Source organism: Chlamydiota bacterium, from assembly GCA_012729785.1.
GTDB lineage: Bacteria > Auribacterota > Tritonobacteria > UBA1439 > UBA1439 > UBA1439.
The window spans coordinates 1-55025 of record JAAYCL010000035.1 but is presented as its reverse complement, the minus strand read 5'-3'; the positions used below and the strand labels follow the sequence as shown (position 1 = coordinate 55025).

Sequence of the window (55025 nt, the reverse complement as noted above, 5' to 3'; positions counted from 1 at the left end):
AGAAGCCGCGTACGCATTCTATCCTATCCCGCGCCGCCGGTTCCATCGAAATCCCCCCGCATCCTGGCGAGCCGCCGCGCCAGCGTGCCGCCGAGGACGGCGCAGACGTCGGTCGGGAGATGGCGCGGCGCGGAGGCGTCGAAAAGGAGTTTCGCGAACGGGGGGAACTCCTCGTCGCCGCGCCAGCAGACGAGCAGGATCGGGATCCGCGGGAGCGGGCGGTACGAGTAGGAGAGGTCTCCCTCCTGTTCGCGTGCGCCGCCGAGTTTCTCCGCGGCGCGCCCGAGCAGGGGCAGGTCGCGGCCGAAGGCGCGGATGATCGCGTCGCCCGTGTAGCCCTGGAAGGCCCTGGAGTAGAACGCGCCGTCGGGGAGCTCCGAGAACGAGACCCATCGCCCCTCCGCCGGCGAGCCGTCGGTGAGACGGAGATGGTAGGCCAGGAGCGCCTGCGTCCCCGGATCGCACTCCCTCCCGGTCGACGGATCCCGGGCGACGAAGCCGGGGATGGAGACCGAAACCTCCTTTCTCCAGACGGCGAGCAGGATCTCACCCGCGCCCGGGCCCGCCGCGCGCCACCGCCCCCCCGCCCGCGCGGCGAGCGAGGCGGGATCCAGGCAGGAGAGCTCCCGGCGGAGCCCCGCGACCCGCCGCATCAGGTCGCCGGCGTCGTTGCCCTTTCCGCCCCCCCCCGCGGCACACACCCCCGACGCCCCTCCTTTTCAACGCCGCACCACGCCGTTGCCGCGCGCAACGCGAAGGGACGGCGCCGTTCAGTCCACCAGCACCAGGGCGAAGTAGTCCTGCCGGTCCCGGCGGGTTTTGACCACGTCGACTCGGAAGCCGTTTCTGCGCGCGGTCTCGAAGACATCCACGCCGCACGCCTCCATCGCGGGCCGCGCGAGGTCCGGATGCCTGCACCCTTTGTCGAGGGCGCACGTTGTGCAGAGGCGGCAGGGCCCCGACCCCATCGCCCACGCCTTGTAGTACCCCGCGAGAAAGAGCTCGCGCTCGAGCCATACGGCGGCCTTGTTCAGGCGGCGGTGCTCGGGGCTGTGGAGAAGGATCGCGCGCCGGTAGCAGCGTACGAGCTCGGCGGTCTCCGCGGGCGTGGGGGAGTGCGGCGGGCACATCAGCGTCCAGCCGCAGCCGGGACACCCCCAGCGGCACTTGTAGCGCACCCAGGCGGCGGTTGTCACGGTCGAGGCGGGAATCACGACGGCTCGGCCGCAGCCGCGCCGGAGCACGGCGCCGCAGTACGGTTTCAGGTCTGCCTTTTTCACGGCGGCGGTCGCCCTCCTGTCGCGGGCCGGCAGGGAATGAAAAAAGACGATTTTTTCCTTGCCCGATCGGATAGGGTATGCTACCATTTGTGCGAATCTGGAAACAACAGGATACGCTGGCGCGGATCTCAAGTTTCAGACCGGTGCCCCCTAACACCGCTCCCCTGATTCTCCCTACCTGTGTGCCTTCCGACAAGGGAGGGCTCCGTCGATGGAAGATCTAATGCAGGACCAGGAAACGATCATCCAGCAGCTCCGCCTTCTCCTCGCGGCCAAGGAGGAGGAGGTGCTCGCCCTCAAGGGCGACACGGAACGTTCCTCCGGCGACGGGCGCAGCGACTCCATCGCCGACGGCCTGCTCAAGGAGATCGAGGATAAGAAGGCCGAGGTCGCCCTTCTCAAGACGCGCCTGAAGGAGACGGAGGCGAAGGCGCAGGACAAGCTCGCCCGCCTCTCCTCGGCGCTGGAAGAGAAGGAGGCGCTCATCGCCACGCTCAAGGCCGCTCCCGCGCAGGCGGCGCCCAAAAACGAGGATGCGCTCCAGAGAATCGAGAGGCTCGAGGAGGAGCTGCGCGAGAAGGAGGCGCTTCTCGCGGAGACGCGCCGGGCGCGGCAGGCCGACGGAGGGGAGCCCGCCGGCGGCACGGACGCGGAAGCCGGCGCCGAGATCGAACGGCTCAGGGAAGAGCTTCGCGAGTCGCGCTGCGCCCGCGCGAATCTCGAGCGCGCCGCCGCGGAGCGCGACGAGGCGCGCGGGGAGGCGGCCGCGCTCGTCGCGGAGCTCGCGGAGGCGCGTCTCCGGCTCGAGGACGCCGGCCGCGGCCACGCCGCGGAACTCGCCGAACTCCACCAGCGGATCGACCGGCTCCAACGCGCCCTCGACGAGGCGGCGGAATCCGCCGCGAAAGGCGCGGGGACGGCCGCGGAGGAGCAGCCCGCCGTCCTTCAGCGGATACGCACCCTCGAGGCCGAACTCGAGGAGCGCGACCTCGCGTATCGCACGACGCAGACGAAACTGCACCGCGTCACGCAGAACCAGCAGATACTCCGCGGCCTCTGCGCGGGACTCTGCGTCTTCCTCATCTTCATCATCTCGATGAAGGCCCGCCACTCGGCTCCCCCGAAGGCCGGCGAATCGCAGGCGGAGGTTTTCGTCGCGGCGCGGGAGACCGTCCCGCTGGTCGATGTCGCCAAGGGACCCGCCCCGCGCGACGCCGATTTCCTGCCCGTCCCCGAGGCGGAAGCCGCCTTGACCTGCGCGGAGACGGTCGCGTCGGCCGCGGCCCCGCCGCCTCCGCAGGTGGCGGACGCGGCCACAGCGGGCTTCGCCGCCCCCGAGGGGAAAGCCTCGGCTGAGGAGGTGGAGGCCGCCGCGGCCTCCTCCGGGACGAGCCTCCCCGTGGAGATGCAGTTCGTGGAGGCGTCGACGCTCGCGCTCGGGCCCCCGCCGGCCCCGGTCGTCTCCGCCGCGGGGAGGGACGTGCGCGCCTCGGCGGGAGAGACCGGCGACCGCGTCTCCTACACGGTCAAGAAGGGCGAAAGCCTCTGGACCATCTGCCGGCGCGAACTGGGCGACGCCGGCGAGATGAGCCGCATCGCGCGCGAGAACAATATCGCCAACCCGAACACGGTCAGGGCGGGCGACGTGATCTACCTCACGCGGCGATGACGGGGCGCACCGTCCCGGCGTGGCGGCGTGTGCCGCACCCGGCGCAAGGTTGAAACCCCGGTCTTCCGGCGGCCCCGCCGTTTCACAACGGCCGCCTCGCGCGGCGGAGAGACGGCAAAGGAGAGTCCCGTGCCCCGCACCTACTACCGCAAGCTCGTCAGGGACCGCATCCCGGAGATCGTGGCCGCGGGCGGCCTTCGCTGCCGGACGCGTACGCTCTCCCCGACGGCCTACGCGCGCGCCCTGCGCGAGAAGGTCCTCGAGGAAGCCCGCGAACTCGTCGAAGCGCGCGGGCGCGACGCGGTCTTGAACGAACTCGCCGACCTCCGCGAGCTCCTCGACTCGTTCCGGCGCCTCCTCGGCGTTGGTCCGGATGCATTCGAGCGGATCGTGCGCAGGAAACGCCTCGCACGCGGGGGATTCAGGAAACGGCTGCTGCTCGACTACACGGAGAAGCCGCGCTGATTCCCGTCGCACGCCGGTATCAACGCATCGCCCCGCCGTTCGTGGGCGCACCGAGCCGCCCCGCTCCGCCGTCCGCGCCCTTCTGGCGACGCCGGCATCGTCACGCCGCCCCGTACACGCAAAGCCGAAGACGAATCCGTCCCCCGTCTCGACCGGCGGCTCCGCCCGCCACCCCGCGCATGCAAGGCCGCACTACCGGCGGCCGCGGGGGGTGGATGGACCATCCGCATCCCGGCGGTCGAAGCGGCCCGTCGGAAGGCCGACCCCGTCCCGCTGCATGCGCCCGCGCCGGCAGTTCCGCACCGCAGATCCACCTCCCGCGCCTCTCCGTCAACCGGGGCCTCCAGGCCCCGCCCGCACCCTGCGCCGGGCACCGCCGCGGCATTCTCACGGGACACCCGCTTCCCTCTTTCGAATCGCGGGATCCCGCGTTGAATTTCACGTTATGTGCATCTCCGCTCTTTATGCCGCATCCCCCCTCTCTTGCGATACAATAACGATATCTAGTGCGGGCCGTCAGGCCGGATGGCGAGGCACCGTATGCCCAGGCGATTGCTGAAGAAACGCCGCCGGAAGGAGATGCAATGCAGCCGTGCGGAGATCTTCTGGGGGCTTGCGGTCACCGCAGTCGCCGCGCTTCTCTACTCCCTGGGCGTCTTTAAATCCTTCGATCTCTTTTTTGGGGATTTCGCGACCCGGCTCCGCGGCCCGCTCCCTCCCCCTCCCGAGATCGCGATCATCGCCATCGACCAGGAGAGCGCGCAGTCCGTCGGTGTGTGGCCGCTTCCCCGCGACGTCTACGCGAGGCTTGTCGACATCCTCGCCGACGCGGGCGCCGCGGCGGTGGGCACCAACGTATTCTTCAGCGAGGAGAGCGTCCAGGAGAGGGATCTCGCGCTCGCCGCGGCGATCCGGCGCGCCGGGACGGTCTACCTCCCCTGCGTCCTTGAGAGCGACCCGCAGAGCAACCGGTACGTCCGCCTGATCCGCAATATCCCCCCGTTGCGGGAGGCGGCGAAGGCCGAGGGGATCGTGAACATGCCCGCCGACCCCGATGGCGTCACCCGCCGCGTCGTCCTCGGCATCCCGTTCGAGGATGCGCTGCATTGGCAGCTCGGCCTCCTCATCGCGCGCGACCGCTTCGGCGCGGCTGCGCGTTGCGGCGGGGACCCGTCTTCCCGCCAGATCGAGATAGGCCTGCCCGGCGGATCCGCGCTCTCCATCCCGACGGATGACGCCCGCACGATGGTCATCGACTGGAACGGCCCCTGGGCGCGCTCGTTCCACCGCTACTCGCTCGCGGACGTCCTCGAGTCCGCCGCGCACGCCGGGAAAGGAGACCGGCCCCGCGTGCCGCTCGAGGAGCTGAGGGGCCGCATCTGCCTCGTCGGCCCGACGATGCCGGGCGCCTACGATGCCATACGGACGCCGTTCGATGGAACGGCGCCTTCGATCGCCGTCCACGCCACCATCGTCTCCCAGATACTGGCGCGCCGTTTCGTGACCCCGCTCCCCCGGAGCCGCAATCTCGCCGCCATCCTCATAACGGGATTCATCGTGAGTCTCGCCGCCTCCCGCCTGAGACCCGCGACGGCGATGGCCGCAACGCTCGCGGGCTGCGCCTGCTACCTCGCCTTCTGCCTCGTCATGTATCTCCGCTTCAGGGTCCATACGGCGGTCTTCTTCCCGCTCGCCGCGGCGCTCGGCGCCTACCTCGCGATGAGCATCCACCGCGAGATCTCCATCTCGATCGAGCGGGCGCGTCTCCTCTATCTCGCCACGACCGACGGCCTCACCGGCCTCCATCTGGTGGGCCACGTGCGCCTCTTGCTCGACGCCGAGATCTCCGAGTCGCGGCGGCTCCGCTCGCCGCTCTCCCTCATCATGGCGGATCTCGACCATTTCAAGCAGGTGAACGACGCGGGAGGGCACTTGGACGGGGATTTCGTTTTGAGGGAGACGGCGAAGGTGCTCAGCTCGTCGTGCCGCACGCTCGACATCGCGGGACGTTACGGGGGGGAGGAGTTCATCCTCGTGCTGCCCGACACGACGCTGGCGGAGGCGCGGGTGGCGGCGGAGCGGTTGCGCGCCGAGGTGGCACGACACCCGTTCGTGCACGAGGAGAGAAGGTACGCGGTCACCATGAGTCTGGGCGTCGCCGAGCTCTCGGAGTTCGACACCGCGGACGACCTGATCAAGCGGGCCGATGAGGCGCTCTATGCGGCCAAGCGCAGCGGCCGCAACCGGGTCTGCGTCGCCGCCGCGGCGGGGGCGCAGACGCCCATCCGCCTCTGAGGGCGGGGACGGGGAACGCGGAGGTGCGCCGCGGCGCCGTTCAGGCGCGGGCGCGATCCCGCGCCTTGTGCACGATCTCCTCGACCACCTGCTCCCGCGTCATCGCCGTCGTGTCCACCTCGACGCCGTCGTCGGCCTTCTTCAGGGGGCTGTCGGCGCGGGTCGAATCCTGGTGGTCGCGCGCCCTGACCTCCTCGATCACCTCGGCCATCACCGGCGTCTTGCCCTTGCCTTGGAGTTCGAGGAACCGCCTGCGCGCCCTCTCCTCGACGGATCCGGAGAGGAATATCTTCAGCTCCGCGTCCGGGAGGACGACGGTGCCGATGTCGCGCCCCTCCATCACCACGCCGCCCGCCGTCGCCATTGTGCGCTGCATCTCGACGAGGGCTCGGCGCACGCCGGGGATGGTTCCGATCCTCGACGCCCCGCCGCCGATCTCCGTCTCGCGGATGGCCCGCGACACATCCTCCCCGTCGAGGCGGACCACGCTCGTCTCGTCCTCCGCCCCGGCGGGTTCGAGCGCGACCGATGTCGAGCGGGCGAGCGCCGTCATCCCGTCCGCGTCGTCCCACGAAATCCCTTTTCGCTTCGCCTTCAGGGCGAGGGCGCGGTACATCGCTCCCGTGTCGATATAGGTGTACCCCATCGCGCGCGCCACGCGCTTGGCCACCGTGCTCTTCCCGGACCCCACCGGCCCGTCGATCGCGATCCTGATCCGCGTGTCCATCGTCTTGTTCCCTCCCGGGACGGAGCGGCATTGTAGCAGACGCGCCGGGCGGGGCACAAGACGCAGCACCGGGCGATCGTACCCTCCCGTCGATGCGTTTCCATGGACGGCGGGGGGCGGACGCCGCGCCGGCCGTCGTCGGAATACCGGCGGACGTCGCGCGGCATCGGTTCTTCCGCCGGATCCGGCCATTCGACGGGGAAGCCGTCGATTTGCCGGCCCGGGAGCCGCCCGGCCGCCGGTCCGGGAGTCCGCGCGCCCCTTCATCCGCCCCGCGGGTTGTCATTCAGAAATCCAGGGATGCCGTGCCGATACGGTGGACGTGACGGGACACATTGCCGGTGCCGACGCATGTCAAGATTTCGCCGTCAAGCTTTCGAGGCGTGGATTATGGCACTTTCCAGGTGTGCACTTTTCAACCTTAAATCCTTGAAAAGGTGTGCACTTTTGGATCTTAAATGACACTGCCAAGATTTCGCTTGACTTCCCGGCAGGCGGAGGTTATAAATATGCGGTTGTCGTGGGTGCGCCTGTAGCCACGGTGCCCTGTTTCGCTCGCCACGGCGACCCTCCCGAAGCATGGCGCGCGGCTCCATCAGGCGGCCCATCCTGCGAGGACGGCCCTGTGAAAGCCTCATCTCCGTTCCGCCAGGCGTTCCCCTCCGCCGGAAGGCGCGCGCGCACGCACCCCTCCAACGAGGCCCACTTCCTGAGCATCGCGGGCACCACGGGCGCGATGCGAGACCTTTTCCGTCTCGTGGAGAAGGCCGCGGCGGGGACCTCCGCCGTCCTCATCGAGGGCGAGACCGGCACCGGAAAGGAGCTGATCGCCCGGGCGATCCACTCCCACGGCCCGCGACGAGAGCGCGTCTTCATCGCGCAGAACTGCGCCGCGCTCCCGGAGCCGCTTCTCGAGAGCGAGCTATTCGGACACGTGCGCGGCGCGTTCACCGGCGCCCTGCGCAGCACGCGCGGCCTCCTCGCGATGGCGGACAGGGGCACCGTCTTCCTCGACGAGATCGTCGATTGCTCCCCCGCGGTGCAGGCAAAGCTCCTCCGCTTCCTCCAGGACGGCGCCGTCCGGCCGGTCGGCGGCACGCGCGAGCGCGCGCTGGACGTGCGGATCATCTCCGCAACCAACCGCCGCATCGAGGAGGAGGTCGCCGAGGGAAACTTCCGCAAGGACCTGTTCTACCGCCTGAACGTCATCCCGATACGGGTTCCGCCGCTCCGGGAGCGGCGCGGCGACATCCCGCGCCTCGCCTCGTTCTTCCTCTCGCGGTACGCGGACAGATCCGGGAAACGGATGGAGGGGTTCACCCGCGAGGCGATGGAACTGCTCGTCGCGTACGAGTACCCCGGCAACGTGCGGGAGCTCGAAAACGAGATCGCGCGAATCGTCGCGCTGCACCCGGGGGACGCCGCGGTGTCCGAGACGGACCTCTCGGAGAAGATCAGGCGGCAGCGCCGCGGCGGTTGGACGCCGCCGTCGGCTCCCGGGACATCCCTGAGGAGCAGGCTCCGGGCGCTGGAGCGGGACCTGATCGCGCGCGCCCTCGTGGAGTGCGGGGGCAATATCAGCCGCACCGCCTCCTCGCTCGGCCTGAGCCGATTCGGCCTCTACAAGAAGATGACCGCCCACAAGCTCGCCGCTCCCGCCGCCAAACGGAAACAGCGCCGGGGGGCTTCCCCGTAGACATGCCGGGAGGCGCAGCCCTCGGAGATCCCCCGGCACAAACCAACCCGCTCGGGGCCGACAGGGACGCCGTGCGCCGCAGGCCCCCGGGCGCCTTGGTCCCGGTCGCTTTATCGGGTTGACACCCCTCGCCGCGGTGCTATCCTCCGTGGGGGAGGAGCGATGCGGCGATCCCTGAACAGTCGCCTCTACACTATCCGCCTCTGCCTTCGGCACCCAGAGATCGCGCTCGCCCGCTGGCGCGGGCGCGGCCTCGAGCCGCTCGACGCGGTCTGCGTGGAGTGCGCGGGCCCCGGCGCGCCCCCCCCGATCCTCTCCCCCGAACTGTTCCGCCGCCTCGCCCGACTGACGTTTCCCTACGCCCGCCGGGTCTTCTTCGCGGGCCGCTCCGACCCGCTCCTCCACGCGGGGCTCAGGGGGATGCTCCTTTCCGCCCGCTCGTACGGCAAGGAGGTCTGCGTGGTGACGAACGGGCTTCTCCTCGACGAGGGGGCCGTCTGCGCCCTCGTCGCCGCGGGCACCGACCGCCTCGTCGTTCTCCCCGTCTCCGGCGAAACGCCTGAGGCGTCGCGCGTGTCGAAAAACCTCGACACGTTCGGCAAGGTGCTGAGGGGGCTGGGCGCCTCGCGCCCCGTTCTCGACCTCCCTCCGCCGGGGACGTGGCGCCTTCCCCCGCGCCGGATTTGGATCGACTGGGACGGGACGGTGCACGGCCCCGACAGGCCGGGCGCGGCGGCGCCGGCGGAGCCGCTGGGGGAACTGGCCGCGCTGACGCCCCGCGACTTCCTCTCCCCGCGCCCCGGCGTCTGAGAGACGCACCATTTCCCGCCCTCCCCCCCGTCACACCCTTCTCACCTTTCTCGCCTTTTCAAGTTTCCTTTGCCCCACGTGCGCCCGCGCGTATACTTGTACATACGGACTGCGCCGGAGGCGCCATGCACCGCGGACCATCGAACGCGTTCCTCTCGCGGCTGAAGGACGAACTCTCCGCCTGGAGCCGGGACGGCCTCCTCACCCCCGCACAGGCGCGCCGGATCGCCGATCGCTACGATCTCGACTCGATCGGCCGGGGCGTCTCCCCCTCCAAGCTCATCGCCGCGATATCCACCATCGGCGCCCTCCTCCTCGGCGCGGGCGTCATCCTTCTCATCGCCTCCAACTGGGGCCTCATCCCCCGTCCGACGAAGCTCGGCCTCGTCTTCCTGACGATCCTCACCGTGAACGCCATCGGCTACTCGCTGAAATACGACCGCAGCTTCCCGAGGCTCGGCGCGGCGCTCCTCTTCCTCGGCTCCCTCCTCTTCGGCGGCGGCATCTGGCTCGTGGCGCAGATCTACAACATCTCCTCGCGCGACCAGAACGGCCTCCTCTACTGGGCGCTCGGCATCCTCCCCGTCGCGTGGCTCCTCGGGATGGAGACGATCCTCACGCTCTCCTCCGCCCTCCTCTCGGCGTGGGCGGTCTGGAAGGCGTCCTATTTCGGCTACCCGAACTATCCGTACCTCGCGATGGCGGCGGCGCTCGTCTTTCCGTTCTGCTACAGGAAGAGATCGGCGGGCGCCCTGTTCGTCAGTCTCGTTGGGATCGCGGTCTGGCTCGGCGCCGGGCCGCTGGCCTGGTGCCTCCGGCAGCCGGAGATCGCGCACCGCTGGTGGTCTTCCGGCGATTCGACCCTCTTCCCCCTGATGGTCCTCCCCTACTTCGTCTTCGGCCTCCTCCTCTACGCGCTCGGCCTCCTGCACTCCCTCTCGCCGTCCGCTGCGCGGTTCGGAAGGGTATTCACGGCGCTGGGGAGCGTCGTTCTCTTCGTTGTGCTCTACACGATGAGCTTCAGATGGCCGGCGTCAGAACTCGCGAAGCTGATCGCGCGCCCGATCCCTCCCGCGTTCTGGCGGTGCCTCGCCGTCCTCTGCGCGCTGTACCTCGGCGCCTTCGCAACCGCCTTCACCGTCTCCCGGGTGCGTTTGAGGCCGCAGGGGCGCGCGCGCGACGGAGAACTCCTCTTCACCTTCATCCTCCTCGCGGCGGGGGGGATGCTCTCCCTCGGCCTCGACTCCTCCGTCTCCACCGGCCTCCTCTCCAACGCGATGATGCTCGCCCTCGCCGTCGCCCTCATCGCCTTCGGGTACGGGCGGCAGGAGCCGCATGCGGTGAACCTCGGCTTCGCCTTCTTCGCCCTTCAGTTCTTCACCCGCTACTGCGACTGGGGATGGAACTACCTCCCGCGCTCGGCGTTCTTCATCGCCACCGGCGCCGTCCTCCTCGCGGGGGCGTTTTCCATGGAACGACAACGCAAGAAGATCATCCATACGATCAGGGGAAAGGCATGAACCGGCGGCTGCTTTTCTGCGCATGCATCCTGGCCCAGATCGCCTTCCTCTGCCTGATGATCCGGTCGAACGCCCGCATCCTCTCGACCGGCACGAAGGTCCTCCTCGAGACCGCCCCGGTCGACCCGCACGACCTGTTCCGCGGCGAGTACGCCCGCCTCCGGTACAAGATCTCCTCCGTCGAGTTCCCCTCCGACCGCACCCCGGCGCAGGGGAGCATCGTCTACGTTGCGCTCGCGCCGAAGGGGAAGGTCTGGGAGGTCGATGGCGCGTCTGTGGAGAAACCGGCCGCCGTGTCTGCGGGGAGGGTGATCGTCCGGGGGACGGTCCAGGGAGTGCGCTCGGAGCGGATCACGGCGCTCAAGGAGTTCGCGGACGTGACGGAAGAGGGCTGGCTGGAGAAACATCCGGATGCAGTGCGGGATGCGGAGCGGATCGCGCACCGGGGGAGGGGCTGGAAGCCGGGGGACACGGTGTACGTGCCGTTCGTGAGGTTCGGGAAGGGGCCTTGGATGCCGCGTTTTTGGGGTATCGACAAGGATAAGAAGAAAGCGTTCGGGGGGAATCTCCGATGGAGAGGGAACGATGAGGAGCGCGTCCTCGTCTCCGCGACGATCGCCTCCGTCGAGCGGAAGAACGTCGCGGAGGTCGAGTACGGCATCGAGAGCTACTACGTCCCCGAGGGGAAGTCGCGGGAGCTCGAACGGCCCCGCGGCGGCGGCAGGGTCGCCGTCGAGGCCGCCGTGGACTCCTCCGGCAACGCCGCCATCAACCGTCTTTTCCTCGACGACGCGCCGATAGATTTCTAGCCCTTCGCGCACCAGGTCCCGTACAACCCATGGGGCCCGAAGGATTCCTTTCCGCTCCTCCCGCCCCGCCTGTCATCTTCTCCAGGCCCGCCGCATCGACAGCGAGTTCGACACCACGGAGACCGAGCTCGCCGCCATCGCCGCCGCGGCGAGCGCCGGGTGGAGCAGGATGCCCGCGGCCGGGTAGAGGACCCCCGCGGCGACCGGTATCGCCGCGAGGTTGTAGATCACCGCGGCGAAGAGGTTCTGCCGTATCTTCCGCATCGCGAGCCTCCCGAGGCCGAGCGCGGCGGCGACGTCGCGCGGATCGTCCCTCACCAGCACGATCCCCCCCGCCTCCCGCGCCACGTCGGTCCCCGAGCCGAGCGCGATCCCCAGCCCCGCCGCGGCGAGCGCGGGGGCGTCGTTGATCCCGTCCCCGACCATCGCGACCGTCCGGCCCGCGGCCCCGAGCCGCCGGATCTCCTCCGCCTTCTCCGCGGGCAGCAGCCCGGCGAGCACCCGGTCGATCCCGACCGCCCGCGCGACCGCGCGGGCGGTTCGCGCGTTGTCGCCGGTGATCATCGCGACGTCCTTCCCCGCCGCCCGGAGCGCCGCAACCGTTTCCGCGGCGCCTTCCTTCACCGTATCGGCGACGGCGATGACGCCCGCCGCGACGTTGTCCGCGGCGAGAAGCACCGCGGTCTTCCCCTCCGCCTCGCGCGCGGCGAGCGCCTCCTCCGCCGCCGACAGGTCGACCCCCCGCTCGCGGGCGAGCGCCGCGCTCCCGACGAGCAGGGCGGTCCCGCCATACGACGCCTCGACGCCCCGCCCCCCCCGCGAGACGAACGAGTCAGGATCCGGCGGTTCGATCCCCCGCCCGCGCGCCTCGGCGACGATCGCGCCGCCGAGCGGGTGCTCGGAGCGCTTCTCGGCGACGGCGGCGAGACGCAGGACCTCCTGCGCGCCGCGCCCGCCGAGCGGCGTTACATCGGTGACGACGGGCGCGCCGAGGGTGAGCGTGCCGGTCTTGTCGAAGACGACGGTGTCCACGCGGGCGGCGGTCTGGAGCGCGGCGGCGCTCTTGACCAGTATCCCGCGCGCGGCGGCCATCCCGACGCCCACGACGACCGCCGTCGGGGTGGCGAGACCGAGCGCGCAGGGGCAGGCGACCACGAGCACCGAGACGGCGACGGTCAGGGCGAACCCGAGCCCCCGCCCGGCGCCGATCCAGACCGCGAACGAGACGAGGGCGACGAGGAGGACCGCGGGGACGAAATACGCCGCGACAGAATCCGCCAGCTCCTGCACCGGCGCCCGCGACGCCTGCGCCTCGCGCACGAGCGCGACCACGTGCGCGAGGAAGGTGTCGCTCCCCGTCCTGGTCGCCTCGAAGGTGAACGAGCCCGGGCCGTTGATCGTGCCTCCCGTCACCTCGTCCCCCGGGCGCTTGGGGACCGGCATCGGCTCCCCCGTGACCATCGACTCGTCGATACACGACTCCCCGTCCTTTACCCGGCCGTCCACCGGCACCTTCTCCCCCGGCCTCACCACGACGACGTCGCCGGGGACGACCTCCTCCACCGGCACCGCCGTCTCGCCCCCCGCCGTGCGCACGACCGCGGTCCGGGACTCCCGGCCGACGAGGAGGCGGAGGGCCGACGAGGTTTTGCCCCTCGCCGCCGCCTCGAGCCAGCGGCCGAGGAGGATGAACGCGATGAGCATCCCGGCCGTCTCGTAGTAGAGGTGCCCGCCGCCGTGCGCCGGGCCCGACGCGGGATGGCGGAGGGATTCCGCGACGCTGAAGAGGAACGCCGCGCCGGCGCCGAGGGCGACGAGGGTGTCCATCGTGGCGCGGCCGGTGCGGAGGATCGCGAGGAGCCCCCGCCTGAAGAGCGGGAGACCCGCCCCGACGATCGGGACGCAGAAGATGAACTGGATGAGCGCGCCGTGCCGGGCGATCCACGGCGGGAGGCTGATCCCCGCCATCGGCGCCATCGAGACCCAGAGGAGCGGAACCGCGAACGCCGCCGAGACGAGGACGCGCGCGCGGAGGCCGGCCGTCTCCCGGAGGCGCTCCCGCTCCGCCGCCTCCTCCCCCCCGCCGTCTGCCCGCAGCACACCGAAGCCGGCCCCCTCGATCGCCCGCTCGAGGGCGCCGGGCTCCGCGGCGGCGGGATCGCAGTCGACGGTCACCTCGCGCGAGACGAGGTCCGCGCGCGCCGACGAGACCCCGGGGACGGCGAGGAGCGCCTCCTCGACCCTTCGCACGCAGGAGGCGCAGTGGAGCCCCGTGATCCGTATCCTGCGCCTCATCGCGCCCCCGTGCCCTCGCGCATCTTCGATCCCCCGGGATCGGGCGCCTCCCGGCCGGCCGCATCCCTCGTTCAGGGAATCAGTGCTCCATCTTGTGCCGGCACTCCCCGCACTCGATCTGGATCGTGTAATGGATGATGCCGAACTCCGACTTCAAGATTTTCCCCGCGGCGTCGAGGATGGCGGTCGACCTGCTGATCGGCATGTCGTCGATCTCGATGTGGCCGCTCATCGAGTGAAGCCCCGACGTGATCGTCCAGACGTGCACGTCGTGGACGCGCCGAACCCCCTCCACGCGGGAGAGCCGTTCGGCGATGGCGGGGATATCCACCCCCTCCGGCGTGGACTGGAGAAGAATCTCCACCGACTGCCGGATGAGCCGGTACGCCCAGGCGAGGATCAGGGCGCAGACCAGCACGCTCAGGAGCGGGTCTATCCAGTTCCAGCCCGTCAGGATGATGACCAGCGCCCCGCCGCTGACCACGACCGACGAGAAGAGGTCGCCGAGCATATGGACGAAGGCGCTTTGGACGTTGAGATCGTCGCGCGCCGATTCCCGGAGGATGAGCGTGGTCGCCACGTTGACCCCGAGGCCGACGACGGCCACCGCCAGCATCCAGCCCCCGGCCACCGGGACGGGGTCGATGAGCCGCTTCACCGCGAACCAGACGATGAAGCCGGTGATGACGAGGAGGGTCGCCCCGTTGAAGAGGGCGGCGAGGATCTCGACGCGGTACAGACCGAAGGTTCTCCGGTCCGTGGCCGGCCGCCGGGCGACGGCGACGGCGAAATAGCTGACGATCAGGGAGAAGCCGTGCGTGAGCATGTGCCCCGCGTCGCTGACGAGCGCGAGGCTCCCCGCGAGGATGCCGGCGACGCACTCCACCGCCATCGCCGCGAGCGTGATGGCGACACAGGCGCCGAGCCGGCGCTGCCCCTTCTCCCTCCCCCGGAGGAAATGCAGGTGCGCGTGACGGCCCTCGCGGGGCCGAATCGACGACTCATCCGTCATGGTCGGGATGCGCCGCTCCCTTCCCGCGGCAGCCGGGGCACTCCTTCACCGTTGTGCCGCACGCGGGGCAGACCGCGCAGGGGCCGTCCCCCGTCTTTCCGGTCCACCCCTTCTCGCATACAGGACAGAGGTACGTGACGTGCGTATGCGCCGGCACCCTCAGCCGCCGGAACCGGTGCATGACCACCTTCACCTTGCAGGCGGGACAGAGTCCCGGCGCCTTCCCACCGGTCCCCCCGGGCGCGGCGCACCCGAGAAGCGCCGAGAGGAGTACGAGGGCTCCCCGCCGAACCAGAAGGTTGTTCATGCCGATCCCTCCTCCGGTGCGCCCCTGTGCGGGAAGGGAACGCCTACGCCTTCCCCTCGCCTGCGGGGAGCGTCTCCGCGACGCGGCGCCCGAGCGCCGCGCATTCGGCAAGCGCCCCGTCATCGGGGACATAGCGGACGCTCACGCCATCGCCGACGAGCCCCACCTGCATCTCTTTCAGGAGGCCGTTCAGGATCTTCACCGACTCGCCGCTCCAGCCGTAGGAGCCGAACGCCGCGCCGACGAGCCCCTTGGGCTTCAGCCCCTTCAGATAGCAGAGGGCGTCCGCCACGGTCGGGAAGATGTCGTTGTTGAGCGTCGGCGAGCCGACGAGGAGGGCGCCCGCATCGAGCAGCTCGGTCGCCGCGTCGCTCCGGTGATTCGCCCCGAGCGGGAGGATCTTCACCTCCGCCCCGCCCGCGACGACCCCCTCGCCGATCAGACGGGCCATCCGGTGCGTGCTCCCCCACATCGTGTCGTAGATGATCACCGCCTTGCGCCTCGGCGTCCGCCTCGCCCACGCCGCATAGCGTTCGACGATCCCCGCGACGTTGCCCCGCCAGATCGGCCCGTGGTCGGGGGCGATGATCCGCGGGGAGATGCCGAGGGACGGCAGTTTTCCGAGGAGGGCCGCGACGAGCGGGGAGAACGGCATCAGGATGTTCGCGTAGTACTTCGCCGCCTCCCGCTCCAGCAGATCCGCGGGGAGCTCGTCGTCGAAACGCTCGCCGGAGGCCAGGTGCATCCCGAACGCGTCCTGCGAGAAGAGGAGGCGGTCGTTGGGCATCCAGGTGAACATGCTGTCCGGCCAGTGGAGCATCCGCGTCTCGTGGAAGGAGAGGTTCACCCCGCCGAGGTTCATCTGCTCGCCGTTCTTCACCGCGACGAGGCCGGGGCCGAGGCGGAAATGGTCCGCGAGCGCCTTCACCCCCATCGCGGAGGCGAAGACCGCGTCGGGCTTCACCGCGGCGATCGTCTCGGGCAGGCAGCCGGAGTGGTCCATCTCGGAATGGTTCGAGATGATATAGTCGATCCGCCCGGGGTGGACCACGGAGGCGATGCGGGCGAACATCTCGTCCCTGAACGGGGCCTTGACCGTGTCAATCAGGATGATCTTGTCGGCGACGATCAGGTAGGCGTTGTAGGTGGTGCCCCGGGTCGTGGCGTAGCCGTGGAAATTGCGCACCGCCCAATCCGTCGCCCCGACCCAGTACACCCGATCGGTCACCTGAACCGCGCTGAACGAGTCCGTCATGGCAAAGCCCTCCGCGCCGGCGCACACGCGCCCATTGTGCGGGCGGACGCGCGGCGCGTCAATGGCCAAACGCCGCCTTCCGTTGACGTATGTCCGCCCGGCGGATCGCCGGTTACCTGCCGCCCAGCGCCTCCGCCAGATCCTTTTCCGGATCGCCCGAGATCGGCCTGATGTCGAATCGCTCCACCAGCACCTTCAGGATCCCCGGGGAGACGAACGCCGGCAGCGACGGCCCCAGCCGCATTCCCCGGATGCCGAGATAGAGCAGCGACAGCAGGATCGCCACCGCCTTCTGCTCGTACCAGGAGAGGATGAAGGTGAGCGGCAAATCGTTCACCCCGCAGCTGAACGCCCCCGCGAGCGCCTGCGCGACCTTCACCGCCGAGTAGGCGTCGTTGCACTGCCCCATGTCGAGAAGGCGCGGCACCCCGCCGATGTCGCCGGCGTCAAGCGTGTGGAACCGGTACTTCCCGCACGCCAGTGTGAGGATGACGCAGTCCTTCGGCACGAGTTCCGCGAAACGGGTGTAGTAGTTCCGCCCGGGCTTGGCGCCGTCGCAGCCGCCGATGAGGAAGAAGCGCCTGATCGCCCCCGTCTTCACGGCGTTGACAACCGTCTCCGCGACGCCGAGCACCGCCTCGTGCCCGAAGCCGACCGTGACCGTCTTCCCCGGCCTCTCCTCGAACCCGCCGAGCTCCTTCGCCCGCGCGATCACCGCGGAGAAGTCCTTGGGGCGCCCGTGTGCCCGGTCGGGGATGTGGACGACGCCCGGCCACGCGACGAGCCCCGTGGTGAAGATCCGGTCGGCGTAGGAGGCGGCGGGCCGCTGGATGCAGTTGGTGGTCATCAGCACCGCGGCGGGCGCTGCCGCGAACTCCTTCTGCTGGTTCTGCCAGGCGGTCCCGTAGTTCCCGGCGAAGTGGGCGTGCCTCTTCAGCCGGGGGTAGCCGTGCGCCGGGAGCATCTCCCCGTGCGTGTAGACGTTGACGCCGGTCCCCTCCGTCTGCGCGAGCAGCTCCTCCAGGTCGAGAAGATCGTGCCCGCTCACGATGATCGCCGGCCCCTTCCTGGTGCCGAGGGAGACCGGCGTGGGGACGGGGACGCCGAACCGCGCGCGGTGCGCCTGCGAGAGGAGCTCCATCACGGCGATGTTGATTTTCCCGCACTCCAGCACGAGCCCGACGAGCTCGTCCGCGCCGGCCTTCCCCTCCGCCAGCGTCGCGAGCGCCTTGTGAAGAAAATCAAAGATTTCGTCGGAGTCGCTGCCGAGGATGTGCGCGTGGTCGGCGTACGCCGCGATCCCCTTGAGGCCGAAGAGGAGCAGGTGCTCGAGCGAGCGCAGATCTTCGTTTTCCGGGCGGTCAGACGAGAGACCGGCCTTCGCCGCCTGCGCGAGGAGCCTCTCACGGCTCTCCCCCGGCGTCCATTTCGCGGCCGCGGGGACCTCCCCGGGGATCCGCGCCCCCGCCTTCTCCGCGAGCGCGCGCGCGGATTCCTTCACCCGCGCCGCCTCCCGGATCAGCCCCTCGATCCTCTCGGGGTCGAAGTCCACGTTCGTGATGGTCGTGAAGAGCGCCCGGACGGTAAAGACGCCGATGGAGCGGTCGCGCGCCCCCTGTCCCGCCGCGAGGTGCGCGTACCAGCCGATCCCCCTCGCCGCCTGGATGAGCAGGTCCTGGAGCGCCGCCGTCTCCGGGTTCTTGCCGCAGACCCCCTGCACGGTGCACCCGGACCCTTTCGCCGTCTGTTCACACTGGTAGCAGAACATCCCCTGTGTCATCTCCCCCTCCTCGCGCACGCGGCATGCGCCGCCCGCTCCGTGTGTGTACGTGCCCCCTACCCTTTCAGGTATACGCTGTGCAGATGCCGCAGCACCCCGTGGAACCTCTCATGCGTCCCCGCCCCTATCCGCTCCTCCTCGATCCGTTCGAATCCGTCGAGAAGGGCCTTCTGCGTCTCCCCGGAGAGTTTCTCGTCGGCCATCGGGTAGAGGACCGTGTCCTCTTTCTCGATATGCGCGATAAGCAGGTCGCGATAGACGCGCGCCTCGGCGACGATCTTCGCCGGGGCCCGGTGGTCGCCGGCGCCGCAGCGGACGACGGCGTCCGCGAACGATCCGGCGATGCCGCGGCCGCGCTCGTGCTCCTCCCGCAGCGCGCGGATCAACCCCTCGACTTCCGGGATGCGCGCCTCCTGCATGGCGGGAAACAGCAGCTCCTCCTCCTTCGCGTGGTGGCACCGATCCACGAAGACCCTGAAGAACTCCGCCATCTGTCCGAGGTGCTCGTGCGGCACGGCGGTGCCCCCGTGCATCCTCTCGGCGGCCTTCTTGAGTATCCTCAGCATCAGCTTGACCCCCTGGTGCTCCTCCTTCAACCGCTCCGTCGGCTTCACGGCCTCACCTCCTCCCCCGCGACGCAATCGCCCTGTGCTGTTTCGCGCGCAGGTACCGCGCGTAGCGCTCCTCCCCGACACACCCCCTCGCCGCCGCGCACCAGTCGAGGCAGGAGGGGGGGATCTCCCTCTTCGCGGTGCGGCCGCACGCCGGGCACCGCGCCCCGTCCTCGTCCGGCCACAGCTCCACCTTCCCGCCGCACGCGCACGGCACCTCGTCGGGATACGACGCCCTGATCCGCTCCGTTCCCGGGCACCTGAATCCGCTCATCTCCTCTCACCCCGGATGCCGATCTCGACCTCCTGCAGGGGGATCTCCACGCCCGCCGCGTGCATCGCCTCCCCGACGAGGCGCACGATCCCGGCGCAGCACGGCACCTCCATCCTGGCGACGGTCACGGACCGGATTTCGTTCTGCCTGAAGATCTCCGTCAGCTTCTCGAGATACGCGGCCGTGTCGTCGAGCTTCGGGCACCCCGCGAGAAGCGCCCGGCCCGCGAGGAGCTCGTCGTGGAAACCGGCGAAGGCGAACGGCACGCAGTCGGCGGCGACGAGCAGGTCGGCCCCTTTCAGGAACGATGCGGACGCGGGCACGAGGTGCAACTGCACCGGCCACTGGCCGAGACGGGACGCGGCTGCCGGTCCGGCCGACCCGGCGCCGGCGCCTTTCCGCGGCATCCCCCATTTCGATGCCTGCGCGCCGGGACAGACGCGGGGCTTCGGCGCCGCCGCCGAGTCTCTTCGCGCCGGCTTCTCCTCCGAGGGCACCGGTATCCCCCTCTCTTCGAGGTATCCGACCGCCTCCCTCAGGTAGCCCTCCTCCCCGTGATCCCGCAGATGCGCCAGGTGCGCCCGGATGACCTTCTCCCCGCCCCGCACGATATTCTCCATCGCGCGCCGCTCGTCGTACGGCTCGGCCTCCCGATCCTCGAACGACAGCGCCCCCTCCGGGCAGTGGCCGATGCAGGCGCCGAGCCCGTCGCAGAACAGGTCGCTCAGCATGCGCGCCTTCCCGTCGACGACCTGCAGCGCCCCCTCCGGGCAGTTGGGGATGCAGAGCCCGCAGCCGGTGCACCTGGCCTCGTCAATCCTTATGATGCGTCTCTTCATCGCCGTTGTCCCCCGCGTACAGGTCCGCCAGGGAGGAGATCCGCGTCGCGGCGAGGTACCTCCCGATCTGCGCGTCCACCTTCCCGAGAAGCCCGCCGAGGATGCAGCGGGGCACGCCGCATCCGCGCCCGTCGAAGAGGCACTCGCTCTTTTCGCGCCGCCCCTCGATCGCCTCGTAGACCTCGAGCAGCGTGATCCTCCCCGGCTTCTTCGCGAGGATGAAGCCTCCGCGCGGGCCCCGGATGGAGTCCACGAGGCCGGCCTTCGCCAGGCGCTGAAGGACCTTGGAGAGGTGCGCCCCCGATACGTTGAGTCGCCGCGCGGCGCGGCTGACGGCGAGGGGACGCTTCGAATCGGCCGCCATCAGGACCACCGCGTGCATCGCGAGCGCCGCCGCCTCGGAGATCCTGAGCATCTGCGCCATGGATACCTCATTTCTAACTATTCTGGTACCACTATACCAGTATAGGGCCCGCCGTCAACAGATATTTTTCGCCCCCCGTCTCCGCACTCCCGCCGCGCGTCGCCGGCGGACCGCCCCGCCCCGCGCCGGGCTCGCCGAGGCGGAGAGGTCGATTGGTGTGTGGGGAGGGGCGGACGTGCCGCGGGGGCGTCGAGCGGAGATGCCGCACGAATGCGCGGGCCTGGCGCGGCGGCCGGACGCGAATCTCCGACTCTTCCGGGAGGACCTGTCGTGGAGGATAGACGCCCTCGAGAATGGCCGGCTCGACCGCCGGAAGAGCGACGGTCTCGTCGGGACGGGCGCTTACGTTGCGCGCGCGGCGGCCGCAAGGCCCGCGAGGTATCCCGAGGCGAAGGCGAACTGGAGGTTGAAGCCGCCGCAGTCGCCGTCGATGTCCAGCACCTCCCCGGCGAAGTGGAGGCCATTCGCAAGGCGCGACTCCATCGTCCTCCCCGCCACCTCCGCCGTGCGCACGCCGCCGGAGACGACCTGCGCGTCGCGGAAGCCGCGCGTCCCGGCGACCTTCAACTCGAGATTCGTCAGAACGTTCACGATGCGGGTGCGGTTCTCACGCGTGATCTTCTCGGACGGCGTCTCCACGTCCAGCCCGAGGACATTCCGGAAGAGAACCTGCGGGAGTTTCTTCGGGAGGATCCCCATCAGGCTGTTGCCGAGGGAGCGCTTCGGGGTGCGCTTCCAGAGCGAGAGGATCTTCTTCTCGACATCCGCGCGCGGCAGGCCGGGGAAAAGGTTGACCCGAAGCAGTGTCTCCGTGCCGGGCAGGTCCGTCTTCGCCGTCGCTGCGGCGCACAAGCCGCGCGTGACGAAGCTGCTCACGTGCAGGACCGCGGGGCCGGATACGCCGAAGTGCGTGAAGAGAAGTTCGTCCGTGGCCGTCGCAGCGACTCTCCCGCCCTGATATGCCTTCACCTCCGCGCGCGTTTTCACCCCCTGGAGGTCGAAGAGCGATTTGGCCGCGATCTCGAAGGCGACGAGGGCCGGCGCCGGGGAAACGACCGTGTGCCCGAACGCTCTCGCGAAGGCGTAGCAGTCCTCCGTGGCGCCGAGCTGCGGGTACGCGGGCCCTCCCGCGGCGAGGACAAGTTTCCGGCAGAGGAATGTTCCCCCTCCCGCGCAGCGCGCGAAAAAGCCCCCGTCCTTTCCGCGCCCAACCTCTTCGACGCGCCTCCCGAGCGAGACGGCGACGCCGCATCGCGCGACCTCCTCCTTCAGGACGTCCGCGATCGTGGAGGCCTGGTCGGTCACGGGGAAAACGCGGCCGTCCTCCTCCTCCTTGAACTCCACCCCGCGCTCCTCGAACCAGGCGAGCAAATCGTCGCTCGTGAAGCGCGGCAGGACGTTGTGGAGAAAGCGCGTCTCCTCGCCGTGGTAGCGCTCGATCGACACATTTCGGTTGGTGAGGTTGCAGCGGCCGTTCCCGGTCTTTCCGAGTTTCCGGCCGAGGACGTGGTTGTGCTCGACGAGGGCGACACGGAGGGCGTTCCCTCCGTGCTGCGCGGCGGTGACGGCGGCGAAGATCCCGGCGGGTCCTCCGCCGACGACGAGGATATCCGCATGCTCGGGCATATGGCTACTATACTAGGTGCGCGCAGGGGCGTCAAAGCCGCGCCGCTCCCCGGGGGCGGAAGAAACTGATTTTTCCGGTTACGGAACGCGGCGCGGGGGGTATGATAGCGGCACGGGAGGTGAAGCATGATGATGACGATACTCCTGATCGCGCTCAGCCTGGCACTGGCGGGGGCGCTGATGCTGCTTGTTAGATACCGGGAGGAGCGCGCCCGGCTCAGGGCCGCCCTGCAGGCGGACGCCGAGAAGCTGCAGTGGGCCGAGACCTCCCGCGCGGCGCTCGTCGACGCCTTCAAGGCGTGCGCGAGCGACGTGTTGCACGCCAACTCCGCGCAGCTCGAACAGCGGTCCCGGAGCGCGCTGGAGAACCTCGTCAAGCCGCTCACCAACGACCTCGCGTCGCTGGACATGCTGGTGCGGGCGCTCGAGAGCAAGCGCGAGGGGGCGTACCAGGCCCTCGGGCAGCAGCTCACGGAACTCGGCCGCCTCCACGCGCAGCTCCAGAGCACCACCACCACGCTGGCGCAGGCGCTGCGATCCCCGACGGTCAAGGGACGCTGGGGGGAGCTCCAGCTCCGCCGCCTCGTCGAGATGGCGGGGATGGCGGGACACGTGGATTTCGACGAGCAGGCCGCCGCCGAGGCCGGCCCCGGACGGCCCGACATGGTGATCCGCCTGCCCCAGGGCGGCATCCTGCCGATCGACTCGAAGGTCCCGCTCGACGCCTACCTCGAGGCGATGGAGACGCGGGAGGAGGCCGCGCGCGCCGCCAAACTCGCGCAGCACGCCAAGGCGATGCGGGGCAAGGTGAACGACCTCGGCAGGAAGGCGTACTGGGACCAGTTCGAGCGGGCCCCGGAGATCGTGGTGATGTTCGTGCCGCTCGAGGCGTCCCTCTCCGCCGCGTTCGAACAGGACCGGGATCTGTTCGAATACGCCATCGCCAACCGGGTCCTCATCAGCTCCCCGGTCATCCTCTTCGCGCTTCTGAAGGTGATCGCCTTCGGCTGGCAGCAGCAGCGCCTCGCGGAGAACGCGGAACGGATCGCCGAGGAGGGGCGCGAGCTGTACGGGCGGCTCGCCACCTTCGTGGGGCACTTCTCGGGGGTCGGGGAGGCGCTGGAGAAGTCAGTGAAGGGCTACAACCGGGCGGTCGCCTCGCTGGAGAGCCGCCTGATCCCGCTCGCCCGCCGATTCCAGGAGATGGGCGTCGCGCGGGACGAGATCCCCGACCCCGCGCAGCTCGACATCCAGCCCAGGACCCCCGCGGCGCTCCCGGGCGAGGGGGGGGACCCGCGCCCCTAGCGTCGGATTTCGGCGCTCAGGTGCGGCCGCGGGGTCGTCGCGGATGACGCGATCCTGACGCGCTGCGCCCGGAGCCGCGCCCTTCAGGAGCAAGAGGCCGGGCCTGCCGCCGGAGGGGGGAATGACGGCTGCGACACGCCCGTGAGCCCCGACTTTCCCGAGAAGCTACACCCCGCTCCTCCCCCTCGTTCCGTGCTATACTGGTATTTTTACGGAGCCGCCCGATGCTGACAGTCGTCTTCCTCTCCGCGGTCGTCGCCTTCGCGGCGGCGTACCTTGTCTACGGCCGCTTCCTCGCCCGCTTCTTCGGGATCGACAACACGCGCCCGACCCCGGCGCACACCGACTACGACGGGGTGGACCGGGTGCCCGCCAACCGGGCGGTCCTCCTCGGCCACCACTTCTCGTCGATCGCCGGGGCGGGGCCGATCGTGGGCCCGATCATCGCGGCGACCGCCTTCGGCTGGCTCCCGGCCCTCGTCTGGATCGTGGCGGGCTCGATCCTCATCGGCGGGGTGCACGACTTCGCGACGCTCTTCGTCTCCATCCGCCACCGGGCGCGCTCGATCGCGGAGATCGCGAGGGAATATATGTCCCCCCTCGCCTACAAGCTCTTCCTCTCCTTCATCTGGCTGACGCTGGTCTATGTGTTGATCGTCTTCACCGATCTCACCTCGGCCACCTTCGCGATGGACGGCGGGGTCGCCGTCTCCTCGATCATCTTCATCGCCCTCGCGATCGGCTTCGGCCTCTGCGTTTATCGGCTGCGGCTCACCGTGCTCGCCGCATCGCTCGTCTTCGTGCCGCTCGTCTTCCTCGCGGTCTGGGTCGGCCAGCGCATCCCGCTCCAGGCGGAGTCGGTCCGCTCCCTCACCGGCGGCGACCCGGTCAAGGTCTGGGCCGTCCTCCTCATCGTCTATTGCTTCGTCGCCTCCACGACCCCCGTCTGGGTCCTCCTCCAGCCCCGCGACTACCTCTCCTCGTTCCTGCTCTACGCCTCCGTTTTGGGCGGCCTCGTCGGCATCTCTTTCGGCGCCTTCCCCGCGAGCTTCCCCGCCTTCGTCGACTGGACCGCGCCGGAGCTCGGGTCGCTCTTCCCGATCCTCTTCATCACGGTCGCCTGCGGCGCCTGCTCGGGGTTCCACTCCATCGTCGCCTCGGGGACGTCGTCGAAGCAGCTCGACCGCGAATCGGACGCGCGGCTCGTCGGCTACGGGGCGATGCTCGTCGAGGGGGTCATCGCCGTCATCGCCCTCGCCACGGTCATCATGATCTCGCGACACGACGCCCTCGCGGGGAAGCCGCCGCTCGAGATCTACGCGACCGGCATCAGCCGCTTCCTCGCGCTCCTCCGCGTCCCGCAGAGGATCGGCTACTCGTTCGGACTCCTCGCCCTCTCAACCTTCATCCTCACCACGCTCGACACCGCGACGCGCCTCGGCCGGTACATCTTCGAGGAGTTCTTCGGCCTCGCCGGCGTGAAGACGCGCTACTGGTCCACCCTCGCCACGCTCGTCCTTCCCGCGATCTTCGTCCTCATCACGCTCCGCGACGCGCAGGGGAACCCCGTCCCGGCGTGGAAGGTCATCTGGCCCGCCTTCGGCGCCTCCAACCAGCTCCTCGCGGCGCTCACGCTCCTCGTCATCACCCTCTGGCTGAAGAAAGGAGGAAAGCGGACCGGCATCGTGCTCGTTCCGATGGCGTTCATGATCGTCATGACCGTCTGGGCGCTCGTCCTTCTCATCGGCAGGTACCGCCTGTCCGTGATCGGGCTCATCGCCGCGGTTTTGCTCCTGATGGCGCTCCTGCTGGTCCGCGAGACCGCGAGGGCCCTGCGCGCCTGACGCCGGCGCCGCGATCGAACCATGCAGACGCTCCTGAATCCGTCGTCGCTGGCCCCCCACCTCGCGGCGGGGGGGAAAACCGTCGTGCTCTTCGTGATGAGCGCCTGCCCGTACTGCCGCGCGTTCCGCCCCCGTTTCGATGCGTTCGCCGCGGCCAAGGCGGGGGGGCGCGGCTGCCTCACGGTGGTTCTCGACGATCTCGAGAACCCGCTCTGGGAAACGTACGGCGTCGAGGTGGTGCCGACGCTGATCGTCTTCGAGGGGAGGGAGGTCAGGGCGCGCCGGGACGGAAGACCCGGGCAGGGGCTCGGGGAGAAGGACCTCGAGGGGCTCTGAGGGGGGCGGCGCGCCCGTCAGCGGTCGGCGTCCCCTTCCTTCACGACGGCGATATCGAGCGCGCGCACCCGGCACGCCGAGACGATCGACAGGACGCGGACCGCCTCCTGAAACGGCGCCTGCCTGTCGGCGCGGAGGGAGATCCGCAGATCGGGATCCGCCGACTTCCTCAGGGCGATCTCGCCGCCCAGCGCCTCCTCCCCGATCCGCTCCCCGTCCAGGTACAGCTCCCCCGATTGGGTCACCGTCACGCGCGCCTCCGGGGCCTCCGGGGGCGGGGCGGCACTCTCCGCGGCGGGCAACACGATCCTGATGGCGTGCGCCCGGTCGGCGTTGAGGGTGTAGAGCAGACTGAACGAGATGAAGAAGAATATGAACAGGTTGAGCACGATGTCGGTCATCGCGACCGACTCGAGCGCCACCAGGCGTTGTCTCCTCCCGGCGATCTTCACGGTTTCCCCTCCTGCCGCGTCTCCGAGAGCGCCTCGACCAGCTGGATGCAGTGGTTGGTGAGGGCGTTGGAGAGGTTCGCGATGCGGCTCACGAAGTAGGCGTAGAAGAGGTAGAGCGGGATCGCCACGATCAGGCCCGCCGCCGTGGTGAGCATCGCCTCGTACATCCCCGCGGCGAGCACGCTGACCGTCACCTGCGCCCCCGCGCGTTCCCACGACATGAACGCGCGGATCAGTCCCGTGATGGTCCCCAGAAACCCGAGGAGCGGCTCGACGCCGATGATCGCCACGAGCGCCCCGAGGCGCCGCTCCAACCGCATAACCTGGTTGTTCCCGGCCTGCTCGATGACCCTCTCGAGCCGGTCGGGGGGGAGCGACGCCCGCGCGATCCCGATCCTGAAGACGGCGGCCAGCGGATTCGCGCCGAGTTGGCGGCAGCGCTCGAGCGCAAGGTCGGTCCTCCCCTTCCTGATATCCCGGAACACCTCCTGCACGAATTCGAACGCGTCCTCGCGCACGCGCCGAAAGACCCAGAGCCGCTCGATGACGATCGCCCACCCAACGACCGACCCGAGGATGATCGGGATCATCAGCGGGCCGCCTTTGCAGAGCATGGTCAACATACCGTCTCCCCCGTGTCGCGCGGCGCCCCGCACCCGCTCCCGCCGGGGCCGGCCAGGGCGGCGAGCAGCCCCCGCACCCGCTCCCGCGCGGCGCCGCGATTCTCCTCCGTCAGCTCCACCAGCTCGATGTCGGGCCGCGCCTTGATGCGGTCCACGAACGGACCGCGCGCCGTCTTGATCACCCCCAGCACCGGCGTCGCGGAATCCAGGCATGCGATGACCGCCTCCTGGAAGCGGGGGCTCGCGATCTCCATCTGCCCGATCTCGTCCATCACGATGAGCGGCGACGAGCCCGCCGCGTTCTCCAGCGCCGCGGCCCCCACCGCCTCGATCTCCGCCGCGTCCACCCCCATGCCGCAGACGCGGAACGCCCCCGGCGCGTCGACGGATGCGATTACCCCCCTCCTCCTGCGCACCCCGGGCGTCAACGCCTCTATCTCACACCGGATCTTCCTCCCGCGCGCGGGGAACGCCTTCGTGACGTACCCGCCGGGCCGCACCCCGAGCGACCGGACCACCGCCTCCACCAGCGTCGTCTTCCCCGCCCCGGGGGGGCCCGTGACGAGGATGTTCTTCTTCCGCGGGCTCATCGTTCCTTCGCCGTCTCGTGCCACCTGATTCGGTAATGCTCCCCGGATCCCCCCCCGGAGAGCAGCATGATCTCGGCCATGATGGAGAGGGCGATCTCCTCCGGCAGATGGCTGCCGATCTTCAGCCCCACCGGGCTGTAGAGCCGGCCGTCGACCTCCGTGCCCCGGGACCGGATGCGGTCGACAAGTATCTTCACCTTGGCCGCGCTCCCGATCATGCCGATATACGGGATCTCCCTGTTCTGCAGCAGCAGCTCGAGACACTCCTCGTCGTGCTCGTGGCCGTGCGTCACGATGACGCAGTAGCTCGACGCGGAGAGGGGGATCTTCTTCGCGAGCTCCTCGTAACGGCCGTGGATGAGCTTCCGCGCGTGCGGAAAGCGCGCGGCGGTGAGACGATCCTTTCGATTGTCGTAGACGCGGCAGGGGAGATTCAACACCGCGCACAACGCCGCGAGCTTCTCCCCGATGTGGCCCGCCCCGAAGACGACGACCTCGTGCCGGGGCACGATCGGCTCGATGAAGACGGTGAGGGCGCCACCGCACAGCCCCCGCACCTTCTTCTCCTCCGTGACCTGCCACTCGTCCCCGCGCAGGGAGAATTTCAGCGTCCGGCATCGGTTGTCCCGGATGGCCTTCTTCGCCTCCTCGAGGCCCAGATGCTCCACCGGCCCCCCGCCGATCGACCCCGCGCTGTCGCCGTGCAGGTTCACCGCCATCTTGGACCCCACCCCGCGCGGGGTCGGCCCCTCCGCCTGGACGATGGTGAGCATGGCGCAGGGGATCCCCTGCGCCTTCCAGTCGTTGACCTTCTTCAGCCACATACTCAAACCGCCTTTCTCGACGCCTCTCCCCCCGTCACGGCCTCCCTGAGCCCGGGATCGCGGAACAGGTTCACCCGGCGGATGACCCCCTCCGGCTCGAAGATGCAGCTCCCCGCGCCCCACCGGCACCAGTCGAGCGCCCGTCGGATGTCGAGGATGACCGAGGAGCCGACGAGGTCGATCCCGTGCGCGAAGAAGACCGGCGAGAGGGGAACGGTCGGCCCCATCAGCACCCGGTGCCGGGCGTTCGGGGTGCGCCGGATCACCTCCGGGAACGTGCCGTTCGTCAAGGTGAGGCCGGTGATGAAGACGAGTTCCGCGGCCGCCAGGGCGGCGTGCGAATCGTTCCAATGGATATCCCCCGGCTCGGGGAAGAGCTCGATGACGTCGACCGGGTACCCCTCGCGCCGCCACCGGTCGGCGTCGGGGAAATGGCCGATGAAGCAGGTCTTCATCCGCCGCGCGCGCTCCAGGAACGGCTCGACGGCGTTTCCCTCGACGGCGTCTTCCGGGACCGGGAGCGCGCTGTTGAGGCAGGAGATCCCGGTCGACTCCCTGAGGGTGTCGCCGCTGCCGAGCAGTTCCGGGACGATCTTCCTGACCGGTTTCCCGAGCAGCCCCTTCAGGCACGTCTCCCGGTGAGGCCGCGGATCCGGGTCCGGCATCCCCTGGAAGAGATGGGAGAAGGCGTAGCGCCGCGACTTCGTGACGATCCAGTGCAGGAATATGGACAGATCCTCGAGGATCAGTCCCTCGTCGAGGCCGTTCCAGATCTCCTCCAGGATCCCGAGATCCCTCATCGCCCCCTCCCGCCCCTGCCCGCGGCCCCGACGCGCACGTTTCTGAGGTAGAAGAGGATCGAGATCCGCTCCGCGATCAAGGCGGTGTTCCTCGCGATCGCGCCGAACAGGATGAGGCAGTCGCGCGCCGCGGGGAGGAGCGACGGCCTCTCCATCCGGTACGTGGCCCACGTCTCGCGGACCATGCGGCTCACGATCTTCGCCGCCGCCGGGCCGAGCGCGACCCGCAGGCCCACCCCGCCCATCCCGAGACGTTCCGAGGCGCGCATCACCTCCCGGAGGGAGAACGCCCCCGAGACGAGGGCCCCGAAGACCACGAAGCAGTAGGCGTGGAACAGGAACAGGGCGCCCCGGCCAAGCTGCTCCGGGGAGTACGGGAGGCCCAGGAGCGAGGTTCGGGGCTCGCCGAGGAAGAGGGGCGACGCGACGATGAAGAGCAGCGGGAAGAGCCAGAGTTTCCAGGAGCCGAACGCGGTGAGGGAGCGGCGGTCCGCGAACGCCGCGGCGAGAATGAGAAGGCCCCCGGTTGCGAGCCGCACGCGGGCATCGGCCGCGAGAAGCGAGCTCCCGAAACAGACAGACGCGAATGCGAGCGCGAGCTTGTTCATTCCCGTCGGAGATAGGCCCCGATGCCGATCGCGCACACCCCGGCGGCGATCCCGATCGCCAGGTGGCCCGCGATCCAGACGAGCAGCACCATCGCCCAGAGGTCTTCCCTCAGGTTGAACGCCGCCTGCATCTTCGCGGCGACCTTCAGGTAGGCGTCGAACACCCCCTCGCCGTAGATCAGGCGCTGGACGACGAACATATGGGGGACCCCCTCCATGCAGCAGACGACCGGGGCGAGGAAGAGGCCGATCCGCCCCGCGCCCAGCGCGGTGAACACCAGCTCGGCCACAACCGTCTCCACCCCCATCCCGATCACCGGCCAGATCCTCACCGTCCCGGCGGAGAAGCACTTCAGCACCATCGCGATGAACCCCGTGGAGAGCGTCGCGCCGAAACAGGGGGTATAGAGCCGCTCGGCGCACAGGACGATCGCGCCGATCGCCGCCATTATAGCGCCTTTGAACGGGACGTTGAAGAGGTGGAGATACGTCCCCAGGAGCGTCTCGACGACCCCCCAGAGCGCGCCGAAGATCGTGGTGTAGACGAGGACCCTGACATTATCCGCGCGGTGCATGGTCCCCCGATCCGATGGCGATGACCCTGTCGGCGATCGCGGCGATATCCGCCTCGAGGTGCGAGATGAGGAGGGCGCCCGCCCCCGCCCCCCGCATCGCGGAGAGCGCCGCGACGAACGCGTCGATCCCCGCCGCGTCGAGCGCGGCGAAGAGCTCGTCCACGATCAACAGCTCCGGCGCCCGGAGCAGCGCGCAGAGAAACGCGACCCTCTGCGCCTCCCCGAAGCTCAGCGTCTCGACGTCCCGCCGGAGCAGCGGCCCCACGGAGAGCAGACGGACCGCCTCCTCGAACGCGAGGGCCGCGCCCCGGGGCGCCCGGCGGCGCGCCGACTCGACGTTCGCCCCGACCGACTTGTGGAGCAGCTGGTGGAACGGGTTCTGGCCCACCATCGCCACCCGTTTCCGCAGGAGGGCGGGGTCCGCGTCCCTCCCCTCCCACCGGACCGTCCCCTCCGCGGGCGGCTCCGCGCCGCAGAGGATCCTCGCGAGGGAGCTCTTCCCGGAGCCGTTCGGGCCGGTGAGGCCGCAGAGCTCCCCCCTGCGGATCTCGCAGGAGAAGCCCCTGAACGCCTCCTCGCCGGTCTCGCTCCTCCAGGTGATCTCCTCGACGGCGCACAGCTCCGAAAACGCCCGCCCCCCCCGCACCAGGCCTTTCCCGCGCGCGACGCGGCGCCCCCCGCCCTCCCGCGTCTCGACGAGCCGCCCCCCCTCGAGGACGTACCAGCGGTCGATCAGCCCGCCGAGCCGTTCGCAGTCGTGCCCGATGAGGAGGATGGACGAGCCGCCCTCCTTGCGCCGCGCGAGGAGGCGGGAGAGCCGCTCGGCGCCGTCGTCGTCGAGGTGCGCCGACGGCTCGTCGAGCAGGATGAGGCGCGCGTCGCCGCACCAGAGGGCGCACGCCGCGACGAGCCGCTGCTTCTCGCCGTAGGAGAGCTGATAGACCTTCCGCCTCCGCAGGTCGCCGAGCCCCGCGGCCTCGGCGATCCCGGCCGCCGGCTCCGGCCTCGCGCGGCCGTCGGAATAGGCGATGAAGAACGAGATCTCCTCCTCCACCGCGTCGCAGAGGATCTGCGCCTCGGGGTTCTGGAGGATGACCGCGGGTCTCGCGTCCGGCCCCGGCCCCTCGATCGATCCGGAGAGTTCCCCCTTGACGAAGGCGGGGATGATCCCGGCGAGGACCGCGACGAGCGTGCTCTTCCCGCTCCCGTTGGGGCCGGTGATCGCCGCGCACTCCCCCGCGGCGAGGTCGAGATTCAGCCGGTCGAGGACGAACTCCCCGGACGGGGCGTACCTGAAACAAAGATCGCGCACCGTGAGGGGCATAGACCGTCCCGCCGCCGTCCTCGCCGCTCAGTACTTGGCGTCGATCCCGAAGAGGACCGTCCTCCCCCGCTGCGGGAAGCCGTAGACGGTCTCGTAGTTGCGGTCCCAGATGTTCTCGAGGGAGACATAGCCGTCGAGATAGCGGGTGAGCGGCTGCGTGAACTTGACGTTGCAGAGATAGTAGCCCTTCGCCACCTCCTCGTCAAGCTCCGGGTCCTGCGCGGTGGGGAGCTGCGAGAATATCTTGCTGGTGATCTGCTGCGTGAGATCGATCCTGGTCTCGGTGTACGGGAGCGTATAGCGGAGGCCCATGTCGATCTTGTGCGCGGGGAGGTCCACCACATAGTCGGAGGCGTGACCCCTGCTCCGGTCGCGGGCGTGGTTGTAGGTATAGCCGAGGGTGAAGGCGGCGCGCTCGAACGGTTTGAGCTCCGTGTTGAGCTCGATGCCGTTCATGATGATCTTCCCGTAGTTCCGGTAGATATTCGTGGGATCGGGTCCGTCGCGGCTGATGTAGTCCCGCAGGTAGTGATTGAAGTACGCGACCTCCGCCCACGCCATCCCGTCGAAAAAGGAGCGGGAGGCGCCGAGGGTGTAGTTGAGACTGGTCTCGGGGTCGAGGTCGGCGTTGCCCCCCTTGCTCGAGTAGAGCTGCTGCAGGGTGGGGAAGCGCCCCTTCCTCGCCAGCGAGGTGAAGAGCTTGGTCGTGTCCGGAAGGCGGTACTCGAGGCCGCCCATCGGCGTCAGCATATCCTTCAGGCTCGGCCGCTCGTTGTTCTGCCGCCCGGTGAACGCCCCGTCCATCTTGCTCGTCGTGTTCCGCTGCGACTTCCAGACGTCGAACCAGTCCCAGCCCATGCCGGCGACGGCGGTCAGGTTCTTGACGAGACGGAACTCGTTCTCGGCGGCGACCGATCCGGTGTTCGAGAGCGACTCGGAGAACGGGAGGTACGAGTCGTCGCGCTCGCGGTGCGAGTCGATCTTGTAGTGGAAGGCGAGCCGGAACGTGTCCCACTTCGTCAGGTCGTAGTCGGCGATGACGCTGTCCCCCACCGAGTAGTCCCTGTAGGCGCTGCGGGCGAGCTTGTCCGTGTAGTCCTCGTCCGTGTATGACACGAGCGCGTCCTGGTGGTTGTGGAAATAGGCGTTGTTGCGCAGGAGGAACTTCTCCGTGATCCGCTGCTTCGCGTTGAAATCCACCCCCCAGTCGTCGTACCTGTCGAACCGGGCGAACTGCGAGAAGGCGGGCGGGTCCGGGAAGACGGTGGTATCGGCGACCGACGGCGGCCAGCCCCACTTGGACATGATCCAGTAGGCGTTCACGAAATACTCGGAGTCCTCGGCAGGCGTCACGCCGAATTTCGCCCAGAAACTGTCGGTCTTGAAGCTGGAGTTGCTCCGGAAACCGCCGTCGTCGATGACCGCCCGCCGCGGCCCCCCGGGCTTGCTGAAAATCGTCCCCTCGGCCGCCTTGAAGTTGTCGGACATCCTCCATGCGCTCGTCTCGTTGTGCGTGTAATTGAACCAGTATTTGAAGACCCCCTCCTCGCCCCCGGTCGTCGCCGAGACGCGGTTGTGGTCCTTCTCGCCGAGCTCGACGTTGCTCCCCAGCGTGAACGGCTTCCCGGCGTTCTTGGTGACGATGTTGATGACGCCTGCCTCCGCGTTCGGTCCGTAGATGACGGAGGGGGCTCCCTTGATCACCTCGATCTTGGCGATGATGTCGGCGGGGATCTGGCTCAGGTTGAGCTTCCCGTAGTTCGTCTCGTAGTACGGGACGCCGTCGATCAGCACCAGGACCTTCTCCTGCCCCATCCCGTGGATGCTCACGTCGGGCTCGTTCTTGGCGCCCTGCAGCACCTGCACGCCCGTGGCGTAGCGCAGCGCCTCGGCCGCCGTCTTGCTGTTTGTGGCCGCGATCTTCTCCGCGGAGACCTCGTTGTAGAGGGCGATCTCGTTCGCCTTCGTCTGCCCCGCGACCACGATCTCCCCGAGGGTGTACGGCACGTAGCCGCTCTCGTTGAAACCGGCGGGGGCGCCCTGGGGGGCGATGAAGGAGAGCGGCCCCGCGGGGGTGGCGGCGGGCGACGGGGAGGGGGCGGCCGCCTGATCCGAGCCCGTCTCCGCGGTCGCGTCCTGAACGGCCGCCGCATCCGCAGCGGGGGTGCCCGGCCCGGTCGCCGGGGCCGCCGCGTCGGCCGCATCCGAAGCCGCCTGGCAGAACGCCGTGCCGCATGGCGCGAGAGCGACACCAAGGATGATCATCGACACCGCCAAGGATACCCTGCCCGTGCGCATCAACGCCCCCTCCCTCTGTCCGGCGTCCCCCGCGACCCCCCGCGCAGGGGCGGCGCGGTATTTTTAGAGGCCGATATATATACCAATGTATATCGGGGTGTCAACATTATTTTTCGGACATTTTTGGACACCGCGATTTCCGGCGCGGCGGGCGTGCGGATCGTCTGCGCGCAGGCCGCGCGCGGCGCGGAGGGCGGGAGGGGATGGATCAGCGACGGGAGAGGAGGCGTCGGCGGCTGAACGACTTTTCGGCGTGTGCGTTGAGCGCGGAGAGGAACCGGTCGTACTCCTCGATGTAGCGTTCGGCGAACGGCGTGATCTCCGCCCCGCCGTGTTTCGCGCCGCCCCTCGTGCGGATGACGACCTTGCGCCCCAGGTTCTTCTCGAGGCGGTTGAGAATCTTCAGCGCCTTGACGTAGGAGAGCTCCATGTCCGCGGCGGCTCGATGGATCGACTTGAATCGCTTGACCCGCCGCAGCAGCCAGACGAGCCCGATACCCATGAACCCCTCGCCGCGGGCGTTGACGATGCTCACCTTCAGGCGGAGTTTCATACGCCGCCAGTATACCCCCTCCCCCTGCGCGGGCACAAGGGGAACGCGCCCGGGGAAACGCCGGTTTTCACGATCCGGGGCGCCATGACCGGGATCCGCCATGGATCTGCGGGGGCCGCGGGGGCGCACCCGCGCCGGCGCGCCGGCGCGAAACGACAGCCCCGCCGGCCATCCGGTTTCACGGAAGGGTCCGGCGGACGCCCCCGCGGGGCGGGGAAACGGGCCCGCCGCCCCCGATATACAAGGCCAACTATATCGGTTGCCTCGCCCGGCGCCGGTATGGTACATACCATGGGGGGCGGGGTCTCCGCGAGGGGCCCCGCCGAATGCGGCGATGCGGAGGCGGGCCATGATCGGCGACAAGAGGCTTGGGGCGGCGCTCCTGCTCTCCCTGCTCGTCCACGCCGCCGCGTTTGCGGCGGGATGGACGGCGCGCCTCCCCGCCGGGACGGCGGAGGAGGAGTGGGCGTGCGCCTTCACCGTGGGCTCCGTCTGCGAGACCGCCGCGGCCTCCCCCTCCAGCGCGGCGTTTATCCCCGCTTCCCCACGGCCGGTCGGCGAGGCCGAATCTTCGCGGGACTCCGATCCGGAAACGGACAGGCCCCGCGAGCGGCGCCTCCGCGCGGCGGCGATCGCGCCCGACGCCGCGTCCGCCCCCTCCCGGGAAGAGGCGGAAGGCGGCGCGGCGCCCCCCGCCTTTCTGGCGTCCCTCCCCTCGCGCGGCAACGACGGAAGGGCGGCCATGACGGGGGGCGGGGGGCGCGACGACTATCTCGCCGCGGTCCGGCGCAAAATCGCCACGCGGAAGAGATTCCCCTCCGAGGCGCTCAACGAGGGGCAGCGCGGAACGGCCGTCGTCGCCTTCAGGATACTCACCGACGGGGACGTCTCCGGCGTCCGGGTCGTGCAAAGCTCCCTCTCGCCGATCCTCGACGCCGAGGCGGGGATGACGGTGCGCCGCGCCGCCCCGTTCCCGCCGCCCCCTCCCCGTCTCGGCCCCTCCCCGCTGGAGATCCGGGTGCCGATCTCGTTCGAGATCGAGAGGCGGTAGCGTCCCCCGCCGCCAGGAGGTGGTCCGAACGGCCCCGCCCGTGAGGAGGTCAGAGCTCGGGGAAGAACTTCGTCGCCGACGGGCAGAGGCGCTTCAGGGGGCAGTCGGGGCAGCGCGGCTTCTTCGCCCGGCAGATCGCCCGCCCGTGGTTCACCAGCAGGTGGTTGAAGTCCAGCCAGTCCCCCTTCGGGACGATCGCCATCAGGTCGCGCTCGATCTTCACCGGGTCCTCCTCGGCGCTCAAGCCGAGCCTCCGCGAGAGCCGGCGCACGTGCGTGTCCACGGCGATCCCTTCCGCCTTCCCGTAGGCGCTCGAGAGGACGATGTTCGCCGTCTTGCGCGCCACGCCCGGAAGCGCCACCAGCTCCTCCATCGTGTCGGGCACGTTGCCGCCGTGCTCCGCGACGATGTGCTTCGCCGCCCCGATGATATTCCTGGCCTTGTTCCGGAAGAATCCCGTCGAGCGGATCTCCTTCTCGAGGATGGCTTGTTTCGCCCTCGCGAAGTGCGCGGCGGTCGGGTACTTCCCAAAGAGGGACGGGGTGACCATGTTGACCCGCGCGTCCGTGCACTGGGCCGAGAGGATCGTGGCGACGAGCAGCTGGAACGGGTCCTCGTGCCGGAGCGCCGTGCGGCTCTCCGGGTAGTTCTCCCGAAGGATCGCGACGATCTCCCCGATCCTTCCGCGTGCGGATCTCATGCGGCCCTCTGTCGGTTCAGAAACGGCAAGGCGTGGCGGCAAACGGCCGGGTGTCATCCCCGGCCGCACGCGCGTCCCGCATGCCTCCCGTGCAACAACGGGCCCTCTGCGGCTCACCCCTCGGGCGAGAACTGGTCCTTGCCCGCGCCGCAGATCGGGCAGACCCAGGCGTTGGGGAGCTTCTCGAACGGGGTGCCGGCGGCAACGCCGTTGTCCGGGTCGCCCTCGGCCGGGTCGTACACGTAGCCGCAAACGTCGCAGATGTACTTCTGCATCGGGTTCTCCTTTCGCTCGTTCTCCGCGGCGCCCGAGGCGGACGCCGGCATGTAGGTGGGGGCGTTCTTGGGGGTCTTCCCCCGCAGATGCTCCCGGTAGTAGGCGTAGGTGAGCGGCTTCCCCGCCTTCAAGGTCTCCGCCTCCACCAGGTCGGCGATGAAGATGCTGTGCGTCCCGGCGTCGACCGTCGAGACGACCCTCCCCTCGAAGACCGCGAGGGCGTTCTCGGTGACGACCGGGCAGCCGGTCTTCCCGATCCTCGAACAGACCTTGGGTATCTTGTCGATCTTCCGGCCCGAGTTGAAACCGAAGATGCCGATGAACTTGAGCGGCGCCGATTCGTCGAGGACGGAGACGGCGAAGGTTCCGCTTTTGGCGATATAGTCGTGCGTGAGGTTGTCCTTGTGGATGCAGACCGAGATCCGGGGCGGATCGGCGGTCACCTGGCTGACGGTGTTGGCGATGAGGCCGGTCGCCTTCTCCCCGTCGCAGGAGGAGACGATATAGAGGCCGTACGTCACCTTGAACAGCGCCGTCGGATCGATATCCCGGTGCATCCTGTCCCCCCTCCCTCTCAACGAGAAACGAGAAAACGAGAAACGGCAGTCCTATCCCAGCCCCACGTCGAGCACCATCATCACGGCGAACCCCGTCATCGCGCCGAGCGTGGCGAAGTCGGTGTTGCCGCCGCGCTGCGACTCGGGCACGATCTCCTCGACCACGACATAGATCATCGCCCCGGCCGCGAAGGCGAGCGCGTACGGGAGCACCGGCATCGCGACGAGGACGAGCGCCGCGCCCAGCACCGCCGCGACCGGCTCGACCGTTGCGGAGAGTTGCCCGTACCAGAGGCTCATCCGTTTGGACAAGCCCTCCCGGCGGAGCGGCATCGAGACCGCGAGCCCCTCGGGAAAATTCTGGATGCCGATCCCGAGGGCGAGGGCGACCGCCCCCGCGAACGAGGCGGAGGGGAGGCCGGCGGCCGCCGCGCCGAAGGCGACCCCGATGGCGAGCCCCTCGGGGATGTTGTGCAGGGTGATCGCCGTCACGAGGAGCGTGGTCCTGCGCCATTTTGTATGGATCCCCTCGGCCTCCTCGCCGGCGAAGAAGAGGTGGAGGTGCGGGAGGGTCCGGTCGACGAGCCAGAGGAAGGCGCCGCCGAGGAGAAATCCGGCCGCGGCCGGAAACCAGGCGGGCAGCGCCTTCCCCTCCGACATCTCTATCGCGGGGGCGAGGAGCGACCAGTAGCTCGCCGCGATCATCACCCCGGCGGCGAACCCGAGCATTCCGTCGAGCGCCTTCCGGCTGAATCCGCGCCCGACAAGCGCGAGGCTCGCCCCGGCCGCGGTCATCCCCCACGTGAAGAGGGTGGCCAGCAGCGCGTGGACGACCGGGTGGAGATCCCTCATCCGTTCCCCCCTGCGTATCCCCGGCGCGCAACGCCGCGCCGGTCAGCCTGCACCGGGCGCGCTCTTTGCCTCCCGGACCGGCGGCTGTTCAGGCGCGCCTCCGCAACAGATATGTCTTCACCGTGAACGCGGGACAGTACGAGCGCTTCGACTTCCGAAGCCCCTCGATCCCGACGTCCTGCTCGCGGTTGATATACTCGTACCGGCCCTGGAGCAGGCGCGCGGTCTCCCAGTTGATCGCCTGCGCCGAGCCCTTGATCAACGGGTCGTACTTCTCGAAATGGACGTCGGCGGTGTTCTGGTTCAGTCGGTCGAAGACCGAGAACCCCGCGAGCCGCCCGTTCGCGAAGAGCACAAGGCCCTCGAGGCCCAGCGCGTCGAACGCGTCGAGGGCGCGCTTCATCGCGGAGGTCTCGTGCGTGAAGGCGAGCTGCTCGCAGAACTTCTCCTCGCACCATTTTTCGGCCAGGGCGAAACAGTCCGCGGCGTGGCGCTTCTCCATCGGCTCGCAGCGCGCCCCGGGGTTGTTGCGCCGGAACTGCGAGAGCAGGTTCTTCTTCCGGTGCAGCCGGTTGCCCTTGAGCTCCACCAGGGCCTTCGCCGAGTAGACGTAGTCGGCGTTGTCGGTATCGACGATCATTTCGAACGTCTCGCCGAGGGCGGGGGTCTTCTCGACGAATTCCGCGTCGACGAACGCGAAGTCGCCGCGTTTCCCCGCCTCGCGGAGATCGTCGGAAAGGAGGCGCATCCCCGCGGCGGAGATCGGCGCCCCGACCGGCATCAGGAGGACGTCGTCCCTCGCGCTGTAGATGAGGAGCCGGCCATCGCAGATCCTCCATCCGAGTCCGTAGATCTCGCCCCACGCGTACAGGTTGACGAAGTTGTAGTCGGACGAGTTGCGGTTCGCCGCGGCGAAAAACGGCTGGATGATCGCGCGGTCGTCGAGCTGCACCCGCTTGAAGGAGCCGGGGTCGAGGCGGGTCATCGCCCCCTCCATCGCATCGGGCGGAAGCCCCGCATCGCACGGAAGCCGAGGCCCCGGTAGAAGGTGTGCGCGCCCGGCTCGGCGACGAGGCCGATCCAGTCGACGCCGCGGCGCCGCAGACACCGGACGATCTCGGCGATGATCCGCCCGCCGACCCCGCGGTTCCTGAAGTCGCGCAGGACCGTCACGTCCTGGATGTAGGCGTCGCTCACCCCGTCCGAGAGCGCCCTCCCCATCCCGACGAGGCGCCGTTCGCAGAAGGCCCCGACGAAGCAGACGGAGCCCCGCACGAGCGCCTCCAGGTATCCGGGCGGAGGCGGAGCGGACGGCTTCCACCAGCCCGCCTCGCGGTAGAGGCGCAGCAGATCGTCTCCGCGCACCCTCCTGACGGCCCGCACCTCGATCCGTTCCATCGCCCGCCTAGAGCCCCAGCGCGCTGTCGATCGCCCCCCTGTCGAACCCGACGATCATCGCGCTGTCGATCTCGATCACGGGGACGCCCATCTGGCCCGACCTGCGCATCATCTCCTCCGCGCGCGCCCGGTCGGTCCCGACGTCGACATACTCGAATTGGACCCCCTTCCCCTCGAGGTACGACTTCGCCTTCGTGCACCAGGGGCACGTCGCCGTGCCGTACACCGTCACCTTCGCCATACGATCATCCTTTCTTTATAGGTGCCACAGAGTGCACAGAGGACACAGAGACCTGCCGCCGAAACTACAGTTTCTTGTTTCTCGCTTCAGGCTTTGGTGTTCTCTGCGCGCTCTGTGTCCTCTGTGGCGGCGTTTAGGTTTTCCCGACAAGCCGCGCGCCCAGCGCGCGCGCCGCCCGCAGCGTCTCCGGCATCCCCGCCACGACCCCCTTGTCCTCCACGCCCGGGCAGTAGAGCTCTTCGCAGAGCCGCGCGTGCGCCGTCGCGGCCCAGTTCCGCACGACCTGGCGCGCGTTCTCGAAAAAATCCCTCCGGTCGCCCGCGGCGCAGGCGATGAAACCGCACACCCGCTCGCCGGGAAAAAGCCGGATCCCCCGACGGTGCTCGGCGAGCCAGACGCACTGGAACCGGTCGATCATCGTTTTCATCTGGGCGCTCACGCTGCCGAAGTAGATCGGCGAGGCGAGGACGACCGCCCCGGCGCCGCGTACGGCGGCGAAGACCTCCCGCATCCCGTCCCGCACGGCGCACGGTTCGCCGGCCGCCGCCTCCTCGCGGCCGTTGCAGGGGGCGATGCGAAGGCGGCGGAGCGCCAGTTTCACCGTCCGGGCGCCGCCCTCCTCCGCCCCGCGCAGCGCCTCGTCGAGGAGCAGGTCCGTGTTCCCGCCCTCCCGGGGGCTCCCGGCGATGCCCGCGACGAGTGTCGGATCGGGGGGCGGGGCCGCGCTCATTTCATATGCCCGGGCGTGAGATCCACGATCCCGTCCACCTCGAGGACGATCAGCCGCTTCGGCACGGGGAGGAGCGCCTCCGGGTGCCGCGGGTGCGGCTTCTCTCCCCGGATGCTCTTGATGATCCGGTGCGTGATGCGCCTGCTGATCCTCCCGCGCCACTCCTCGATCAGCGCCGGGTCCATCTCATCCGCCTCCGCGAGCCGGGCGGTCCCCTTCAGGCAGTAGCCGGCGAAATGGTCCTCGTCCACCGCGGTGATGCTCATCCGCGGATTCCGTTCGAGGTTGCGGGAGGTGGTCCCCGAGTAGAGGTCGAGGAGGTAGACGCGCCCCTCCGCCTCCATCTTCACGATCCCCTTGCAGGCGGCGTGCGGCGTCCCGTCCTTCCCGACGGTCGCGACGATCGCGAAGTGCTGCGCGGTGAAGAGGCGGGCGACCTCGTGCGGAATCTCCATCGTCGACCCCTTTCCCCCGCGGCGGGAACGATCACCGCCCGCGCGCGACGAGCGCCCCGATGACGGCGCCGACGACGGTGCTCACCCACGGGTTGCTCGTGAGCGGGCAGGTCCCCGTCGCGCACCTGCCGAAATACCCGACGGCGAACCCCGCCCCGCCCCCTATGACGATGCCCAGCGCCAACCTGATCATCGATCCCCCTTCCGGAAAGATTACTAGTATACCCCAGGCGCGCCCGGCGCGCTAGGCCCGCCGCGCGAGGAAGGCGCGGATCTTCTCCTCCCTGCCCGTCGCGCGGGCCGGGGCGGCGATTCGCCCATCCCCCCCGTGCCGGCGCTTTCAGGTCAGAGCGCCTGCGGTTTCGCGCCCGTCGGACGGCTCACGATGAAGATCGCCTCCGTCGGGCAGGCCATCGCGCGCGCCGTCGCCGATGCGGTTCCTGATGCCGGGCGCGTCTGGGCCGGGTTTCCCGCAGAGGACCGCGCAGTGGGAGCGGCCAGTGCACCGCACCTCGTTCACCTCGGGCACGTTCCCCTTAACGAACTCTCTCCCGAACGCCTCCGCCACCTCCGCCTCGATCCGTCTCCCCGCCATGGCGCGCCACATTTGGCGGCTTCTCCCATCGCCGCATCAGCTCCAGAACCTCCTTGTCGGAGAGATCGTGCCAGTCCGCGTACGCCTGGGCGACGGCGTGAAAATCCTCCGGGATCTCGAGGATCACCGCCTCGTCCGCCTCCCGCCCGATCGCCCGGGCGACATCGGGCCCCGCCACAGGCGCCGCCGCCACGATCCTCCCCGCCCCCGCCCGCCGGCACAGCATGATGCTTGCCCGCATCGTCGAGCCCATGGCGATCCCGTCGTCGACGAGGATCACCGTCCTCCCCTGGATCGGGGGAAGCGGCCGCCCGCCCCGCAGCGCCCTGATCCTGCGCCGGATCTCGTTGCGCTGGGCGCGGGCGATCTCCTCCGCCTCGTCCCGCGCCACCCACCGCGCCGCCGCCTCGTGGATGAAGACGCTCCCGTCCTCGGCGATCGCCCCGAAGCCGGATTCCGGGTCGGCGGGGAACGGCAGTTTTCTCGATACCACGAGGGAGAAATCCGCCTCGAGGTGCCGCGCCACCTCGTCCCCCACCACCGCGCCGCCGCGCGGGATGGCGAGCACCAACGCGCCGCTCCCCCGGTACTTCTCGAGCGCGCAGGCGAGCCTCCGCCCCGCGTCGACCCTGTCCCTGAACACCGCCCCCCCTACTTCTTGAACGTTCCGACGAGCCGCGCCTCCGCGAGCACGCGGCCCTTCATCGCCGCGAGGAGGCGCTCCTTGGTGACCGTGCCCGCGAGATCGAGCTTCGCGTCGAGGGCGTAGAGCGTGAAGAAATACCGGTGCGTCCCGCTCGGCGGACAGGGCCCCCCGTAGCCGACCGCGCCGAAGTCGGTCATCCCCTGCCTCGCGCCGCCCTCGAGCTTGTCGGTCTTGGGGACCCCCTCGCGGAAGGCGCGGGTCTCGGGCGGTATATCGAACACCACCCAGTGGACCCAGGTGCCCATCGGCGCGTCCGGGTCGTCGCAGATGAGCGCCAGGCTTTTCGCCGCGGCGGGAACGCCGTCCCACGCGAGCGGCGGCGAGATATCCTCCCCCCGGCAGGTGTGCCTGGCCGGTATCGCCCCGCCCTCCTCGAACGCCGAACTGGTGAGCCGCATACGCACCTCCCCTCCCGCGCCCGGCGCCGCGCATACGAGCGCCGCCAGGCACGCCATCCGCACCGCCGCGTCCCTCATCGCCGCACCTCCGCGTCGAGCATCGCCTCGAACCTCTCCGGCTCCGTCACCGGGAGCGCGCAGGCGCTCCCGCCGCAGACGTACGCCGCCGCCCTTCCTCCCACCGGCCCCATCGCGCCGAGGTACGGCGCGAGCAGTTCGGCGAGGCCGGGCATCCCGCCGCGCCTCCGTGCGGGGAGATAGGTGCCGGCGAAGAACGGCTTCCCGTCGGGCGTCGCCAGGACGGTGAGGGGCCAGCCGCCGCCCCCGGTCATCGCCGCGCACGCCTCTATGTAGACCTTGTCGACGTCCGGGCGCTCCTCCCGGTCCACCTTGATCGGGATGAAATGCTCGTTCAGGAGGGCGGCGATTTCCTCGTCCTCGAACGACTCCCGCTCCATCACGTGGCACCAGTGGCAGGCCGAGTAGCCGATCGAGATGAAGAGCGGTTTGCGTCCGCGGCGGGCCGCCGCGAACGCCTCGCCCCCCCATGGACGCCAATCGACCGGGTTGGAGGCGTGCTGAAGCAGATAGGGGCTCTTCTCGCGGAAGAGACGGTTGAGGCGCCTGGGGACGGCTTCGGCGTCCATCGGCGCGGACCTCCCGGGAGCGCCCCGCGGGGCGCTCCCCGGGGGACGTTCCGTGTAGGCGGGGGAACAGGCGTACGGGACGACGGCGGCGGCCGCCGCACCTTCCTTCCCGGCGTCGCGCGGGCGGGGAAACGCCGGGCGCCTACTTCCCCGTACCGCCCAAAAGCTTCTCCAGCTCCTTCTCCACGTCGCGGCAGTCGCGGCAGACGATCGTCCCGTCCTTCCCGATGAGGGTCTTGCTCGGGATGCCGCGCACCCCGTAGGCCTTGGCGGTCGCGCCGCTCTCGTCGAGCAGTACGCGGTACGCGATGCCGTGTTTGGCGGCAAACGCGGAGACCTTCTTCGCGCTCTCCTGGATGTAGATGCTGAGGAGGACGAACCCCTGGTCTTTGCGGGCCGCGGCGATCGCGTTGAGCCCCGGGATCGCCATGCGGCAGTGGGGGCACCAGGTGGTGTTGAAGGAGATGAGCACGACCTTCCCCGCGAAATCTCCCGGCTTCACCGTCTTCCCGTCGAGATCCTTCAGCGAAAAATCGGGCGCCCGGTCGCCGGGCGCGGGCGCGGCGGCGGCGATCCCCGCCGCGCACAGGGCGATGACGACGGATAGTGCGAGGACGCACGAAACACGCATTCGATCCCTCCTTTCAGATCCACAGGTTGCCGGCGGTGAAGACGAAATACTCCCCCATCGCGATCAAGACCCATCCGAAGAACTGCTTGATCCGCACCATCCATGCGCCCGCGGCGGGAAGGCCGGCGAGGAGGCCGGAAAAGGTCCCGACCAGTATCTGGAGCGTCCCCATCCCGAGGGCGAAGACGAAGAGCAGGCTCATGCCGAACGCGACGTTCCCCTCGCTCGCCACGTAGCCCAAAAGCACCGCCATCACCGGGGCGGTGCAGGGACCCAGGACGAACCCGGACGCCGCGCCGACGAGAAACGCCCCGGCGAACCCGCGCCGCCCCTGCGCGGCCCCCGCGCCGGAGAGGAATCGCGGCAGCGGGAGCGCGAAGACGTCGAGCATCGAGAGGCCGAGGAGGAAAAAGAGGTTCCCGACGACGAGGTAGGTCCACGGGCTCGACTGGACGCTCCCGAAGAGCGTCCCGGTCAGGGCGGCGATGCTCCCCAGCGCGGTGTAGGTGACCGCCATCCCGAGCACGTACGCCAGGGAGAGGAGCAGGGCCTTCCCGCGCGAGCCCCCGCTCTGCCCGCCGATGTAGGCGACGGTGATCGGGATGACCGGATAGACGCAGGGCGTCAGGCTGACGAGGAAGCCGCCGAGGTATGCCGCGAGGAACGCCAGGAACGGCGCCCCCTGGAGATACGCATCGAGGCCGTCGAGGAAGTTCTGGATCACGCCAGCCTCTCCAGCGCCCGCGCGAGATCATCGTCGGAGACGTTGCCCGAGAGCCGGGCCTTCTCGGCCCCGTCCTTGAAGAAGAGCACCGCGGGGATGGCGAGGACGCCGAACGCGGCGGCGGTCTTGGCGGAGACGGCGATGTCGACCTTGCCGAACCGCGTCTCCCGGTGCTTCTCCTCGAGGGTCTGCACCCGCGGCGCCACCTTCGCGCACATCCCGCACCAGGACGAGGAGAAGAGCACCACGTACGGCCGGCCTGATTCGACGACCTCCCGCGTGAAATCGGCGTCCGTGAGTTCGCGCAGCACCGCACCCTCCTGTCCGCCGCCGCAGCCGAAACGGCGCAGATGAAACGACTCGCTCTCGCCGCGCACTGAGCGCGGCGGAGCGCCCTGCGATCGCCGATCCGCGTGGAGCGGCGCAACTCCCCGGCCCGAAGGCCTTTCAGCCCGCGGGAGCGGCCGGCGGGGGCGTGAAGACGCGCGCCGCGAGCTCGCGGTCGATCATGAAGAGCCCGCCGGGGGCCTCGGCGACCAGCCGCAGCTTCTGCACGATCCCGTCCGCCGAGGCCTCCTCCTCCACCTGCTCGTTCACGAACCACTGGAGGAGGTTGTGCGTGGCGTGATCCTCCTCCTTGCCGGCCAAGGTGACGAGGTCGCCGATCCAGCCGGTGACCTTCTGCTCGTGCGCATAGGCCTCCTCGAAGGCGTTGAGGGGCGAGGTCCAGGCCGCCGGCGGGGCGTCGATCGCCGCGAGCGTGACGCGGCCGCCGCGGTCGACGACGTAGCTGAAGAACTTCATGGCGTGCACGAGCTCCTCCTGCGCCTGCACCTTCATCCAGTTGGCGAACCCCCGCAGATTGACCGACTCGAAGAAGGCGGCCATCGCAAGGTACAGGTACGACGAGTAGAGCTCGCGGTTCATCTGCGCGTTCAGCGCGTTCTGCATCTTCGTATTGATCATCGTCCCCCCCCGCGGCTTCCGCGGCGAACCGGCCCTCAGCCCGCCGGCAGCGCTTCCCGCATCTCCCGGAGCAGCTTCGCGTGCAGGCGCTCCTCGCCGATGATGCGCTCGAGCTGGCGCGCCGCCGCCGCGCTCCGGGTGCGTTCGCGACAGATGTCGTAGAACCGCACCGTCCGATCCTCGATCAGCACGCCGAGAGAGAGCGCCTTCGCCGGCGTCTTCACGGCGCCGGCGAGGTCTTGGTACGGCCTGAAGATCCCGCTGTCGAGCACGTCGGCGAGGTCGTCCTCCTCGAACGGGTCCTCCTTTTCGCGCCTGACCCTCGCCAGTTCATCCTCGAAGAACGCGAGGTGCTCACGCTCCTGCCGCGCCAGGCCGAGGATCGTCTCCCGCGCCGCGCGGCCGGCCAGCCGGCCGGCCAGCGCCTCGTAGAAGGCGATCCCCTCGCGCTCTATGTTCGCGGCGATCTTGCACGCCTCGAGATCGGTGAAGTCGACCACGACGAGCCCGCCGGACCGCTCTTCTATGCGCATCCGCACCCTCCCCGGGAACCGTTCACGCCTTCCAGAGGCCGTGCAGGTTGCAGAGGGCGCGCGCGGAAAGCTGCGCCCCGGAGACGGCGAACTCCGCCTCCGGCCGATCGCCGGGCTTGAGGAACCGGCGGCAGACGACCCCGTCCGCGACGAGTTCTATCCACTCGATGTAATGCTTCTCCTCCATCGGGTGCGGGACGCTTCCGACGCGGACCTTGACCCCCGCGGCGGTCTTCTCGATGACCGGCACGTGCTTCTCGCGGGAGGCGTCGACGGTGTTCTCCTCGAAGCGCTTCATCTCCTGGCCGCAGCAAAAAAGCGCCCCCGCCCCCTCGTGGAGCACCTCCACGATGTTGGCGCACATATCGCACCTGTAGACCTGCAGACGTTTCGTCATCGCCCCCTCCTTTCCGCCTCCGGTATCCGGATCCTATGATAGAGAAATGGGGCCTGAAGGCAACCTCATTATTATTCCGCCTCGTGTTGACTTTTCGCCGCATGTGCGGAGCGGGGGGATCGTCGCCGCCGCGGAGTCGGGCGCATCGCGCCCAAGGGGAGAGCACGGCGAAAACGCGGGGCGCGGGAAGGGCCCTACTGTGCGGTCGGGACGCAGTTCGGACAGACGCCCTCGAACTCCATCGTGTGCCCGGTCACGGTGAAGCGGGTGACGGCGCTCGCGGCGCTCTCGATCGCCTCCAGCGGCTTCATCTCGAGGTCCTCGACGCAGCCGCACCGGTTGCAGCGGATATGGTAGTGGGTCTCCGTCGTGGCGTCGTAGCGGCGCTGTGTCCCGGCGAGCTCGAGCTTCCGTATCACCCCCCGCCCGGAGAGCGTCTCGAGATTCCTATAGATCGTCCCGAGACTGACACGGGGCAACCGCTCCCGCACCATCCGGTAGAGCTCGTCCGCGGTGGGGTGCGTCACCACCTTTTTGAGTTCGTCGAGGATAAGCTGGCGCTGCCGAGTAATTCTCAACCTCTGAACATCTTTCATCGAACAATCCCCCCCTCAGGAATGGTTATTACAAGGTGTAATGTACTCGATTTCGGAAGATTGTCAAGACATACTATGCAAGGATTTTGTCCGCATCCCGGAAACGGGACGTATGGCAGGTTTCTTCGCCGGTGCGGGCTGTTCCGTCGCGCGCCCGAACTCGAACGCATAAAGCATGTTGTGACGTGTCAACCCGAGACGGACGGGATTTGATGCTCCGATCGCAGGCCATTTCGAAACGGGCCAGGCGCTCCACCGCGTCATTCCGGCAGACGCCGGGATCCATACGGATCATACAAGATACGACATGTATGTTCGGATTCCCGCTTTCACGGGGATAAGGCTGTGGGGGGCACACGCGGAGCGAAGGGGGCGGTTGGTTTCGGCACCACCGTGCGCTGCAGCGCGTTCCATCCGGCGCGGCCTGCATGGCGGGAGATCTCCTCACACCAAATCTCCGCCGAAACGCCGTTTCCTCGTCCGGGCGATGCCGGATGCTGAGCCGTGCCGCGGCAGTGGACGCCGGGACCGACGCCCCTGTCGCGGGAGGCGAAACGGTGTCCGCGGGATATCCGCTCTCCGCTTTTCTCCATCCAATCGCCGGGAGAACGCCTCTCCCGCTCCGCGCCGCCGCTCCGGCAGGCCGGCCTGTCCGCCCCCCGCCCCGTGTGCTATCATACCCGCCGATGAAGGCGATCGTGCGGCCGGCGCTCGTGAAGGAGTACACGCGGCGCATCAACCTCGCTCGCGACTATATCCGGGCGCACCTCGACGGGGAGCTCACCGTCGAAACCGTCTCCCGCTCGGCTCTCTTCAGCCCGTTCCATTTCCACCGCCTCTTCACGGCGATGACCGGCGAGACGCTCTACGACCATATCCGGCGGCTCCGCCTCGAGAAGGCCGCGGGCACCCTCCTCAACGACCCCGCGCGCAGCGTCACCGACATCGCCCTGGACTGCGGCTTCGGCTCCTCCGCCGCGTTCGCCCGCGCCTTCCGGGAACGATTCGGGGCGAGCGCGTCCGAATGGCGGGCGTCGGGGGGGGCGAACAAGAGCAAGATGCGCAAAGCGAACCGCAAGGATTGGAAAGCGCCCTCCGCCCGGACGCGGTACCGTGGTGCGCGACAGGATTCGCCACCACAACCAGGGAGGTGCGTCATGAAGGTGGAGGTGAAGGAGCTGCCCGCGTACCGCGTCGCGTACGTGAGCAGCAGAAACGGGTACGAGGGGGAGGCGATCCACGAGGCGTACGAGACGCTGATGCGCTGGGCGGGGCCGCGCGGCATCCTCGGGCCCGGCGCGCAGGTCATCGGCGCGTCGTACGACAATCCGGAGATCACCGAGGCGGCCAAGTGCCGCTACGACGCCTGCGTCACGATCGGCGAGGGCGTGAAGGTGGAAGGGCCGGTCTCCGAGAAGCGTTTCCAGGGGGGGATGTACGCGGTCCACCGCTGGCGCGGCAGGCCGCAGGACGTCGGCGAGGTCTTCGGGCGGTTCATGGCCGAATGGTTCCCGTCGAGCGGCTACCAGCCAGGCGACGCGCCGTGCCTCGAGTTCTACCACGGCGACCCCGACTCGGATCCGAAGGGCGAGGTGCACGCCGACATCTGCATCCCGGTGAAACCCCTTTGACCCCTGGGGTCAAATCTTGCGTTTTGCGTTTTCGCCACGGGGGGCGGGCATTCCGCCCCCCATGCCTGACCGAGAAGGGAGACGACGAACCATGAAGAAGGGCGAATTCAGGATATCCCCGATAGGGTATGTCAGGGCGGACCAGCGCGGTTTCCGGCTCGAGATCGCGGAGGAGTACCGGGCGGGCCTCGAGGGCCTGGAGGGCTTCAGCCACGTGGACGTCCTATGGTGGTGCCACCTGCTCGACGGCGCCGGCCCGCGCGGCGCGGTGACATGCGAGCGGCCGTATCGGAAAGGCCCGGCGACGCTCGGCGTGTTCGCGACGCGCTCGCCCGCCCGGCCCAATCCGATCGCGGCCAGCGTGGCGCCCGTGCTCGGCATCGACCGCGTCGCCGGCATAATCCGCGTCCCGTGGATCGACGCCGAGGACGGGACGCCGATCCTCGACCTGAAGCCGTACCACCCCTCCGTGGAGCGGGTGCAAAACGCGGCCGTGCCCGGCTGGTGCACGCACTGGCCGAAATGGTTCGAGGATTCGGCCGATTTCGACTGGGGCTCGGAGATCGTGCACGGGTGACGGCCAGCTTGGTTCGCGTGGGCTCAAATCGTTATTCTTGAATTTTCACCCCGGGAGCACGAACGCGCCCCGCACCGCAAAGGGATTCATCATGAAGATTGCCCTCAGCAGAACAGCGTTCATTGCGTTCGCAGTGACAGTGAACCTGCTTACGTTCGGTTGCGCAACAGCTCCCCATCATTCGGGTAAAGGGGAGGTGCGCGTGCAGAAGATGCCTGAGATCCACGTGGCCTACGTGGAGCACAAAGGATTACACGAGGGCGGGGGGGAGGTCTACGATGAGCTCCTCGGGAAACTGACCGGGTGGGCCATCCCGAACGGATACTGGGATTTCCCGCGCACGACAAAGATCATCTGCATCTATCCCGATCCCCCCGGCGTTCCCGAAAGTGAAAAACGGCTCTGGCTCGGGATCACCCTTCAGAGGATCGTCCCCGCGCCGGCCGGGATCAACACGATGACTATTCCGGAGAACACCTGCGCAGTCGGAGGCTTCGTCATCGCGGAACGGGAGTTCGCGGACGCGTGGGGCTTCATGTACGACCGCTGGCTGCCGGAGAACGGCTATCGCCCCGCGGAGGGCTTGAGCTTCGAGCTGCAGAAGAACGACTCCTGCACGCATCCGGAAAAGAAGCATATCGTGGATATCTGCATTCCGGTCCGCAAAAACTGATCGCCGCGCTCGGCGGCGGGGAGGATCCGGGGCCGCGCCTCCGAAGGGGAAAAGCGCCGGATAGAGGAGGTATCAATGCACACGCGGACATGCGGTGACTTCACGCGCGACAGGGCGGGGTGGGTCATCGTTGCCCTCAATCTTCTCATGGCGGCGAATTCGACGATCTACTTCACGCGGATGCTGGGGGCGGGCGTGGACGGGTGGCTCGCGATGAACTCCTGCGCGCCGAGCATATTCGTCTTCTGCCTCGGCTACCTCCTCCGCCAGCGCCCCCTGATGGCGGTCGGCGTGGGGCTGATGTTCCGGTACGGGACGCTCGGACTCTACGTCTTCGGCTGGGACGGGATGAATCTCATCCCGCAGGCCGGGCACGTCCTCATGACGCTCGCCGTCGTCTACTTCGTCGTCCGAATGGTCCGCCTCGGCTGTCCGGGGGAGATCATTACGGCGGGCCTCACCGCGCTCGCGATGCTCTACGCGGAGTGGCAGTGGGACTGGTTCGGCCGGCATCCTGAGGTGCTGCAGGATCTGATGGACGGGACGCTCACGCCGGAGTTGTTCAGGTAGGGGGGCCGCATGGAAACCCGCATGATCGCCGCAGCGCTGTCGTGCCTCTTCGCCGCCGCGCTGCCGGGGTGCCGGCACGCGCCGGCGGGGTCGGCAGACGGCGCGGCGCAGCGGTTCTACCGCGCGCAGGGCCCGGTGACGGATCCCGGGAAGCACGCCGGCCTCTACGCGAACCTCCCGCGCGACGTCCGGGGGCTCTGCGGCGTCGTCCAGGGCGCAATGCTCCACGTCTTCTGGGCCGAGAAGCACGGCGTGACGCTCGCCGAGGAACGGAAGAGGGAGGTGAACCTCCGGACCGTCGAGCGTATGCTCGCGAGGATCGTCGAGCTCGACCCGAGGCCGCTCGCGGAAAGGCGGGAGCCCTCGAAGCGCCTGGTGGGCAACTGCCGAGACCATTCGGTCCTCCTTTGCTCGATGCTGCGCCACGCGGGAATCCCGGCGCGCGCGCGGTGCGGATTCGCCACGTACTTCACGCCGGGGCGCCACGAGGACCACTGGGTGGTCGAGCACTGGGACTCGGCACGGCGCCGCTGGGTGCGCGTGGACCCGCAGCTCGACGCGCTGCAGGTGAAGGCGCTCGGCATCTCGTTCGACCCATTCGACCTCCCCCCCGGGGCGTTTATCCCCGCGGGAGAGGCGTGGCGTCGTTGCCGGGCCGGCACGCTCGACCCCGACCGCTGCGGCATCTTCGACATGCACGGCCTCTGGTTCGTCAGGGGCGACCTGGTGCGCGACGTGATGGCGCTCAACGGCCTCGAGCTGCTCCCCTGGGACTGGAACACGCTGATGTCGCGCGAGCGGGAGCCGGATGCGGACGAGTACCGTCTGCTCGACCGGGCGGCGGAGCTTACCGCGAGGGATGTGCCGTTCGACGAACTCAAGGCGCTCTACGATTCCGAGACCGCGCTCCGCATGCCCGCAGACTGGACACCCTGATCGGCCCTGACGGGGCCCTGCGGGGGCAGATCTTCGTATCGGCATTCCCCCGACGCGAACAGTCAGTTCCTCAAACGTTTCGTGAGCCGGAAATCCACCCGCATCCTTGAGTCCAATTCCTTCCGCGCACGGCTGACCGTGCTGTAATCGACGCTCCCCGTCAAGCTCCCGATCGTGCGCCGCGCGGTGAGGCGATGCCGGCAGGACAATTCCATCAACATGATTCTCTCCTCAGATCGACGCCGTATCCGGCATGCCGCGTCCGCACTTCAAATTACATTCCAATTACACGCGCCTGACAATCGATTCCCTCCTTGCCGCGAAACTGGCCGCAGACCATTCGGGGATCGATGAACCCCGGCGGTAGCAACGTCCGGAAAGGGGAGGTGCGCGATGAGAGCGGGGATACGGTGTTCCGTGAGAGTTGCGGCGACATACCTGTCGTGCATGACGATGAGCGCGGCCACTCTATTCGCGGCGATGGCGCCCGATGTCGCAATGAACGCGCGGGGAGATGCCGTGGCGCTGTTCTGCGACATTCGCGGATTCGGGAACAACTACTTGTACGCGGCGAACCGGCGAGACGGCGTCTGGAGCGAGCCGGTGCTGATCGCCCGGGAGGAGGGCACCTACATCAGTCCGATATACTCCCAGGTGGGCATCGACGCTGCGGGGAATGCAATGGCGCTGTTTTTGCTGAACGACAGCGTGGCGGGGTACATCCCCTACGCCTGTCGATGGGACGGCTCGGCATGGTCTTCGGCGGCGCCGGTTTCCGGCGATCTGACCGGGGAGATCTATGACCTCGACTTCGCGATGGGTGCCAACGGCGAGGCGGTCGTCGCCTTTATCCTATACCGCGAGGGCGAATTCGACCGGGTCTACGCGAATCGCTGGAACGGCGCCGTCTGGACGGGACCGGTTACAATCGACAACGGCCTCAATCGCTGGCGGGCAGTGCCAGTGGCGGCGGCGGGAGACGGCGGCGGGGCAGCGGTGCTGTTCTGGGAATCCGACGATCTCGGCGGTTCCCGCCTGTGCGGAACCGTGTGGAATGGCTCCGGCTGGACGCCTCCCGAGGCGCTGGATGCCGGAGGCGAATACGATTTCGCACACGATATCGCCATGCGCGGGGACGGCACCGCAACGGCGATCTTCTGCGACAACGACGGTGTCGATGAGCGCCTGTACGCATCCGAATGGAACGGGGAGGCCTGGGGCGCGCGAACGACCCTGTACAGCGCCCGTGGGAGCAAGGAGAGCGACGATGACGGCATCTACTGGTCGGAACTTTCCGCGCGCCGCGCGGCGGGCCGTGTGGCGGTGTTCGGGTCCTGGGACGGCGCGCACTCGACACTCTACTCGAATTTCTGGAACAGCGGCGCGTGGTCGAGCGCCGGCGCCATCGACGCCGCCGATGCGACCGGTGTTGCGGTCGCAATGACCGATGACGAGCACGCGATCCTGCTCATCGCGCAGCACGAACGCCTCTATGCCCTTCACCGGGACGGTGGCGGGTGGGGCGCGCCTGTCGTGCTCTCCGCGTCCGAAACGGGACGTTGCCCGTACGCCGCCCTGGATTCGGACGGCCGGGGCAACGCGATCGCCCTCTTCGTGGAGTATGACGATTTGTGCCAGGAACACGGCCGGGTGTATGCCGAATCATGGAACGGCGCGGAATGGCTGGGGCCGTACCCTCTCGACCCGGTGTACACCCCTGAACCGCCCACACCTACCCCCACGCCGACGCCGGCCCCGCCGCCCGCTCCCGCGCCCCCCATCGATCTGCGACTGAACAAAAACATATACGCCACAAACGACAGGATCGTCGTCACGGCCGATATCCAGACCATCGATATTCCGTTCCATCCGTTCATCCAGGTATGGAAGCAGCAGCCCGACGGGAGCTACCGCTTCCTGCTGGGGTACTCGGGGAACGGTGGGTTCACGGAGTCCGCATCGACCTTCTATTTGAAGGGCGGGCCCCACACCGTCGCCTCTCCGATCGCGAACTATCCCGTCCTCGATTTCAACTTCAATGGGGTCGAGCCGGGAATGTATCAAATCAGGGTATCCGCGGCACTGGCCGTCGGCCGCGTGATGCCGATCTACACGGTGGATACGGAAGGGGCGGCGGTACGTTGACTGCGGGACCCGGGCGCTGGGGATCGGCGTTCCCTCAGCGCCTGGGGCCTGGGGTCAAATCTTGCCTTTTGCCTTTTTCGCGATCCGGACGGCCAACTTCTCCAACTTCTCGGCGAGACGCCCATCTTGTTCCATCCTCGATCTGAGTTCCGCCCTGCAATGGCTTATCGTGGCGTAATCCAGTCCCCCCATCAGCACCCCTATCTCTGTCCCGGTGAGATCGCAATATCTGTAGAGGAGTTCCTGCAGCAGCAGCCTGCCATCGGTCCGCTGCCCGCGCCTGCAGACTTCGTCCCTCTGAGAACCCGTCACGGCACAGTAGCGCTCGATCAAGACCTCCGGGTCGATTCTGACGCCGAGCGCACGCGCGGCGGGCTGCTCGCGCCGGTCTTCAGCCGCGGGAACCACCTTGTCCCTCACCCACGCGATGAACGCCTCCCCCCCGACGATCCCGTGCCCACGCGCCATCTCCAGCGGATTCCGCCCGTCCTCTTCCAGGCACTCCCGGATAAACCGCGCATATGCGTTCCGCCCTCGCGCTGTGTCCCCGCCGAAATGCTCCAGAACGCCCCCGTAATCGACGAACGGCTGCCGAGGGGCGAGCCCAAGATAGCCGGGGAGGCTGCTTTCGCGGCAACCCAAGAGGTGCCGCCATTTCTTGTCGACCGTGGCACCCTTGCACCTCTCCCCGCGCACGGGATTCAGGTGCGTGTACCGCGAGACCTCCAGCAGATGGCTATCCGCGTCGATCAGGAACGCCTTATAGCGCCCCTGGTACAGGTGCCCGACCCTCCCGTGAGCCCAGTTGAACGCCATCGTGTAGCAGATGTTGAAGTGCCGCATGAACTCCGAGAGGTTCGCTTTGAGCGTGCGCAGCACGAGGTGGAAATGGTTCGGCATGAGCACGTACACAAAGAGCGTGACGCAGTAGACCTCCAGGGAGCGCGCAAGAAGCTCGAGGAACTTCCGCCGGTCGCTATCATCGCGGAAGATCTCCCGGCGTTCGTTACCCCGGCAGGTCACATGGTAGTACGCCCCCGGATACTGGATGCGGAGTGGCCTCGCCATAGCCCCCCCCTTGCACACGCGCCTTCGTGTGCGGAAGTTCGATGCCGATCGGCGAAGTCCAGACGCCGAGCCTCTGCAGCTTCTCTCGCGACCCAAACGCACAAGGCAAGATTTGACCCCAGCTAGAGAGGGGAGAAGAGGGCACGGCGCTTGGCGGCGGCAGGGCCTTCGATCTGAGGGCGCTGCGGGTAGCCCGCGGCCGCCAAAGCCCTTCGCACGCGTGCGACGAGCTGCTCCCCCGTGATCCCGGGCCCCGACGCCTCGAGCTCCCGCACGGCGAACCAGCTGAAGGCTCCGCGCGTCACCCCGTCGAACTCCCCCTCAGATGCCGGTTCATCGTCCGCGGCGGCGCTCAAATACAGCTCCGCCATCCGCTCCTCGCCGATCCCCAGGATCCTGCGCCTGATCGGGGCCGCCGCCGTGAGCCTCCCCGCGACGGCGGCGGGGGGTTTCACGCACCGGATCCTTCCCCCGGGCATAAAGCGCGTCGCCGTCCCCGAGTAGCACGCGTCGGCGATGACGGTGAAGGCGATGCCGTTGGGGATACGGTCGAGGACGGGCCGGAGCTCGTCATCGGTGATGAGCCTTTCGAAGTCCGCCTCCCACGGGACCAGCGCCTCGTCCCTTCCGTCGGCCTCGTCCCCCCGGCCCCGCTCGGGAACCCACGTGCCGTGCCCGGAGTAGATGAAGACGCAAACGTCGCCGAGGCGCGCCTCCCCGACGAGACGTTCGAGCGACGCGAGGATAGTCCGCCGCGTTGCGTCTGCATCGAGGATGACCCGGATATCGCCGCGCCTGAAACCGAACCCGTCCTCGAGGAGGCGGGCCCAGGCGCGCGCGTCATTGCCGCAGCCGCGCAGGTCGATCCCCGCCCCGCGGTAGTCATCGATGCCGATGCAGACCGCCCTCTTCCTCATCCCCCCTCCCGGCGCCGCCGCGCTATCGCCACGATCCTACACCCTCCGAAGAGGAAGCGCAACCTCTTTGGGGCGGAGCCGTTGCGCTGTTTCTCTCCATTTGATCATGCAACAAAAAGTGTGGGCTTTCCGCCGAAGGGCTTAGTCAAATAGCCGGGCACAAGCTCTCCGGATTTATACACGACATACGTAAACAGCGCCAAATTGAGGTTTGCTCGTCCCTGGAAGT

At 68.9% G+C, this 55025-nt stretch carries 62 protein-coding genes; 17 read left to right on the top strand and 45 right to left on the bottom strand.

Annotated elements, in window-relative coordinates:
- Positions 1-23 precede the first annotated feature (23 nt).
- On the bottom strand, positions 24-701 hold the full coding sequence (locus GXY35_08140) for a DUF3786 domain-containing protein (protein ID NLW94544.1): 678 nt from the start codon (positions 699-701) through the stop codon (positions 24-26).
- 69 nt (positions 702-770) lie between these two features.
- Positions 771-1367 (bottom strand): DUF2284 domain-containing protein, encoded by a 597-nt coding sequence (locus tag GXY35_08135; GenBank protein NLW94543.1) that lies wholly within the window; start codon positions 1365-1367, stop codon positions 771-773.
- A gap of 136 nt (positions 1368-1503) precedes the next feature.
- Here GXY35_08135 and GXY35_08130 point away from each other — a divergent pair, with 136 nt between their 5' ends.
- The 3 genes from GXY35_08130 to GXY35_08120 all read left to right on the top strand — a co-directional run bounded on the left by GXY35_08130 (position 1504) and on the right by GXY35_08120 (position 5709).
- Entirely contained in the window at positions 1504-2949 is a 1446-nt protein-coding gene (locus GXY35_08130; GenBank protein NLW94542.1) for a LysM peptidoglycan-binding domain-containing protein, read from the top strand.
- Between the two features lie 129 nt (positions 2950-3078).
- Positions 3079-3414: a nucleoside triphosphate pyrophosphohydrolase gene (locus GXY35_08125; GenBank protein ID NLW94541.1), complete on the top strand. Its 336-nt coding sequence runs from the start codon at positions 3079-3081 to the stop codon at positions 3412-3414.
- A 540-nt stretch (positions 3415-3954) separates the two neighbouring features.
- Positions 3955-5709, top strand: coding sequence for a CHASE2 domain-containing protein (locus GXY35_08120; protein ID NLW94540.1), 1755 nt, complete (start codon positions 3955-3957; stop codon positions 5707-5709).
- Between the two features lie 40 nt (positions 5710-5749).
- Here GXY35_08120 and GXY35_08115 read toward each other — a convergent pair whose 3' ends face one another.
- A complete protein-coding gene (locus GXY35_08115; protein NLW94539.1) occupies positions 5750-6436 on the bottom strand; it encodes a (d)CMP kinase in 687 nt (228 codons plus the stop codon).
- 625 nt (positions 6437-7061) lie between these two features.
- Here GXY35_08115 and GXY35_08110 point away from each other — a divergent pair.
- The 4 genes from GXY35_08110 to GXY35_08095 all read left to right on the top strand — a co-directional run bounded on the left by GXY35_08110 (position 7062) and on the right by GXY35_08095 (position 11271).
- Positions 7062-8132 (top strand): sigma 54-interacting transcriptional regulator, encoded by a 1071-nt coding sequence (locus tag GXY35_08110; protein ID NLW94538.1) that lies wholly within the window; start codon positions 7062-7064, stop codon positions 8130-8132.
- A gap of 162 nt (positions 8133-8294) precedes the next feature.
- Complete coding sequence (locus GXY35_08105) at positions 8295-8942, top strand: hypothetical protein (GenBank protein NLW94537.1); 648 nt, start codon at positions 8295-8297, stop codon at positions 8940-8942.
- Between the two features lie 125 nt (positions 8943-9067).
- Positions 9068-10462: a DUF2157 domain-containing protein gene (locus tag GXY35_08100; protein ID NLW94536.1), complete on the top strand. Its 1395-nt coding sequence runs from the start codon at positions 9068-9070 to the stop codon at positions 10460-10462.
- A complete protein-coding gene (locus GXY35_08095) occupies positions 10459-11271 on the top strand; it encodes a GDYXXLXY domain-containing protein (GenBank protein ID NLW94535.1) in 813 nt (270 codons plus the stop codon). The genes GXY35_08100 and GXY35_08095 overlap by 4 nt, the downstream gene beginning before the upstream one ends.
- A 72-nt stretch (positions 11272-11343) precedes the next feature.
- Here GXY35_08095 and GXY35_08090 read toward each other — a convergent pair whose 3' ends face one another.
- The 10 genes from GXY35_08090 to GXY35_08045 all read right to left on the bottom strand — a co-directional run bounded on the left by GXY35_08090 (position 11344) and on the right by GXY35_08045 (position 21694).
- On the bottom strand, positions 11344-13566 hold the full coding sequence (locus tag GXY35_08090; protein ID NLW94534.1) for a copper-translocating P-type ATPase: 2223 nt from the start codon (positions 13564-13566) through the stop codon (positions 11344-11346).
- A 79-nt stretch (positions 13567-13645) separates the two neighbouring features.
- Positions 13646-14578 (bottom strand): cation transporter, encoded by a 933-nt coding sequence (locus GXY35_08085; GenBank protein NLW94533.1) that lies wholly within the window; start codon positions 14576-14578, stop codon positions 13646-13648.
- Positions 14568-14885, bottom strand: coding sequence for a hypothetical protein (locus GXY35_08080; GenBank protein ID NLW94532.1), 318 nt, complete (start codon positions 14883-14885; stop codon positions 14568-14570). The genes GXY35_08085 and GXY35_08080 overlap by 11 nt, the downstream gene beginning before the upstream one ends.
- 43 nt (positions 14886-14928) lie before the next feature.
- Positions 14929-16140 carry an FprA family A-type flavoprotein gene (locus tag GXY35_08075; protein ID NLW94531.1) on the bottom strand — a complete coding sequence of 404 codons (1212 nt, stop codon included), beginning with the start codon at positions 16138-16140 and terminating at the stop codon, positions 14929-14931.
- Between the two features lie 112 nt (positions 16141-16252).
- Positions 16253-17908, bottom strand: coding sequence for a hydroxylamine reductase (gene hcp, locus GXY35_08070; GenBank protein NLW94530.1), 1656 nt, complete (start codon positions 17906-17908; stop codon positions 16253-16255).
- A gap of 68 nt (positions 17909-17976) precedes the next feature.
- Positions 17977-18534, bottom strand: a complete 558-nt coding sequence (locus GXY35_08065) for a hypothetical protein (protein NLW94529.1) — start codon at positions 18532-18534, stop codon at positions 17977-17979.
- Between the two features lie 4 nt (positions 18535-18538).
- Positions 18539-18805 carry a phosphohydrolase gene (locus tag GXY35_08060; GenBank protein ID NLW94528.1) on the bottom strand — a complete coding sequence of 89 codons (267 nt, stop codon included), beginning with the start codon at positions 18803-18805 and terminating at the stop codon, positions 18539-18541.
- Positions 18802-19644 carry a 4Fe-4S binding protein gene (locus GXY35_08055; GenBank protein ID NLW94527.1) on the bottom strand — a complete coding sequence of 281 codons (843 nt, stop codon included), beginning with the start codon at positions 19642-19644 and terminating at the stop codon, positions 18802-18804. The genes GXY35_08060 and GXY35_08055 overlap by 4 nt, the downstream gene beginning before the upstream one ends.
- Entirely contained in the window at positions 19619-20068 is a 450-nt protein-coding gene (locus GXY35_08050; protein NLW94526.1) for an Rrf2 family transcriptional regulator, read from the bottom strand. Before GXY35_08050 ends, GXY35_08055 begins: the two co-directional genes overlap by 26 nt.
- A gap of 342 nt (positions 20069-20410) precedes the next feature.
- Positions 20411-21694 (bottom strand): NAD(P)/FAD-dependent oxidoreductase, encoded by a 1284-nt coding sequence (locus tag GXY35_08045; protein NLW94525.1) that lies wholly within the window; start codon positions 21692-21694, stop codon positions 20411-20413.
- A 126-nt stretch (positions 21695-21820) separates the two neighbouring features.
- Between GXY35_08045 and GXY35_08040 the strand changes: the two genes are divergently transcribed.
- The 3 genes from GXY35_08040 to GXY35_08030 all read left to right on the top strand — a co-directional run bounded on the left by GXY35_08040 (position 21821) and on the right by GXY35_08030 (position 25179).
- The gene (locus GXY35_08040) at positions 21821-22999 is read left to right on the top strand and encodes a DNA recombination protein RmuC (GenBank protein ID NLW94524.1); all 1179 of its coding nucleotides are present in this window, start codon (positions 21821-21823) and stop codon (positions 22997-22999) included.
- A gap of 224 nt (positions 23000-23223) precedes the next feature.
- Positions 23224-24843 (top strand): carbon starvation protein A, encoded by a 1620-nt coding sequence (locus tag GXY35_08035; protein ID NLW94523.1) that lies wholly within the window; start codon positions 23224-23226, stop codon positions 24841-24843.
- Positions 24844-24864: 21 nt separating this feature from the next.
- Positions 24865-25179: a thioredoxin family protein gene (locus tag GXY35_08030; protein NLW94522.1), complete on the top strand. Its 315-nt coding sequence runs from the start codon at positions 24865-24867 to the stop codon at positions 25177-25179.
- 17 nt (positions 25180-25196) lie between these two features.
- Here the strand turns inward: GXY35_08030 and GXY35_08025 are convergent, their stop codons facing one another.
- From GXY35_08025 to GXY35_07980, 10 genes are all read right to left on the bottom strand, one after another.
- Positions 25197-25631, bottom strand: coding sequence for a hypothetical protein (locus GXY35_08025; GenBank protein ID NLW94521.1), 435 nt, complete (start codon positions 25629-25631; stop codon positions 25197-25199).
- Positions 25628-26254 (bottom strand): MotA/TolQ/ExbB proton channel family protein, encoded by a 627-nt coding sequence (locus GXY35_08020; protein ID NLW94520.1) that lies wholly within the window; start codon positions 26252-26254, stop codon positions 25628-25630. Before GXY35_08020 ends, GXY35_08025 begins: the two co-directional genes overlap by 4 nt.
- On the bottom strand, positions 26248-26844 hold the full coding sequence (locus GXY35_08015; GenBank protein ID NLW94519.1) for an AAA family ATPase: 597 nt from the start codon (positions 26842-26844) through the stop codon (positions 26248-26250). Before GXY35_08015 ends, GXY35_08020 begins: the two co-directional genes overlap by 7 nt.
- The gene (locus GXY35_08010; GenBank protein ID NLW94518.1) at positions 26841-27668 is read right to left on the bottom strand and encodes an XdhC family protein; all 828 of its coding nucleotides are present in this window, start codon (positions 27666-27668) and stop codon (positions 26841-26843) included. The genes GXY35_08015 and GXY35_08010 overlap by 4 nt, the downstream gene beginning before the upstream one ends.
- 2 nt (positions 27669-27670) lie before the next feature.
- Positions 27671-28468 carry a hypothetical protein gene (locus GXY35_08005; GenBank protein ID NLW94517.1) on the bottom strand — a complete coding sequence of 266 codons (798 nt, stop codon included), beginning with the start codon at positions 28466-28468 and terminating at the stop codon, positions 27671-27673.
- Complete coding sequence (locus GXY35_08000) at positions 28465-29076, bottom strand: hypothetical protein (protein NLW94516.1); 612 nt, start codon at positions 29074-29076, stop codon at positions 28465-28467. The genes GXY35_08005 and GXY35_08000 overlap by 4 nt, the downstream gene beginning before the upstream one ends.
- Positions 29073-29651 (bottom strand): hypothetical protein, encoded by a 579-nt coding sequence (locus GXY35_07995; GenBank protein ID NLW94515.1) that lies wholly within the window; start codon positions 29649-29651, stop codon positions 29073-29075. Before GXY35_07995 ends, GXY35_08000 begins: the two co-directional genes overlap by 4 nt.
- The gene (locus GXY35_07990) at positions 29635-30975 is read right to left on the bottom strand and encodes an ATP-binding cassette domain-containing protein (protein ID NLW94514.1); all 1341 of its coding nucleotides are present in this window, start codon (positions 30973-30975) and stop codon (positions 29635-29637) included. The genes GXY35_07995 and GXY35_07990 overlap by 17 nt, the downstream gene beginning before the upstream one ends.
- 27 nt (positions 30976-31002) lie before the next feature.
- Positions 31003-33273: a TonB-dependent receptor gene (locus GXY35_07985; protein NLW94513.1), complete on the bottom strand. Its 2271-nt coding sequence runs from the start codon at positions 33271-33273 to the stop codon at positions 31003-31005.
- Positions 33274-33481: 208 nt separating this feature from the next.
- The gene (locus GXY35_07980) at positions 33482-33826 is read right to left on the bottom strand and encodes a LysR family transcriptional regulator (GenBank protein ID NLW94512.1); all 345 of its coding nucleotides are present in this window, start codon (positions 33824-33826) and stop codon (positions 33482-33484) included.
- A 349-nt stretch (positions 33827-34175) separates the two neighbouring features.
- Between GXY35_07980 and GXY35_07975 the strand changes: the two genes are divergently transcribed.
- The gene (locus GXY35_07975) at positions 34176-34877 is read left to right on the top strand and encodes an energy transducer TonB (GenBank protein NLW94511.1); all 702 of its coding nucleotides are present in this window, start codon (positions 34176-34178) and stop codon (positions 34875-34877) included.
- Between the two features lie 49 nt (positions 34878-34926).
- On the opposite strand, the gene nth is transcribed toward GXY35_07975, so the two are convergent.
- From nth to GXY35_07880, 19 genes are all read right to left on the bottom strand, one after another.
- Positions 34927-35577, bottom strand: coding sequence for an endonuclease III (gene nth / locus GXY35_07970; protein NLW94510.1), 651 nt, complete (start codon positions 35575-35577; stop codon positions 34927-34929).
- A gap of 113 nt (positions 35578-35690) precedes the next feature.
- Complete coding sequence (locus tag GXY35_07965; GenBank protein NLW94509.1) at positions 35691-36410, bottom strand: High molecular weight rubredoxin; 720 nt, start codon at positions 36408-36410, stop codon at positions 35691-35693.
- Positions 36411-36461: 51 nt separating this feature from the next.
- Positions 36462-37262: a ZIP family metal transporter gene (locus GXY35_07960; GenBank protein ID NLW94508.1), complete on the bottom strand. Its 801-nt coding sequence runs from the start codon at positions 37260-37262 to the stop codon at positions 36462-36464.
- Positions 37263-37350: 88 nt separating this feature from the next.
- Complete coding sequence (locus GXY35_07955; GenBank protein ID NLW94507.1) at positions 37351-38247, bottom strand: DUF2156 domain-containing protein; 897 nt, start codon at positions 38245-38247, stop codon at positions 37351-37353.
- A complete protein-coding gene (locus GXY35_07950) occupies positions 38244-38660 on the bottom strand; it encodes a GNAT family N-acetyltransferase (GenBank protein ID NLW94506.1) in 417 nt (138 codons plus the stop codon). The genes GXY35_07955 and GXY35_07950 overlap by 4 nt, the downstream gene beginning before the upstream one ends.
- A gap of 7 nt (positions 38661-38667) precedes the next feature.
- A complete protein-coding gene (locus tag GXY35_07945) occupies positions 38668-38901 on the bottom strand; it encodes an NrdH-redoxin (GenBank protein NLW94505.1) in 234 nt (77 codons plus the stop codon).
- Between the two features lie 133 nt (positions 38902-39034).
- Positions 39035-39631, bottom strand: a complete 597-nt coding sequence (locus GXY35_07940; protein NLW94504.1) for a flavodoxin family protein — start codon at positions 39629-39631, stop codon at positions 39035-39037.
- A complete protein-coding gene (locus GXY35_07935; protein NLW94503.1) occupies positions 39628-40086 on the bottom strand; it encodes a pyridoxamine 5'-phosphate oxidase family protein in 459 nt (152 codons plus the stop codon). Before GXY35_07935 ends, GXY35_07940 begins: the two co-directional genes overlap by 4 nt.
- Before the next feature lie 31 nt (positions 40087-40117).
- Positions 40118-40279 carry a hypothetical protein gene (locus tag GXY35_07930; protein ID NLW94502.1) on the bottom strand — a complete coding sequence of 54 codons (162 nt, stop codon included), beginning with the start codon at positions 40277-40279 and terminating at the stop codon, positions 40118-40120.
- 343 nt (positions 40280-40622) lie between these two features.
- Positions 40623-41324, bottom strand: coding sequence for a phosphoribosyltransferase (locus tag GXY35_07925; GenBank protein NLW94501.1), 702 nt, complete (start codon positions 41322-41324; stop codon positions 40623-40625).
- A gap of 8 nt (positions 41325-41332) precedes the next feature.
- Positions 41333-41785, bottom strand: a complete 453-nt coding sequence (locus GXY35_07920; protein ID NLW94500.1) for a YbhB/YbcL family Raf kinase inhibitor-like protein — start codon at positions 41783-41785, stop codon at positions 41333-41335.
- A gap of 74 nt (positions 41786-41859) precedes the next feature.
- On the bottom strand, positions 41860-42432 hold the full coding sequence (locus GXY35_07915; GenBank protein NLW94499.1) for a thioredoxin domain-containing protein: 573 nt from the start codon (positions 42430-42432) through the stop codon (positions 41860-41862).
- A 142-nt stretch (positions 42433-42574) separates the two neighbouring features.
- Positions 42575-43063: a TlpA family protein disulfide reductase gene (locus GXY35_07910; protein NLW94498.1), complete on the bottom strand. Its 489-nt coding sequence runs from the start codon at positions 43061-43063 to the stop codon at positions 42575-42577.
- A gap of 13 nt (positions 43064-43076) precedes the next feature.
- Positions 43077-43787, bottom strand: a complete 711-nt coding sequence (locus GXY35_07905; GenBank protein NLW94497.1) for a hypothetical protein — start codon at positions 43785-43787, stop codon at positions 43077-43079.
- A complete protein-coding gene (locus tag GXY35_07900; GenBank protein ID NLW94496.1) occupies positions 43784-44098 on the bottom strand; it encodes a thioredoxin family protein in 315 nt (104 codons plus the stop codon). Before GXY35_07900 ends, GXY35_07905 begins: the two co-directional genes overlap by 4 nt.
- A gap of 136 nt (positions 44099-44234) precedes the next feature.
- Positions 44235-44753: a ferritin gene (locus GXY35_07895; protein NLW94495.1), complete on the bottom strand. Its 519-nt coding sequence runs from the start codon at positions 44751-44753 to the stop codon at positions 44235-44237.
- Between the two features lie 35 nt (positions 44754-44788).
- Positions 44789-45286, bottom strand: coding sequence for a ferritin family protein (locus GXY35_07890; protein NLW94494.1), 498 nt, complete (start codon positions 45284-45286; stop codon positions 44789-44791).
- A 22-nt stretch (positions 45287-45308) separates the two neighbouring features.
- Positions 45309-45683, bottom strand: coding sequence for a desulfoferrodoxin (locus GXY35_07885; protein ID NLW94493.1), 375 nt, complete (start codon positions 45681-45683; stop codon positions 45309-45311).
- Positions 45684-45877: 194 nt separating this feature from the next.
- Positions 45878-46279 carry a transcriptional repressor gene (locus GXY35_07880; protein NLW94492.1) on the bottom strand — a complete coding sequence of 134 codons (402 nt, stop codon included), beginning with the start codon at positions 46277-46279 and terminating at the stop codon, positions 45878-45880.
- Positions 46280-46965: 686 nt separating this feature from the next.
- On the opposite strand from GXY35_07880, the gene GXY35_07875 reads away from it, so the two are divergent.
- From GXY35_07875 to GXY35_07855, 5 genes are all read left to right on the top strand, one after another.
- Positions 46966-47910, top strand: a complete 945-nt coding sequence (locus GXY35_07875; protein NLW94491.1) for an AraC family transcriptional regulator — start codon at positions 46966-46968, stop codon at positions 47908-47910.
- A gap of 91 nt (positions 47911-48001) precedes the next feature.
- Positions 48002-48487, top strand: a complete 486-nt coding sequence (locus tag GXY35_07870) for an SAM-dependent methyltransferase (GenBank protein ID NLW94490.1) — start codon at positions 48002-48004, stop codon at positions 48485-48487.
- Between the two features lie 202 nt (positions 48488-48689).
- A complete protein-coding gene (locus tag GXY35_07865; protein ID NLW94489.1) occupies positions 48690-49160 on the top strand; it encodes a GyrI-like domain-containing protein in 471 nt (156 codons plus the stop codon).
- Positions 49161-49235: 75 nt separating this feature from the next.
- The gene (locus tag GXY35_07860; protein NLW94488.1) at positions 49236-49730 is read left to right on the top strand and encodes a hypothetical protein; all 495 of its coding nucleotides are present in this window, start codon (positions 49236-49238) and stop codon (positions 49728-49730) included.
- Positions 49731-49751: 21 nt separating this feature from the next.
- Positions 49752-50666, top strand: a complete 915-nt coding sequence (locus tag GXY35_07855; protein ID NLW94487.1) for a transglutaminase domain-containing protein — start codon at positions 49752-49754, stop codon at positions 50664-50666.
- Between the two features lie 62 nt (positions 50667-50728).
- Here the strand turns inward: GXY35_07855 and GXY35_07850 are convergent, their stop codons facing one another.
- A complete protein-coding gene (locus GXY35_07850) occupies positions 50729-50887 on the bottom strand; it encodes a hypothetical protein (protein ID NLW94486.1) in 159 nt (52 codons plus the stop codon).
- Positions 50888-51083: 196 nt separating this feature from the next.
- Here GXY35_07850 and GXY35_07845 point away from each other — a divergent pair, with 196 nt between their 5' ends.
- On the top strand, positions 51084-52811 hold the full coding sequence (locus GXY35_07845) for a hypothetical protein (GenBank protein ID NLW94485.1): 1728 nt from the start codon (positions 51084-51086) through the stop codon (positions 52809-52811).
- A gap of 54 nt (positions 52812-52865) precedes the next feature.
- Here the strand turns inward: GXY35_07845 and GXY35_07840 are convergent, their stop codons facing one another.
- Both GXY35_07840 and GXY35_07835 read right to left on the bottom strand, forming a co-directional pair.
- On the bottom strand, positions 52866-53879 hold the full coding sequence (locus tag GXY35_07840) for a hypothetical protein (GenBank protein ID NLW94484.1): 1014 nt from the start codon (positions 53877-53879) through the stop codon (positions 52866-52868).
- 122 nt (positions 53880-54001) lie between these two features.
- The gene (locus tag GXY35_07835; GenBank protein NLW94483.1) at positions 54002-54796 is read right to left on the bottom strand and encodes a caspase family protein; all 795 of its coding nucleotides are present in this window, start codon (positions 54794-54796) and stop codon (positions 54002-54004) included.
- Between the last annotated feature and the right edge of the window lie 229 nt (positions 54797-55025).

Excerpts from the sequence above, each read along its gene's own strand:
- GXY35_08055 (NLW94527.1), bottom strand. The coding sequence starts at position 19,644 with ATGAAGAGACGCATCATAAGGATTGACGAGGCCAGGTGCACCGGCTGC.
- GXY35_07870 (NLW94490.1), top strand. The coding sequence starts at position 48,002 with ATGAAGAAGGGCGAATTCAGGATATCCCCGATAGGGTATGTCAGGGCG.
- GXY35_07890 (NLW94494.1), bottom strand. The coding sequence starts at position 45,286 with ATGCGCATAGAAGAGCGGTCCGGCGGGCTCGTCGTGGTCGACTTCACC.
- GXY35_07885 (NLW94493.1), bottom strand. The coding sequence starts at position 45,683 with ATGACGAAACGTCTGCAGGTCTACAGGTGCGATATGTGCGCCAACATC.
- GXY35_07920 (NLW94500.1), bottom strand. The coding sequence starts at position 41,785 with ATGCGGCTCACCAGTTCGGCGTTCGAGGAGGGCGGGGCGATACCGGCC.
- GXY35_08115 (NLW94539.1), bottom strand. The coding sequence starts at position 6,436 with ATGGACACGCGGATCAGGATCGCGATCGACGGGCCGGTGGGGTCCGGG.
- GXY35_07835 (NLW94483.1), bottom strand. The coding sequence starts at position 54,796 with ATGAGGAAGAGGGCGGTCTGCATCGGCATCGATGACTACCGCGGGGCG.
- GXY35_08010 (NLW94518.1), bottom strand. The coding sequence starts at position 27,668 with ATGTGGCTGAAGAAGGTCAACGACTGGAAGGCGCAGGGGATCCCCTGC.
- GXY35_08045 (NLW94525.1), bottom strand. The coding sequence starts at position 21,694 with ATGCCCGAGCATGCGGATATCCTCGTCGTCGGCGGAGGACCCGCCGGG.
- GXY35_07955 (NLW94507.1), bottom strand. The coding sequence starts at position 38,247 with ATGACCCGCCTCGACCCCGGCTCCTTCAAGCGGGTGCAGCTCGACGAC.
- GXY35_07875 (NLW94491.1), top strand. The coding sequence starts at position 46,966 with ATGAAGGCGATCGTGCGGCCGGCGCTCGTGAAGGAGTACACGCGGCGC.
- GXY35_08060 (NLW94528.1), bottom strand. The coding sequence starts at position 18,805 with ATGAGCGGATTCAGGTGCCCGGGAACGGAGCGGATCAGGGCGTCGTAT.
- GXY35_08030 (NLW94522.1), top strand. The coding sequence starts at position 24,865 with ATGCAGACGCTCCTGAATCCGTCGTCGCTGGCCCCCCACCTCGCGGCG.
- GXY35_07985 (NLW94513.1), bottom strand. The coding sequence starts at position 33,273 with ATGCGCACGGGCAGGGTATCCTTGGCGGTGTCGATGATCATCCTTGGT.
- GXY35_08095 (NLW94535.1), top strand. The coding sequence starts at position 10,459 with ATGAACCGGCGGCTGCTTTTCTGCGCATGCATCCTGGCCCAGATCGCC.
- GXY35_07940 (NLW94504.1), bottom strand. The coding sequence starts at position 39,631 with ATGAGCGCGGCCCCGCCCCCCGATCCGACACTCGTCGCGGGCATCGCC.
- GXY35_07855 (NLW94487.1), top strand. The coding sequence starts at position 49,752 with ATGATCGCCGCAGCGCTGTCGTGCCTCTTCGCCGCCGCGCTGCCGGGG.
- GXY35_07915 (NLW94499.1), bottom strand. The coding sequence starts at position 42,432 with ATGGACGCCGAAGCCGTCCCCAGGCGCCTCAACCGTCTCTTCCGCGAG.
- GXY35_07880 (NLW94492.1), bottom strand. The coding sequence starts at position 46,279 with ATGAAAGATGTTCAGAGGTTGAGAATTACTCGGCAGCGCCAGCTTATC.
- GXY35_08090 (NLW94534.1), bottom strand. The coding sequence starts at position 13,566 with ATGAGGCGCAGGATACGGATCACGGGGCTCCACTGCGCCTCCTGCGTG.
- GXY35_07910 (NLW94498.1), bottom strand. The coding sequence starts at position 43,063 with ATGCGTGTTTCGTGCGTCCTCGCACTATCCGTCGTCATCGCCCTGTGC.
- GXY35_08050 (NLW94526.1), bottom strand. The coding sequence starts at position 20,068 with ATGGCGCAGATGCTCAGGATCTCCGAGGCGGCGGCGCTCGCGATGCAC.
- GXY35_08130 (NLW94542.1), top strand. The coding sequence starts at position 1,504 with ATGCAGGACCAGGAAACGATCATCCAGCAGCTCCGCCTTCTCCTCGCG.
- GXY35_08120 (NLW94540.1), top strand. The coding sequence starts at position 3,955 with ATGCCCAGGCGATTGCTGAAGAAACGCCGCCGGAAGGAGATGCAATGC.
- nth (NLW94510.1), bottom strand. The coding sequence starts at position 35,577 with ATGAGATCCGCACGCGGAAGGATCGGGGAGATCGTCGCGATCCTTCGG.
- GXY35_08080 (NLW94532.1), bottom strand. The coding sequence starts at position 14,885 with ATGAACAACCTTCTGGTTCGGCGGGGAGCCCTCGTACTCCTCTCGGCG.
- GXY35_08085 (NLW94533.1), bottom strand. The coding sequence starts at position 14,578 with ATGACGGATGAGTCGTCGATTCGGCCCCGCGAGGGCCGTCACGCGCAC.
- GXY35_08015 (NLW94519.1), bottom strand. The coding sequence starts at position 26,844 with ATGAGCCCGCGGAAGAAGAACATCCTCGTCACGGGCCCCCCCGGGGCG.
- GXY35_07995 (NLW94515.1), bottom strand. The coding sequence starts at position 29,651 with ATGCACCGCGCGGATAATGTCAGGGTCCTCGTCTACACCACGATCTTC.
- GXY35_07950 (NLW94506.1), bottom strand. The coding sequence starts at position 38,660 with ATGGAACGGATCGAGGTGCGGGCCGTCAGGAGGGTGCGCGGAGACGAT.
- GXY35_08040 (NLW94524.1), top strand. The coding sequence starts at position 21,821 with ATGATGATGACGATACTCCTGATCGCGCTCAGCCTGGCACTGGCGGGG.
- GXY35_07895 (NLW94495.1), bottom strand. The coding sequence starts at position 44,753 with ATGATCAATACGAAGATGCAGAACGCGCTGAACGCGCAGATGAACCGC.
- GXY35_08035 (NLW94523.1), top strand. The coding sequence starts at position 23,224 with ATGCTGACAGTCGTCTTCCTCTCCGCGGTCGTCGCCTTCGCGGCGGCG.
- GXY35_07945 (NLW94505.1), bottom strand. The coding sequence starts at position 38,901 with ATGGCGAAGGTGACGGTGTACGGCACGGCGACGTGCCCCTGGTGCACG.
- GXY35_08000 (NLW94516.1), bottom strand. The coding sequence starts at position 29,076 with ATGAACAAGCTCGCGCTCGCATTCGCGTCTGTCTGTTTCGGGAGCTCG.
- GXY35_08075 (NLW94531.1), bottom strand. The coding sequence starts at position 16,140 with ATGACGGACTCGTTCAGCGCGGTTCAGGTGACCGATCGGGTGTACTGG.
- GXY35_07965 (NLW94509.1), bottom strand. The coding sequence starts at position 36,410 with ATGCACCGGGATATCGATCCGACGGCGCTGTTCAAGGTGACGTACGGC.
- GXY35_08005 (NLW94517.1), bottom strand. The coding sequence starts at position 28,468 with ATGAGGGATCTCGGGATCCTGGAGGAGATCTGGAACGGCCTCGACGAG.
- GXY35_07990 (NLW94514.1), bottom strand. The coding sequence starts at position 30,975 with ATGCCCCTCACGGTGCGCGATCTTTGTTTCAGGTACGCCCCGTCCGGG.
- GXY35_07930 (NLW94502.1), bottom strand. The coding sequence starts at position 40,279 with ATGATCAGGTTGGCGCTGGGCATCGTCATAGGGGGCGGGGCGGGGTTC.
- GXY35_07860 (NLW94488.1), top strand. The coding sequence starts at position 49,236 with ATGCACACGCGGACATGCGGTGACTTCACGCGCGACAGGGCGGGGTGG.
- GXY35_07975 (NLW94511.1), top strand. The coding sequence starts at position 34,176 with ATGATCGGCGACAAGAGGCTTGGGGCGGCGCTCCTGCTCTCCCTGCTC.
- GXY35_07935 (NLW94503.1), bottom strand. The coding sequence starts at position 40,086 with ATGGAGATTCCGCACGAGGTCGCCCGCCTCTTCACCGCGCAGCACTTC.
- GXY35_08105 (NLW94537.1), top strand. The coding sequence starts at position 8,295 with ATGCGGCGATCCCTGAACAGTCGCCTCTACACTATCCGCCTCTGCCTT.
- GXY35_07840 (NLW94484.1), bottom strand. The coding sequence starts at position 53,879 with ATGGCGAGGCCACTCCGCATCCAGTATCCGGGGGCGTACTACCATGTG.
- GXY35_08020 (NLW94520.1), bottom strand. The coding sequence starts at position 26,254 with ATGTTGACCATGCTCTGCAAAGGCGGCCCGCTGATGATCCCGATCATC.
- GXY35_08100 (NLW94536.1), top strand. The coding sequence starts at position 9,068 with ATGCACCGCGGACCATCGAACGCGTTCCTCTCGCGGCTGAAGGACGAA.
- GXY35_07980 (NLW94512.1), bottom strand. The coding sequence starts at position 33,826 with ATGAAACTCCGCCTGAAGGTGAGCATCGTCAACGCCCGCGGCGAGGGG.
- GXY35_07960 (NLW94508.1), bottom strand. The coding sequence starts at position 37,262 with ATGAGGGATCTCCACCCGGTCGTCCACGCGCTGCTGGCCACCCTCTTC.
- GXY35_08135 (NLW94543.1), bottom strand. The coding sequence starts at position 1,367 with ATGGTAGCATACCCTATCCGATCGGGCAAGGAAAAAATCGTCTTTTTT.
- hcp (NLW94530.1), bottom strand. The coding sequence starts at position 17,908 with ATGTTCTGCTACCAGTGTGAACAGACGGCGAAAGGGTCCGGGTGCACC.
- GXY35_07850 (NLW94486.1), bottom strand. The coding sequence starts at position 50,887 with ATGTTGATGGAATTGTCCTGCCGGCATCGCCTCACCGCGCGGCGCACG.